The 56,256-nt window shown below is 63.4% G+C and carries 53 protein-coding genes and 1 pseudogene (2 of these 54 cut by a window edge); 34 read left to right on the top strand and 20 right to left on the bottom strand.

Annotation, left to right across the window (positions count from 1 at the left end):
- A protein-coding gene (locus tag JN279_RS33480) for a hypothetical protein (protein ID WP_202351330.1) crosses the window boundary here: on the bottom strand, positions 1-18 show its start. 192 nt of this gene lie to the left of the window's left edge; only the first 18 of its 210 coding nucleotides appear in the window; it begins with the start codon at positions 16-18; its stop codon lies beyond the left edge, outside the window.
- A gap of 39 nt (positions 19-57) precedes the next feature.
- Here JN279_RS33480 and JN279_RS33475 point away from each other — a divergent pair, with 39 nt between their 5' ends.
- Positions 58-747, top strand: a complete 690-nt coding sequence (locus JN279_RS33475) for an SDR family NAD(P)-dependent oxidoreductase (RefSeq protein ID WP_096454465.1) — start codon at positions 58-60, stop codon at positions 745-747.
- Positions 748-1,143: 396 nt separating this feature from the next.
- Positions 1,144-1,395, top strand: a complete 252-nt coding sequence (locus JN279_RS33470; protein ID WP_032929020.1) for a DUF768 domain-containing protein — start codon at positions 1,144-1,146, stop codon at positions 1,393-1,395.
- 54 nt (positions 1,396-1,449) lie between these two features.
- Here JN279_RS33470 and JN279_RS33465 read toward each other — a convergent pair whose 3' ends face one another.
- From JN279_RS33465 to JN279_RS33455, 3 genes are all read right to left on the bottom strand, one after another.
- Positions 1,450-2,586, bottom strand: a complete 1,137-nt coding sequence (locus tag JN279_RS33465; protein WP_096454467.1) for a DmpA family aminopeptidase — start codon at positions 2,584-2,586, stop codon at positions 1,450-1,452.
- A 2-nt stretch (positions 2,587-2,588) separates the two neighbouring features.
- On the bottom strand, positions 2,589-4,154 hold the full coding sequence (xseA, locus tag JN279_RS33460) for an exodeoxyribonuclease VII large subunit (protein WP_202351329.1): 1,566 nt from the start codon (positions 4,152-4,154) through the stop codon (positions 2,589-2,591).
- Positions 4,155-4,230: 76 nt separating this feature from the next.
- Entirely contained in the window at positions 4,231-5,187 is a 957-nt protein-coding gene (locus JN279_RS33455) for a LysR substrate-binding domain-containing protein (RefSeq protein ID WP_202351328.1), read from the bottom strand.
- Positions 5,188-5,364: 177 nt separating this feature from the next.
- On the opposite strand from JN279_RS33455, the gene JN279_RS33450 reads away from it, so the two are divergent.
- Entirely contained in the window at positions 5,365-5,655 is a 291-nt protein-coding gene (locus JN279_RS33450; RefSeq protein ID WP_202351327.1) for a DUF1127 domain-containing protein, read from the top strand.
- Between the two features lie 176 nt (positions 5,656-5,831).
- Here the strand turns inward: JN279_RS33450 and JN279_RS33445 are convergent, their stop codons facing one another.
- The 4 genes from JN279_RS33445 to JN279_RS33430 form a co-directional block, all read right to left on the bottom strand.
- On the bottom strand, positions 5,832-6,848 hold the full coding sequence (locus JN279_RS33445) for a DUF937 domain-containing protein (RefSeq protein WP_202351326.1): 1,017 nt from the start codon (positions 6,846-6,848) through the stop codon (positions 5,832-5,834).
- Positions 6,849-6,937: 89 nt separating this feature from the next.
- Complete coding sequence (locus JN279_RS33440; protein WP_202351325.1) at positions 6,938-8,311, bottom strand: glutamate--cysteine ligase; 1,374 nt, start codon at positions 8,309-8,311, stop codon at positions 6,938-6,940.
- A gap of 143 nt (positions 8,312-8,454) precedes the next feature.
- Entirely contained in the window at positions 8,455-9,189 is a 735-nt protein-coding gene (locus JN279_RS33435; RefSeq protein WP_202353860.1) for a 16S rRNA (uracil(1498)-N(3))-methyltransferase, read from the bottom strand.
- Between the two features lie 31 nt (positions 9,190-9,220).
- Positions 9,221-9,868 (bottom strand): hypothetical protein, encoded by a 648-nt coding sequence (locus JN279_RS33430; protein WP_202351324.1) that lies wholly within the window; start codon positions 9,866-9,868, stop codon positions 9,221-9,223.
- 89 nt (positions 9,869-9,957) lie between these two features.
- Between JN279_RS33430 and JN279_RS33425 the strand changes: the two genes are divergently transcribed.
- Positions 9,958-10,656 carry a type 1 glutamine amidotransferase gene (locus JN279_RS33425; RefSeq protein ID WP_202351323.1) on the top strand — a complete coding sequence of 233 codons (699 nt, stop codon included), beginning with the start codon at positions 9,958-9,960 and terminating at the stop codon, positions 10,654-10,656.
- A 280-nt stretch (positions 10,657-10,936) separates the two neighbouring features.
- Positions 10,937-11,077: a hypothetical protein gene (locus JN279_RS33420; protein ID WP_162034344.1), complete on the top strand. Its 141-nt coding sequence runs from the start codon at positions 10,937-10,939 to the stop codon at positions 11,075-11,077.
- Positions 11,078-11,118: 41 nt separating this feature from the next.
- On the opposite strand, the gene JN279_RS33415 is transcribed toward JN279_RS33420, so the two are convergent.
- The 3 genes from JN279_RS33415 to JN279_RS33405 are packed head-to-tail and all read right to left on the bottom strand — an operon-like array spanning position 11,119 to position 13,889.
- Entirely contained in the window at positions 11,119-11,886 is a 768-nt protein-coding gene (locus JN279_RS33415; protein WP_202351322.1) for a metallophosphoesterase family protein, read from the bottom strand.
- A gap of 37 nt (positions 11,887-11,923) precedes the next feature.
- Positions 11,924-13,060 (bottom strand): alpha-hydroxy acid oxidase, encoded by a 1,137-nt coding sequence (locus JN279_RS33410; RefSeq protein ID WP_096454485.1) that lies wholly within the window; start codon positions 13,058-13,060, stop codon positions 11,924-11,926.
- 25 nt (positions 13,061-13,085) lie between these two features.
- Positions 13,086-13,889: a FadR/GntR family transcriptional regulator gene (locus JN279_RS33405; RefSeq protein WP_202351321.1), complete on the bottom strand. Its 804-nt coding sequence runs from the start codon at positions 13,887-13,889 to the stop codon at positions 13,086-13,088.
- 210 nt (positions 13,890-14,099) lie between these two features.
- On the opposite strand from JN279_RS33405, the gene JN279_RS33400 reads away from it, so the two are divergent.
- From JN279_RS33400 to JN279_RS33375, 6 genes are all read left to right on the top strand, one after another.
- A complete protein-coding gene (locus JN279_RS33400) occupies positions 14,100-15,422 on the top strand; it encodes a DUF3422 family protein (RefSeq protein ID WP_096454489.1) in 1,323 nt (440 codons plus the stop codon).
- A gap of 125 nt (positions 15,423-15,547) precedes the next feature.
- Positions 15,548-17,044, top strand: coding sequence for an FAD-linked oxidase C-terminal domain-containing protein (locus tag JN279_RS33395; RefSeq protein WP_202351320.1), 1,497 nt, complete (start codon positions 15,548-15,550; stop codon positions 17,042-17,044).
- A gap of 4 nt (positions 17,045-17,048) precedes the next feature.
- The gene (locus JN279_RS33390) at positions 17,049-17,630 is read left to right on the top strand and encodes an ASCH domain-containing protein (RefSeq protein WP_202351319.1); all 582 of its coding nucleotides are present in this window, start codon (positions 17,049-17,051) and stop codon (positions 17,628-17,630) included.
- Positions 17,627-18,832 carry an FAD-binding protein gene (locus JN279_RS33385; RefSeq protein ID WP_096454495.1) on the top strand — a complete coding sequence of 402 codons (1,206 nt, stop codon included), beginning with the start codon at positions 17,627-17,629 and terminating at the stop codon, positions 18,830-18,832. Before JN279_RS33390 ends, JN279_RS33385 begins: the two co-directional genes overlap by 4 nt.
- A gap of 11 nt (positions 18,833-18,843) precedes the next feature.
- Positions 18,844-20,142, top strand: a complete 1,299-nt coding sequence (glcF, locus tag JN279_RS33380) for a glycolate oxidase subunit GlcF (protein WP_096454497.1) — start codon at positions 18,844-18,846, stop codon at positions 20,140-20,142.
- Complete coding sequence (locus JN279_RS33375) at positions 20,114-21,178, top strand: hypothetical protein (protein ID WP_202351318.1); 1,065 nt, start codon at positions 20,114-20,116, stop codon at positions 21,176-21,178. The genes glcF and JN279_RS33375 overlap by 29 nt, the downstream gene beginning before the upstream one ends.
- 9 nt (positions 21,179-21,187) lie before the next feature.
- Here the strand turns inward: JN279_RS33375 and JN279_RS33370 are convergent, their stop codons facing one another.
- Together JN279_RS33370 and JN279_RS33365 are read right to left on the bottom strand one after the other, a co-directional pair.
- On the bottom strand, positions 21,188-22,108 hold the full coding sequence (locus JN279_RS33370) for a bifunctional 5,10-methylenetetrahydrofolate dehydrogenase/5,10-methenyltetrahydrofolate cyclohydrolase (RefSeq protein ID WP_096458693.1): 921 nt from the start codon (positions 22,106-22,108) through the stop codon (positions 21,188-21,190).
- Positions 22,109-22,364: 256 nt separating this feature from the next.
- On the bottom strand, positions 22,365-23,096 hold the full coding sequence (locus JN279_RS33365; RefSeq protein WP_096454501.1) for a L,D-transpeptidase: 732 nt from the start codon (positions 23,094-23,096) through the stop codon (positions 22,365-22,367).
- Positions 23,097-23,311: 215 nt separating this feature from the next.
- Here JN279_RS33365 and JN279_RS33360 point away from each other — a divergent pair, with 215 nt between their 5' ends.
- The gene (locus JN279_RS33360) at positions 23,312-23,950 is read left to right on the top strand and encodes a DNA-3-methyladenine glycosylase I (RefSeq protein ID WP_096454503.1); all 639 of its coding nucleotides are present in this window, start codon (positions 23,312-23,314) and stop codon (positions 23,948-23,950) included.
- A 3-nt stretch (positions 23,951-23,953) separates the two neighbouring features.
- Here the strand turns inward: JN279_RS33360 and JN279_RS33355 are convergent, their stop codons facing one another.
- Positions 23,954-24,205: a hypothetical protein gene (locus JN279_RS33355; RefSeq protein ID WP_096454505.1), complete on the bottom strand. Its 252-nt coding sequence runs from the start codon at positions 24,203-24,205 to the stop codon at positions 23,954-23,956.
- Between the two features lie 250 nt (positions 24,206-24,455).
- On the opposite strand from JN279_RS33355, the gene hisS reads away from it, so the two are divergent.
- The 5 genes from hisS to JN279_RS33330 all read left to right on the top strand — a co-directional run bounded on the left by hisS (position 24,456) and on the right by JN279_RS33330 (position 30,999).
- Positions 24,456-25,961 carry a histidine--tRNA ligase gene (hisS, locus tag JN279_RS33350; RefSeq protein WP_096454507.1) on the top strand — a complete coding sequence of 502 codons (1,506 nt, stop codon included), beginning with the start codon at positions 24,456-24,458 and terminating at the stop codon, positions 25,959-25,961.
- Between the two features lie 178 nt (positions 25,962-26,139).
- Positions 26,140-27,261 carry an ATP phosphoribosyltransferase regulatory subunit gene (locus JN279_RS33345; RefSeq protein WP_096454509.1) on the top strand — a complete coding sequence of 374 codons (1,122 nt, stop codon included), beginning with the start codon at positions 26,140-26,142 and terminating at the stop codon, positions 27,259-27,261.
- A complete protein-coding gene (hisG, locus tag JN279_RS33340) occupies positions 27,258-27,956 on the top strand; it encodes an ATP phosphoribosyltransferase (protein ID WP_096454511.1) in 699 nt (232 codons plus the stop codon). Before JN279_RS33345 ends, hisG begins: the two co-directional genes overlap by 4 nt.
- A gap of 102 nt (positions 27,957-28,058) precedes the next feature.
- On the top strand, positions 28,059-29,831 hold the full coding sequence (locus JN279_RS33335) for an AMP-binding protein (RefSeq protein ID WP_096454513.1): 1,773 nt from the start codon (positions 28,059-28,061) through the stop codon (positions 29,829-29,831).
- A 64-nt stretch (positions 29,832-29,895) separates the two neighbouring features.
- Positions 29,896-30,999 carry a calcium:proton antiporter gene (locus JN279_RS33330; RefSeq protein WP_096454515.1) on the top strand — a complete coding sequence of 368 codons (1,104 nt, stop codon included), beginning with the start codon at positions 29,896-29,898 and terminating at the stop codon, positions 30,997-30,999.
- Positions 31,000-31,047: 48 nt separating this feature from the next.
- On the opposite strand, the gene JN279_RS33325 is transcribed toward JN279_RS33330, so the two are convergent.
- Entirely contained in the window at positions 31,048-31,956 is a 909-nt protein-coding gene (locus tag JN279_RS33325; RefSeq protein ID WP_096454516.1) for a LysR family transcriptional regulator, read from the bottom strand.
- Positions 31,957-32,031: 75 nt separating this feature from the next.
- On the opposite strand from JN279_RS33325, the gene JN279_RS33320 reads away from it, so the two are divergent.
- Together JN279_RS33320 and JN279_RS33315 are read left to right on the top strand one after the other, a co-directional pair.
- Positions 32,032-32,862 (top strand): class I SAM-dependent methyltransferase, encoded by an 831-nt coding sequence (locus tag JN279_RS33320; protein ID WP_096454518.1) that lies wholly within the window; start codon positions 32,032-32,034, stop codon positions 32,860-32,862.
- A gap of 13 nt (positions 32,863-32,875) precedes the next feature.
- Complete coding sequence (locus JN279_RS33315; RefSeq protein ID WP_202351317.1) at positions 32,876-33,400, top strand: hypothetical protein; 525 nt, start codon at positions 32,876-32,878, stop codon at positions 33,398-33,400.
- Between the two features lie 41 nt (positions 33,401-33,441).
- Here JN279_RS33315 and JN279_RS33310 read toward each other — a convergent pair whose 3' ends face one another.
- Entirely contained in the window at positions 33,442-34,128 is a 687-nt protein-coding gene (locus JN279_RS33310; protein WP_202351316.1) for a TetR/AcrR family transcriptional regulator, read from the bottom strand.
- 103 nt (positions 34,129-34,231) lie between these two features.
- The gene (locus tag JN279_RS33305; RefSeq protein ID WP_096454524.1) at positions 34,232-35,176 is read right to left on the bottom strand and encodes a nucleoside hydrolase; all 945 of its coding nucleotides are present in this window, start codon (positions 35,174-35,176) and stop codon (positions 34,232-34,234) included.
- Between the two features lie 103 nt (positions 35,177-35,279).
- Between JN279_RS33305 and JN279_RS33300 the strand changes: the two genes are divergently transcribed.
- From JN279_RS33300 to JN279_RS33285, 4 genes are read left to right on the top strand one after another with little or no spacing between them, the layout of a single operon-like run.
- Positions 35,280-36,293, top strand: a complete 1,014-nt coding sequence (locus JN279_RS33300) for an isopenicillin N synthase family dioxygenase (protein WP_202351315.1) — start codon at positions 35,280-35,282, stop codon at positions 36,291-36,293.
- 30 nt (positions 36,294-36,323) lie between these two features.
- The gene (locus JN279_RS33295; RefSeq protein ID WP_202351314.1) at positions 36,324-37,181 is read left to right on the top strand and encodes an ABC transporter substrate-binding protein; all 858 of its coding nucleotides are present in this window, start codon (positions 36,324-36,326) and stop codon (positions 37,179-37,181) included.
- Positions 37,182-37,238: 57 nt separating this feature from the next.
- Positions 37,239-38,180: an amino acid ABC transporter permease gene (locus JN279_RS33290; RefSeq protein ID WP_202351313.1), complete on the top strand. Its 942-nt coding sequence runs from the start codon at positions 37,239-37,241 to the stop codon at positions 38,178-38,180.
- Positions 38,181-38,230: 50 nt separating this feature from the next.
- On the top strand, positions 38,231-38,983 hold the full coding sequence (locus tag JN279_RS33285) for an amino acid ABC transporter ATP-binding protein (protein ID WP_202353859.1): 753 nt from the start codon (positions 38,231-38,233) through the stop codon (positions 38,981-38,983).
- Between the two features lie 18 nt (positions 38,984-39,001).
- Here JN279_RS33285 and JN279_RS33280 read toward each other — a convergent pair whose 3' ends face one another.
- Positions 39,002-39,910, bottom strand: coding sequence for a hydrogen peroxide-inducible genes activator (locus JN279_RS33280; protein WP_096454534.1), 909 nt, complete (start codon positions 39,908-39,910; stop codon positions 39,002-39,004).
- A gap of 149 nt (positions 39,911-40,059) precedes the next feature.
- Here JN279_RS33280 and katG point away from each other — a divergent pair, with 149 nt between their 5' ends.
- Positions 40,060-42,258 (top strand): catalase/peroxidase HPI, encoded by a 2,199-nt coding sequence (gene katG, locus JN279_RS33275; RefSeq protein WP_202351312.1) that lies wholly within the window; start codon positions 40,060-40,062, stop codon positions 42,256-42,258.
- A gap of 70 nt (positions 42,259-42,328) precedes the next feature.
- On the opposite strand, the gene JN279_RS33270 is transcribed toward katG, so the two are convergent.
- Positions 42,329-43,006 (bottom strand): MIP family channel protein, encoded by a 678-nt coding sequence (locus JN279_RS33270; RefSeq protein ID WP_202351311.1) that lies wholly within the window; start codon positions 43,004-43,006, stop codon positions 42,329-42,331.
- A gap of 302 nt (positions 43,007-43,308) precedes the next feature.
- Here JN279_RS33270 and JN279_RS33265 point away from each other — a divergent pair, with 302 nt between their 5' ends.
- The 6 genes from JN279_RS33265 (at position 43,309) to JN279_RS33240 (ending at position 49,522) form a co-directional block, all read left to right on the top strand.
- Positions 43,309-44,598 (top strand): RsmB/NOP family class I SAM-dependent RNA methyltransferase, encoded by a 1,290-nt coding sequence (locus JN279_RS33265; protein WP_202351310.1) that lies wholly within the window; start codon positions 43,309-43,311, stop codon positions 44,596-44,598.
- Between the two features lie 74 nt (positions 44,599-44,672).
- Positions 44,673-45,125: a TspO/MBR family protein gene (locus JN279_RS33260; protein ID WP_096454540.1), complete on the top strand. Its 453-nt coding sequence runs from the start codon at positions 44,673-44,675 to the stop codon at positions 45,123-45,125.
- Positions 45,126-45,224: 99 nt separating this feature from the next.
- The gene (locus JN279_RS33255) at positions 45,225-45,683 is read left to right on the top strand and encodes a PaaI family thioesterase (protein ID WP_015316525.1); all 459 of its coding nucleotides are present in this window, start codon (positions 45,225-45,227) and stop codon (positions 45,681-45,683) included.
- A 4-nt stretch (positions 45,684-45,687) separates the two neighbouring features.
- Positions 45,688-46,353, top strand: coding sequence for a 5'-methylthioadenosine/S-adenosylhomocysteine nucleosidase (locus JN279_RS33250; RefSeq protein ID WP_202351309.1), 666 nt, complete (start codon positions 45,688-45,690; stop codon positions 46,351-46,353).
- Between the two features lie 55 nt (positions 46,354-46,408).
- The gene (gene guaA, locus JN279_RS33245) at positions 46,409-47,971 is read left to right on the top strand and encodes a glutamine-hydrolyzing GMP synthase (protein ID WP_202351308.1); all 1,563 of its coding nucleotides are present in this window, start codon (positions 46,409-46,411) and stop codon (positions 47,969-47,971) included.
- A gap of 294 nt (positions 47,972-48,265) precedes the next feature.
- Complete coding sequence (locus JN279_RS33240; RefSeq protein ID WP_202351307.1) at positions 48,266-49,522, top strand: tyrosine-type recombinase/integrase; 1,257 nt, start codon at positions 48,266-48,268, stop codon at positions 49,520-49,522.
- A gap of 123 nt (positions 49,523-49,645) precedes the next feature.
- Here the strand turns inward: JN279_RS33240 and JN279_RS33235 are convergent, their stop codons facing one another.
- A complete protein-coding gene (locus tag JN279_RS33235; protein ID WP_202351306.1) occupies positions 49,646-49,927 on the bottom strand; it encodes a helix-turn-helix transcriptional regulator in 282 nt (93 codons plus the stop codon).
- A gap of 602 nt (positions 49,928-50,529) precedes the next feature.
- Here JN279_RS33235 and ltrA point away from each other — a divergent pair.
- From ltrA to JN279_RS33215, 4 genes and pseudogenes are all read left to right on the top strand, one after another.
- Complete coding sequence (gene ltrA / locus JN279_RS33230) at positions 50,530-52,005, top strand: group II intron reverse transcriptase/maturase (RefSeq protein ID WP_244734261.1); 1,476 nt, start codon at positions 50,530-50,532, stop codon at positions 52,003-52,005.
- A 328-nt stretch (positions 52,006-52,333) separates the two neighbouring features.
- Entirely contained in the window at positions 52,334-53,296 is a 963-nt protein-coding gene (locus JN279_RS33225) for an ArdC family protein (RefSeq protein ID WP_202351304.1), read from the top strand.
- A gap of 262 nt (positions 53,297-53,558) precedes the next feature.
- Complete coding sequence (locus JN279_RS33220) at positions 53,559-55,682, top strand: ParB/RepB/Spo0J family partition protein (RefSeq protein ID WP_202351303.1); 2,124 nt, start codon at positions 53,559-53,561, stop codon at positions 55,680-55,682.
- Between the two features lie 160 nt (positions 55,683-55,842).
- Positions 55,843-56,256: pseudogene (locus tag JN279_RS33215) on the top strand (strawberry notch-like NTP hydrolase domain-containing protein); its annotated part runs 2,130 nt beyond the window's last position; the annotation flags it as partial.

Raw genomic sequence — 56,256 nt, 5'->3', positions numbered from 1 at the left:
TCCGGCAAGCTCCGCCACAACTCGTTCGCCTGCCATCGGAAAGAAGGAGGGAATCTCATGACATCCAATGTCGCCGTCATCGCCGGTGCGGGCTCCGGCTTGAGCGCCTCGCTGGCGCGCCTCCTCGCGAAGGAAGGGTTCAGCGTCGTTCTGGCTGCCCGCAACATTGAGAAACTCGGTGCCTTGCAGGCTGAGACCGGTGCGCAGGCCGTGGCAACGGATGTCTCCGATCCCGCGTCGGTGGAGCACCTGTTCGATGTCGCCGACAAGGCCGGCCGGCTCTCGCTGGTGGTTTTCAACGCCAGCGGACGCGCCCGCGGACCGATAGCCGAGCTCGACCCCGAGGCGGTCCGGCAGGCTTTGCTGGTCGGCGCCTACGGCGGCTTCCTGGTCGGCCAGCAGGCGGCCCGCCGGCTGGTGGCTCTAGGCTCGGGTTCGATTCTCATCACCGGTGCAACGGCCAGCGTGAAGGGCTTCGCCGGCTCCGCAGGTTTCGCGATGCCGAAATTCGGCTTGCGGGGGCTGGCCCAGTCCATGGCTCGTGAACTGGCGCCGAAGAACATCCACGTCGCGCATTTCATCATCGATGGGGCCATTGCCTCGGCCGGGTCCGGGCAGGAGACCGAGCCACAGGATCGACGGCTGTCGCCGGACGCGATCGCCGAAGCCTATCTCTCGATCCATCGCCAGCACCGCAGCGCCTGGACATGGGAAATGGAGCTCAGGCCCTGGGTCGAGACCTTCTGAAGGGGTGCGCGGGTGCGACTTTGGTGCAAGCTGTGGGCACGGTTGGGAGGAGTCGACATTGCATGAGGATATCACTATATAGCGGCGGCTTCGCTGGCTCACGCCTTGAGGCGCAACGTCAAAAGGCGGCTGCAGCGACGGCCCTTGAGATTAAGAAACGGACTGAAAGCCGTAACAGGTAGAAGCAATTGCTCGGAGCGGGCCAGATCCCGCCAACGGTACAGTCCCTCAGAATCAGAAAATGTTCTTCACCCCTCGATTTCCTTCGGCTCTGTGGACCTTGGACGGCATTGACTTGCCGGCTGGCCGCGACTCGGCTGGAATGGCAGGATGCATCCTTTGCGGGATGCCGACGTTTATGATTACCAACCGGCTTTGCCGCCAGGGAACAGCAGTATGAGTGAACACGCGATCGAGTTCTTGCGGGGATGGATCGGCGAAAAGGTCCATTGCCAGTCCCAGGCCAGGATCGACAAGCAGGCCGAGACATTGGCCAGGGAATGTGCCGCCAAGGCTGCGGAAGTCGGTATTCCCCTGGAGGACATCCAGGAAGAAGTCGGCGACATCCAGGAACTCATTGCCTCCCGGCTGGAGGAAGCCGCCGAGGCCGATGAACACCAGCAGGCGGCCAGCAAGGCCGCGGAATAGATTTTAACGGCCATTCTGTCTGAATGCGCGGGCCCATCGGCCCGCGTTTTCGTCTCAGCCGAACTTTTCTTTCAGCCCAAACTTTTCTTTCAGCCAAGTCTTCGGCAGCGCCGGCACGAAATTGCCGTCGCGTCCGGTCATGTCGTCATTGGCGACCAGGGCGTTGAGAATCGATTCCTCCACGGCCTGGATCACGGCATCGAAAAACGGATCGATGTCTGTATCGGGAATGAAATCAGCCTTGGCGATCCGGCCCGACGGCGCCAGCGCGGCGGCAGGATTGGCTGTCGAGAAGGCGAGAAAGATGTCGCCCGAGCTGTGGTAGCCGAAGCCGCCGGTCATGGCGACGCCGAGCGGCACGCGCCGGGCCAGCCGCTTCATCTGGTGCGGCAGGAATGGCGCGTCGGTGGCGACAATGGCGATGATCGAGCCCTTTTCGGCGCGCGCCGTGCCTTCGCGAACGGCCGGCTCCACGAGTTCCGGCCCGACGCGCAGGCCGCGAAGGGTAAAATTGCGTCGCTTGCCGAAATTCGACTGCACGAAGGCGCCGACCGTGTAGGAATTTCCCTGCCATGCGACGATGCGCGATGCCGTGCCCGAGCCGGCCTTGAAGCCGAAGGTGATCATGCCGGTGCCGCCGCCGACACTGCCTTCCTCGATCGGACCGCCGGCGGCACCATCGAGGGCTTCTGCGACGTGCTCTGATGTCAAATGGTGACCGTTGATGTCGTTGAGGAACCCGTCATAGGTCTCCGCCGCCACCGGCAGGCCCCAGGCACTGTCGACCGCGGCCGGCAACACGCGTTGCATCCAGCGCAGCGTGCCATCGCGTGAAACGCCGCAGGAATGCGTGTTGGTGATGGTGATCGGGAAGTTGAAAGCGCCGGTTTCCTCTATGATATGCGAGCCGGTCAGTTCGCCATTGCCGTTCTGGCTGAAAATCCCGGCGAAGACCGGCGTAGCCAGGTCGGGACGCGGCCTGGGCAGGATCGCGGTGACACCGGTGCGGACCGGACCCTTGCCGACCACCAGCGCGCCATCGCCTGAAATCAGCGTCGCATAACCGACCGCGACGCCGGGAACGTCGGTGATTGCGTTGAACGGCCCGGGCGTTCCGTCGAAGCCGATGCCGAAGCTGCGCGCGCGCGGCTTGCCGCTGGGCGTTGCCAGATGGTGCGGATTGTCGGTCATGGTCAGAACAGCGATCCCTGATTGCCGGGTTCTTTCGCCTTGGCCGTCGGCCTGGCAGCCGGCTTCGGCCGCGCCGCACCACTGGTTGCCACGGCATCCGCCGTGCCGTCGGCGAACTCCAGCGAAAGCGCCATCCCCGATGCCACGTCGGCCGCCTGCTTGATGACCGCGCCGTCGGCGTCCTTCACCAGCGCGAAGCCGCGCGCGAGCACGGCCTTGTGCGAAAGCGTGGTCAGCAGGCGCTCAGCCTGGCTCAACTGGCCGCGCAGGCGCTCGAGCCGCAGCGAGATGACCCGGTCCTGCCGCCTTGCGAGCGCCGCCAGGGCGTCCCCTTGCAGTTTTTGGCGGCGTGCGATTGGTGCCGGCGACAGCCGCGTCGCGGTGCGCGCAAAGCGCGCGCGCCGTTCGCGCACGATGGCAAAGAACGCCGCCTGCGCCCGGGCGAGGTCCCGGCCGGTCAGCGTGCGCGCCTCGTTCATGCGCCGCGACAGCGTGGCCGGCGTCAGCCTTTGGCCCTGGAGCCGCGCCCGCTTGCGATCGACGCTGACGGACAGGCCGCGACCGAGCCTCGATGTCGCCTCGTCGAGGCGCCGGCGCGGCAGCGCCAGCAATTGATCGGGCGAGGGCAGTGCGCGCGCCGCCGCACGAGCGGCCTGCCGCTTGCGTTCGAAATTGCGTGCGATGGCCGCCTTGAGCCGCGCGCCAAGGCTGGCAAGCGTCGCTTCGAGGTCGGCCTTCACCGGCACGGCGATTTCGGCCGCCCCCGTCGGTGTCGGCGCCCGCACATCCGCGACGAGATCGATCAGCGTCCAGTCGGTCTCGTGGCCGACCGCGGAAATCACCGGAATGCCGGAGGCGGCGACGGCGCGGGCGAGCGCCTCGTCGTTGAAGCCCCAGAGGTCCTCAAGGCTGCCGCCGCCGCGCGCGACGATCAGAAGATCGGGGCGCTGGATGGAACCATCCCAGGCCAAGGCATTGAAGCCGGTGACGGCGTTGGTGACTTCCGCACTCGCGGTCTCGCCCTGCACGCGCACCGGCCAGACCAGCACATGCAGCGGAAAGCGGTCCTTGATGCGGTGGATGATGTCGCGGATGACGGAGCCGGTCGGCGAAGTGACGACGCCGATGACGCGCGGCATGAACGGCAGCCGGCGTTTGCGGCCGGCATCGAAAAGTCCTTCCGCCTGCAGCCGGCGCTTGCGCTCTTCCAGCAGCGCCATCAGTGCGCCTGCGCCGGCGGGCTCGAGATTGTCGATGACGATCTGGTAGTTGGACTTGCCGGGATAGGTGGTGAGCTTGCCGGTGGCAATCACCTCCATCCCTTCCTCGGGGCGGAATTTCAGCCGGCTCATCGTGCCTTTCCACACCACGGCGTCGAGCCGGGCGCGGTCGTCCTTCAGCGCGAAATAGGCATGGCCGGAGGAGTGTGGCCCGCGATAGCCGGAGATTTCGCCGCGCACCCGCACATTGCCGAACACATCCTCGACCGTGCGCTTCAGCGCGCCGGAAATCTCGCTCACCGTGTATTCGGTGGCGTTGGTGCGTGATTCGGATGCTGCTTCGCTCATCGGCCGATTGGGGGCTGGTTGGCGCCCCACGTCAAGGCGCCTTGTCAGCCCAGATATTCATGACCTCAGATGCTTCCTACCAGCCCGGCAGGATCTGGTTCGGTCTGGTCCGCTTCATCTTGGCGAAGGCGAGTGCCGCGAAGTCGAATGATCCCGTCTCCTCGCCGAGCGGCACCGAGATGTTGTCCAGGCTTTCCGAGATGTGGCGGGCCAGCGCATCGACGATCTCCGGCCGCGAGGTCTGGCCGCGCATGATGCCGATGCGGCAGTCGGGCAGGGCGCCGAAGCCGTCGGCCTCGCCCAGCACCCGCATGCCGGGCCTGAGCGCGCATTCCGGCAGCACCGAGATCGCCAGGCCCGAAAGCACGGCAGCGGTGATGACGGTCGCCGAAAAGCTGGTGAACAGGATGCGGTAGTCGCGGTTCTGCTGGTCCAGAACATCGACGGCGGCGCGCCGCCAGATGCAGTTCGGCCGGCCAAAGGCCATCGGCAATGTCACCTGTTCATGCGTGGCATGGTTAGCCGAGGTGACCCACAGCAGCGGTTCGCGCCGCACCACTTCCGACTGGCCGCGTACGTCATTGTGCGTCACCAGCGCCAGGTCGAGATTGCCGCGCTTGATGTGCTCGACCAGTCCAGGCGTCGGCTCGCAGATGACGGTCAGTTCGACGCGCGGATTGGAGCGTGTGAAGCGTGCCATGATCTCCGGCAGGAAGCGGTCGGCATAGTCGTCCGGCGTGCCGATGCGGATGGTGCCTTCGAGCCGCTGGTCGTCGAAGGCGGCGAGCGTTTCGCGGTTGAGGTAGAGCAGCCGTCTCGCATAGGAGAGCAGCTTGTCGCCTTCCTCCGTCAGCTTGTTGTTGCGCCCCTCCTTCTCGAACAACGGCTTGCCGATCCGTTCCTCAAGCCGGCGCATCTGCATCGACACCGCCGACTGGGTGCGGAGTACCTCTTCGGCTGCGCGGGTGAAGCTGCCGGTATCGGCAATCGAGATGAAGGTCTGCAACTGATCGAGATCGAGCGGCGCTTTCATCGGCATGATCCATCACTGGTGTTGATGCTAAAGATTAGAAACATTCGTTGGATTAATCAATCGGCTGATGGCAAATTGGCATTGTCCACATGAAGGCATGTGAATCGAAGCCGGAACGGCCGCTGTCGCCAGCGCCGACTGCTTGGCTTTGTCCGTTCGAGACTGAAGGAGACCGACATGACCACGTTTGATTTCGCCACCGAGACCTCGCGCATCACCTCGCGTCCGGCCGTTGCGATGCGCGCGGCCAATACCGTCTTCAATTTCTACCGCGCCTGGAAAAACCGTCGCGCCTTCTACCGCCTTGGCGAGATGTCGGATTCCGAGCTCGCCGATATCGGCCTGACGCGCGCCGACCTGCATGTCGCCATCGACGTGCCTTTCGGCCGAGACCCGACGGCGATCCTGCGCGAAATCGCCAGCGATCGCGTGGAAACGGTCGAGGACATCGCCCGCAAGGTGGCCTGATCGGTTGAGTTTCGGTCCTGCTGAACCTTTTTTGGGTTCAGCGCGACCAAGGGTTATGCAGGCTCCCCACTCCCTGCCGGTTCCCCGCCGGCCTGCCTGCACGCTGCCCGGTCCTCCCAAGGACCGGGCTTTTCTTTTCTGGCTTGTCGAGAAATGGCGGTAGGCCCGGCGCGCGCCTACCGCCGGTCCATGTCCCGCTTGAACTGGTCGAAGATCGTTTCCACGCCCTTCTGGTAGTCGTCACGCTGCTGGGCGCCGGTCTCGAACATCTTGCCGAAAATATCGTCGAACGGGTTCCTTGGCCGGCCGCTCGGATTGGCCTGTGGCTGCGGGGCCTGGCGCTGCTGCGGGGCCTGAGGTTGTGGCGCTGGCTGGCCGCCAGGCATGCCGAAACCACCTCCACCACCTCCGCGCAGCATCTCCTCGAAGATTTTCCCGAGCGGGTTGTCGCCGTAGGGGCTCTGCGTCTGCTGGGGTTGCGGCTGCGCCCGGCCTTGCGGCTGTGGGGTGCCACCACCGAACATGTCCTGCAGCACCTTCCCCAACGGATTGTCGCCATAGGGATTGGGCGCCGGCTGCGGCTGGGGCGTGCCACCGCCGAACATGTCCTGCAAGACCTTGCCGAGCGGGTTGTCCATCGGGTTCGGAGATGGCGGGGCCTGGCGCTGTTGCGGCGCCGGAGCCTGCATGCCGCCGCCTTGCCGCATCATCTGCTCGATGATCTCGCCGAGCGGATTGTTGCCGCCGCCAAAACCGCCAGCAGCCTGCATTTGGTTCGTCGTCTGCTTGAACAGTCCGCCCATCACCATCGAGGCAATGGCAGGCAGCATCTGCTGCAGGATCTGCTGGCTGACGCCGCTCGCTTGCGCCGCCTGGCTGGCCACGGCGCGCGACAGGTCCTTCGAACCGAACAGATGTCCGAGAATGCCATTGCCTTCATCGACGCCTTGCGGCGAGAAGGCGCGGGTCGCGTCCTCGAAATATTTCGCGTGCTGGCCGCTTGCCATCGCCGTCATGAAGGCGCCGAGCCCATAAGGATCGGCGGTGTTGCGTTGCAGCCCCTGCGAAAAGGCCGGCAGCAGAGCGGCGACCGCCGCCTGTGTCTGCTGCATCGAAAGCCCGTATTGCTGGGCAAGCGCCTGCATGCCGTTGCCGTTCTGCGCCTGCGCCAGCATGTCGAACAAGGTAGGCATCGGCTTCTCCTCCTGAATTCCTCAGAGGAGAGCCTAATTCGTTTCAACGCCCGATTGAAGCGGCTTTTGCCGCCCGCGACAGCTCGCGGTTAATACGCGTATTCCATGAACACCGGCTCGATCGAGCCGCCCCAGCGCGTGTGGTAGGCCGAAAGCATCTCCTCGGCGCTGGTGGTGCCGCGTGCGATGACCTCGTCCAAAGTGTTGAGGAACGAGGTTTCGTCATAGCCGTCGCGGTTCTTCTTGCCGCGGTTCTTCAGCCCCGTGCGCGAAATGGCCAGCACATCGCGGGCGATCTCGCGCAGCGTGGTGTTGCGGAAGGGCGCGGCAATGCCAAGTTCCGGCACGGCGTTGCGCATGGCCAGCACTTCCTTGTAGGTCCAGCTCGCGGTCAACGCCTCGGCCGCATCGAGGGCCGCCTCGTCATAAAGCAGCCCGACCCAGAAGGCCGGCAGCGCGCAGATGCGCCGCCACGGTCCGCCGTCGGCGCCGCGCATTTCCAGGAAACGCTTCAGCCGCACGTCGGGGAACAGCGTCGACAGATGGTTCGCCCAGTCGCCCATCGTCGGCAGCCCGTCCGGCACTTCGTTGCGCGCGGCACCGGCCATGAACTGGCGGAAGGTGATGTGCGTCATGTCGTGATAGTGGCCGTCGCGGATGACGAAATACATCGGCACGTCGAGCGCCCATTCGACATAGTCGGCGAAACCGAAATCGGGCGAGAAGCAAAATTCGAGCAAGCCCGAGCGCTGGTTGTCGGTGTCGCGCCAGATGTCGCCGCGCCAGCTTTGCAAGCCGTTCGGCCGGCTTTCGGTGAAGGGCGAATTGGCGAACAACGCCGTCGACAGCGGCTGCAGCTTCAGCGACACCTGCATCTTGCGGCGCATGTCGGCCTCGCTCTCGAAGTCGAGGTTCACCTGGATCGTGCAGGTGCGGTACATCATATCGAGGCCCTTGGTGCCGACCTTGGGCATGTAGCGGGTCATGATCTCGTAGCGCGACTTTGGCATTTTCGGCGTCTCGGCCAGCGACCATTTCGGGCTGCCGCCAAGGCCGAGGAAGCGGATGCCCATCGGCTCGGCGATCTCGCGCACCTGCGCCAGATGCGCATTGCCTTCGCGGCAAGTCTGATGGATCGTCTCCAGCGGCGCGCCGGAAAGCTCGAACTGGCCACCGGGCTCCAGCGAGATCGCGCCCTGGCCCGTCGGCTCGACCAGGCCGATAATGCGGCCGTCGTCGATGATCGGGTCCCAACCCAGCTTCGACTGCATGCCCTCGAGGATGGCGCGAATGCCGCGCTCGCCGCCATAGGGCACGGGCGCGTTGCCGTCGACGTAGAAGGGGAACTTTTCGTGCTCGGTGCCGATGCGCCATTTGTCGCGCGGTTTGTTGCCTTCGGCCAGGTGCTCGACGAGTTCGTCGATGTCTTCGATCGGCCGGAAATCGGTAGTGTCGCGCGCCATGGTTCAGCCCTCAGAGGCGGTCGGGCGACCGCCGGGGGTAAATGGACGAAATGTCAGCAGCCGATCAAGCGAAAAATCCTGAGCCACAGGTCAAGAGGAATTGAAGGTCACGATCGGGGCGGCCTCTTGCAAGACATGACGTCCTACCAGTCTCCGACAGTCGCCTGCATCACCGCAAGTGCCGCCACGGCCGCCGTGTCGGCACGCAGGATGCGCGGACCGAGCGGAATGGCGGTGACGAAGGGCAGGGCGCGCAGCATCTTGCGCTCGTCGTCGGAAAAGCCGCCCTCCGGCCCGACCAGCAGCGCCAGCTTCTTCTCCTTTACCGCCTGCAAGGCAGGCAGCGGATTGTTGGTCGAGGCGTCCTCGTCGCAGAAGACCAGCCGCCGTTCCTTGTCCCACCCGGTCAACAGGCGCTCGAATCTTTCCGCCTCGCGTACGTCCGGCACCGCCAGTATGCCGCATTGCTCGGCGGCCTCGACGACATTGGCACGCAGGCGGTCGATGGATGGCTTGGCCACTTGTGTGTGCTGGGTGATTACCGGCTGCAGGATGCCCGCGCCCATCTCGACCGCCTTCTGCACGAGATAGTCGAGCCGGCCCTGCTTCAGCGGCGCGAAACAATAGATGAGGTCGGGCAGGGGCGGCTGCGGCCGTTGCAGGGCCAAAACCTTGAGTTTGATCGCTTTCTTCGACTTCACGGCGATGGTCGCCGACCACTCGCCGTCGCGGCCATTGAAGACCAGGATCTCGGCGCCTTCGCCAAGCCGCAGCACATGCATGAGATAATGGCTCTGCTGCTGGCCGGCGTCGAACTCGGCATCCGCCCCGAGATCGTCAGGCACGAACAGACGTTGCATCTTGTAATTGGCGCGCATCGCCGAGGAATGGGCGAGCCGGCCGCCGGCGTCAAGTCTCGGCGGACGGATGCCACACCGGTCGAAAGCCATGATGCAAGACGTTGAGCGTCGTCGCTGGAGTGACCAGCGAAAGCTTCCTTTCGCCGAGTGAGCCGAAATCAGCGGGTGGGCCATAGCCGGCGAACGACCAGCGCAGCGCCTTGCCGCCGCGCAGCGCATAGGCTGTGCCGCCGTCCACAACCATGGCGCCGTCCGGCAGGCCGCCAAGGTCTTCAACGACAACCACGGCTGGCTTGCCGCCGGACGCCAGCCGCTCCTTGTGCAGCTTTTTGTCGACCTGCGGGGCACGCGGCTCGGCGATGCCGAAGGCTTCGCCGAAGCGGCCGACAAAATCCTTGGCCCGTTCGCGCTGGCAAAAGAAACAGGGGCGGTGTCCTGCCGCCAGCGCCGTCACCTCGTCGAGGAAAAACAGCTCGGTCCAGCCCGCTTTGCCACCAGGACGGTTTCTGCCCATCGGCTCGCGCCGCACATTGCGGAATTGGCACACACAGATGATCCATGCCTGAAGCGCCCAGCGTTTCCTGAGCAGCGTCTTGGTAGCGGGATCGTGGATGATGCCGCGATTGCCGGTGAACAGGCCGCGCTCGGGCACGGCGTGGATGGCGCCGAACGGATCGACCCGGTTCTGCAGTGGCATAGTTTTCTCTCCGGACGCGCATCTTGGCTGCTATACAGACGGCATGATATCGCTCGTGACATCATTTTCATGTCAGCAGGGTTTTGCGAATGCGGGTGCTGGTGGTTCAGAACTACGACAATACCGGCCTCGGTCAGGTTGGCGCCGCACTTGCCGAGGCCGGTGCCGATCTCGATGTGCGTCTCCCTTACAAGGGCGATCCGCTGCCGGACGACGCTGCCGGTCACGATGCCATGGTCGTGCTCGGCGGTGGCCAGAATGCGCTGGCCGATGATGAGTATCCCTATTTCCCCGCGCTGCTCGAACTGACCCGTGATTTTGCCGGCAAGGACCGCGCCGTGCTCGGCATCTGCCTTGGCAGCCAGCTCGTCGCCCGCGCCTTCGGCGGTGAGAACCGCATCGGCGGCGCCAATGAATTTGGCTGGCGCGGTGTGTCGCTGACACCGGACGCCAAGGCCGATCCGGTGCTGGGCACGCTGCCGGAAAAATTTCCGATCTTCCAGTGGCATGACGACACGTTCGAACTGCCGCAAAACGCAGTGCGGCTCGCCGGCAACGAAGTCGCCGAGAACCAGGCGTTTCGCCTCGGCCGCGCCGTCTATGGCTTCCAGTTCCATTTCGAGGCTGATCGGCCGATGGTGAAGGACTGGAGCTCTTCCTTCGCCCCGACCATTGCTTCGCGGCATCCCGATTGGGCCGACAAGCTCGATGGCGAAATGGCCCTAAACGGACCCGACGCCGATGCCGCCGGCATTGCGATTGCCCGTGCCTGGGTGGCCACGATCTAAGAGCCTGCCCGCGCGCTCCGCGTGACATAATTGGCACGCAGCCGTGAAACCGGCTGGGGAAAACCCCTTTCATCCTTGGCTTGTGTCCGACCGCCATCCTAGAAGGCGCGCGCTCTGCATTGGCTGTGCAACCGGGATGAACCTTTTGTGTGACCCGTGCGACACACCGTCGATACAGAACGCGCTTAGAAGCGCGAAATCGTCGAAACTTTGAAGCGAATTCTCCGTTTCAACGCATTGGTAACCGCCTGGTGCACAGATGCAGGAAGCTCAACAAGAGATGACGTCCGTGAAAGCAGCGCTTCTGTCCTTTGCCATGTTGTCCGCCATCGTGCTGTGCGGTCTCGGCATATATTCCGCCGATGCCGCCAACAACCACAACGCCGTCGACGGCTACGGCGTCACCGCCTCGCTTCGCTAAAACCGGCTCGCTCGCGACGCATTCTGCGACGCGACGGGGGCTCAAGCTCCCTTAATCGCCATTTCCAGGATGCGTTTGTCCGCTCCGTCGACGACGAGCGCGGTCAGCATGCCTGATTGCCAGGCAAGCGTGTCGACATTGACGCGGTTGGCCATCACCTCCGCCTCGGGGACGGGTGTGTGGCCGTGCACCACGATCTTCGGGAACAGGCCGGTGTGATCGTGGAAAACGTCGCGGATCCAGATCAGGTCCTGCGGGTCCTGCTTGTCCAGGGGAATGCCTGGCCTGATGCCGGCATGGCAGAAGAAGAAGTCGCTAAACGTTAACGAGAACGGCAGTGACCGCAGGAAATCGACATGGCTTGGCGGCATTGCCTCGAGCAGGGCCTGATGTCCCCGTCTCATCGTCTCCGCCTTGCCGAACCAGCTGGCGTCGGCGGTCAGCGACACGCCATAGGACAGCGCCGTCTGGACGCCGCCATAGCGCATGAAAAGCCCTTCCGGATCGGGGGTTCTCAGAAAATCGAGAAAGCCGATATCGTGGTTGCCGGCGAGCATCAGATGGCGCGGATCGCGTTCTCGGGCCGCGATCAGAAAATCGATGACGCCCTTGGAGTCCGGCCCGCGGTCGACATAGTCGCCGAGATGGATCACCCGCCAGTCGCGAGCCGGTTTCCATTCCAGCTCGCTCTCGATCCGCTGGTGCATGGCGGCCAGCAGGTCGAGCCGGCCATGCACGTCGCCGATTGCATAGAGACGCACACCCTCCGGCCCATGCGCGTCGAGAAAATGGATGCCGGGTTCCGCCAACGCCTCATGGTCTCCATGGTCAGGCCGTCACCGGACACTAGCGGCGGAGCTGATCCTTGCCCATGTCGGTGACCAGACGCTTTCCGCACAGCGCCAGCGTGATGTCCATCTCCTTGCGGATGATTTCCAACGCTTTGGTAACCCCTTCCTTTCCGAGCGCGCCCAGGCCGTAGAGAAATGGCCGGCCGATATAAGTGCCCTTGGCGCCGAGGCAGAGCGCCTTCAGCACGTCCTGGCCGGAGCGGATGCCGCCATCCATGTGCACTTCTATTCTGTCGCCGACCGCGTCCGCGATCTCTTCCAGCGCCATGATCGAGGACGACGCGCCATCGAGCTGGCGCCCGCCATGGTTGGAAACCACGATCGCGTCGGCGCCGGTTTTGGCCGCCATCAGCGCGTCTTCCTTGTCGAGTATGCCTTTCAGGATCAGCTTGCCGCCCCAGCGCTCCTTGATCCAGGCGACGTCCTTCCACGACAGCTGCGGATCGAACTGCTCCGTCGTCCAGGATGACAGCGAAGAGACGTCGCCGACACCCTTGGCGTGGCCGACGATGTTGCGGAAGGTGCGGCGCTTGGTGCCGGCTATGCCCAGGCACCAGCGCGGCTTGCTGGCCAGGTCGATGATGTTGGCCAGCGTCATCTTGGGCGGCGCCGAAAGCCCGTTGCGGACATCCTTGTGGCGCTGGCCGAGGATCTGCAGGTCGAGCGTCAGCACCAGCGCCGAGCATTTCGCCGCCTTGGCGCGGTCGATCAAATCGAGCACGAAATCCTTGTCGCGCAGCACATAGAGCTGGAACCAGAACGGCTTCTTCGTCACCGAGGCGACATCCTCGATCGAGCAGATGCTCATCGTCGACAGGGTGAAAGGCACGCCGAATTCCTCGGCCGCCTGCGCCGCCAGCATCTCGCCGTCGGCGTGCTGCATGCCGGTCAGGCCGGTCGGGGCCAACGCCACCGGCATAGACACTTTCTGGCCGATCATGGTCGATTCCAGCGAGCGGTTGCTCATGTCGACCAGCACGCGCTGGCGGAACTTGATCTTCTGGAAGTCTTCCTCGTTGGCGCGATAGGTGCTCTCGGTCCAGGCACCGGAATCGGCATAGTCGAAGAACATCTTGGGCACGCGCCGGCGGGCGAGATCCTTGAGGTCTGCGATGGTGAGAATGTCGCTCATGATGGTTCCCGCTTGATCGAAGTGATTAGGAGCGTCTGCGTGCCGGTTCGGTATCGGCGGCTTCCGAACGTTGCCGCAGCCTCAGCCGCGACACACGTTGCCAGTCGCCGCTGCGCTCGGCTTCGGCCATCGACCGCTCGACATAAATCATATGGTCCATCGCCGCTTGCCGGGCGCCGGCCGGATCGCCGGCTTTGACCGCGGCGTGGATTGCCTTGTGCTGCGCCAGCAGCGCCTCGCGCGCGCCGGGCACGGTGAACACCAGGAGCCGGTTCTGGAAGACGCCTTCCGACAAAAGCCGGTAGCAGGAGCGCAGCGTGTGCAAGAGCAGGATGTTGTGCGCGCATTCGCAGATCGCTTGATGGAACTCGACGTCAATCTCGGCTTCATCGTCGAAATCGCCGGTGCGGTGCGCCTCGTCCATGCGGGCCATGATGCGGTCGAGCAGCGCCAGATCCTCCGGGGTGGCGCGCCGCGCCGCATATTCGGCGGCTATGCCTTCGATCTCGCGGCGGTATTCCAGATAGTCGGTCACCGCCTTGCGATGCATCGAAATCAGGTCCGCCACCGGCTTGGTGAACAGCTGGCCGATAATGTCGGCGACATGGGTGCCGCCGCCGGCCTTGGTCGTCAGCAGCCCGCGTCCTTCCAGCGCCTTCAGCGCGTTGCGCAAGATCGGCCGCGACACGTCGAACTGGCGTGCCAGTTCGCGCTCCCCCGGCAAGCGGTCGCCGGTGCGCAACACGCCTTCGAGGATGAGGCTCTCGATCTGCTGCACCACCTCGTCAGCGGTCCGCGAATGCTCGATCCTGGAAAAAATGTCGCTCAACAGCTGTGCCTGGGAATTGAACCGGTGTCGCGCAGGATAAAGCCTGCGTCGCCAACTGGTCAAATTATTTATCCAATTGGTCGAAGCACGTCGGTTTCGCCACGCGATGCCATATCACCTTCGGCTAAACTTTGCTGTTTGCGTCACCAAGCGATTGGCCCTAGAGGGACGCGAACGCAAGAGGGTTCACAGAAACCCGGGGGACAAGCCGTGTCAGACGACCCGTCCAATCTCGAGTTCCAGCCGCGCGCCAAGGGCAGCGTCATGGGTTTCCCCGCGCATGAAGGCCGGCCCGGCGCGCTGGGCGAGGTCCATGCCCGGCCGCATCCGCTGATCGAAAAGCCGCGCGTCCTGGTGCAACTCGCCTTCATGACCGAGGGTGGTTCCGGCGTCGATCATGCCGTGCTTTCCGAACTGTCGCGGCGCCTCGGCATCGCCGCGCCCGACCGCCAGGCCCGCCATCATGCCATGAAATGGGGCAAGGGCTCGCTGCGCTGGGAGCGGCACACGGAATTCTCGACCTATCTGTGGGAAGGCCCGCTTTCCGAAGGTGGCAGGGCGCAGGAGGATACACCCTTCGGCAACGGCTTTTCGCCGCCGGGCACCGTCATTTCCGGCATCCGGCTCGAAATCCGCAAATGGACGCAGGCGAGCGAGCGGCTGATCGCCGCTTTCGACCCGACCAGCCTGTGCTACTCGCTGGTCGAGCGCGGCAATGCGGCCATCGTCACCGATTTTCGCCAGGATGGCGACGGTATGACCCGCATCCTGGTGCTCGATCGCGGCCTGACGCCGGCGCGCACCGGGGCACTGTCGCAGCGGCTGATCGACATCGAAACCTACCGGACGCTCGCCATGCTCGGCCTGCCTTTGGCGCTGACCTTGTCGGGCCGCGCCCGCCGCATCGAGGACAGGCTGGCCCAGACCACGTTGGAAATGAAGGTCGCCGAGACCCGCGACAGCCAGACGCTGCTAGCCGACCTGACCGAGCTTGCCGCCGAACTGGAAGCCGACGCTGCCTCCAGCCTGTACCGCTTCGGCGCCAGCCGCGCCTATGACGGCATCGTCGTCGAGCGGCTGGAAGCGCTGGAGGAAGAGGCCGTGCCCGGCTACGACACCTGGGGCGGGTTTTTGCAGCGCCGCGTCGCACCCGCCATGCGCACCTGCCGCTCGGTCGAAGAGCGCCAGGCCAACCTGTCGCGCAAACTGACCCGCGCCACGACGCTGCTGCGCACCTGGGTCGATGTCGAGGTCGAGAAGCAGAACCGCGACCTGCTCGCCTCGATGAACAACCGCGCCCGCCTGCAACTGCGCCTGCAGCAGACCGTCGAAGGCCTCTCGGTCGCCGCCGTCTCCTACTATGTCGTCGGCCTCATCGGCTATGTCGCCAAGGGCGCCTCGATCTTCGGCCATGCTTTCGCACCCGAGGTGGTCACCGCCGCCTCGGTGCCGGTCGCCATCCTGCTGGTCTGGTGGGGCGTGCGCCGCGTGCGCCAGATGCATTCCGAGCCGGCCAAGCATCCCGGCGAATAGCGGCAGATTGCCGCTGCGGAAGCTTGTTCCGGCCCGACGCGGCAGCCTCCCGCCGCCACAACATTTGCAACCGGCACGCTTCACTGGTAAAAGATTTTGACCAGTCAAGCAAAGTGAGACTGCTGATGTCCGGCCTGGCCATGCCGAAACCAGATGACGCCACGATGCGCCGGCGCGACGAGATCGTCGCCGACATGCGCATCATCGTGCCGGGCGAGGGCGTGGTCGACGCGGCCAATGCCATGCGCGCCTTCGAGAGCGATGGCCTGACCGCCTATCGGCAATTGCCTCTGGTCGTCGTTCTGCCCGAGACGGTGGCGCAGGTCTCCCGCGTGCTGAAATACTGCAACGACCGTAACATCCGCGTCGTGCCGCGCGGCTCCGGCACCTCGCTGTCCGGCGGTGCGCTGCCGCTGGAAGATGCGGTGCTGCTGGTCATGAGCCGTTTCAACCGTATTCTTACGATCGATTTCCCCAATCGTATCGTCGTCGCTCAGCCGGGCGTCACCAATCTCGGCATCACCATCGCCGTCGAGCAGGAGGGCTTCTACTACGCCCCCGATCCATCCTCCCAGATCGCCTGCTCGATCGGCGGCAACGTCGCGGAGAATTCCGGCGGCGTGCACTGCCTGAAATACGGCCTCACCGCCAACAATGTGCTCGGCATCGAGATGGTGCTGATGAACGGCGAGGTGGTGCGGCTAGGCGGCAGCCATCTCGACGCCGAAGGCTACGACCTGCTTGGCGTCATGACCGGTTCGGAAGGCCTGCTCGGCGTCGTCACCGAAGTCACGGTCCGCATATTGAAGAAACCGGAGACGGCGCGCGCGCTGCTGATCGGCTTTCCGACCAGCGAACAGGGCGGCCAGTGCGTCGCCGACATCATCGGCGCCGGCATCATTCCGGGCGGCATGGAGATGATGGACCGGCCGGCGATCCACGCGGCGGAGGATTTCGTCCATGCCGGCTATCCGCTCGATGTCGAGGCGCTGCTGATCGTCGAGCTCGACGGACCGGGTGTCGAGGTCGATCATCTCATCACCGCGGTCGAGGCGATCGCCATCCGCAACGGTTCGACCACCTGCCGCATCTCGCAGTCCGAGCAGGAGCGGCTGAGCTTCTGGGCCGGGCGCAAGGCGGCATTTCCCGCGGTCGGCCGCATCTCGCCCGACTATTACTGCATGGACGGCACCATTCCGCGCAAGGAACTGCCGCGTGTGCTCGCCGGCATGCGCGAACTGTCGCAGAAATACGGTCTCGGCGTCGCCAATGTGTTTCACGCCGGCGATGGCAATCTACATCCGCTGATCCTCTACGATGCCAATGTTCCCGGCGAACTCGACAAGGCCGAAAGTTTTGGCGCCGACATATTGCGGCTCTGCGTCAAGGTCGGCGGCGTGCTCACCGGCGAACACGGCGTGGGCGTCGAGAAGCGCGACCTGATGCCGGAAATGTTCAACCAGGTCGATCTCGACCAGCAGATGCGCGTCAAATGCGCCTTCGATCCCAACCATCTGCTCAACCCGGGAAAAGTCTTCCCGCAACTGCGCCGCTGCGCGGAGCTTGGGCGCATGCATGTGCACCGGGGACAGGTTGCGTTCCCGGAGATTCCGAGGTTTTGAAGGGATGCTGTTCCGGCACCAGACCCTTGCGGCCATTGCGTCGGGCGAAGTGACGCTCGCCTTTCACCGCTGGAAGCGGCCGACGGTCAAGGCCGGCGGGCGGGTGCGGACGGGGTCGGGCGTCGTGCTGATCGGCGACATCGCGATCGTGGACATGTTCGCGTTAACCGAAAAGGATGCGACCGCGGCCGGCCTTCCGACACTTGGAGCCCTTCAGGCGATGCTTGGGCCCGATAACGGCACTCCAGTCTATCGCATCGAACTCAACGGCATCGAACCCGACGAACGCGTTTCCCCACGCAACGAGGGCCTTTCCGATGAGGATTGGCACGCCCTGACTCTGCGCTTTGCCCGTTGGGACAAGACATCACCCGGCTACTTCCCGTCGATCCTGCGGGCTATCGGCGCCAATCCAGAAGTGCCGGCCGCCGTCCTCGCGGCGCACGCCGGCGTCGACAAGCTGAAGTTCAAGCAGGATGTCCGCAAGCTTGGGGAATTCGGTCTCACCGAGAGCCTCGAGGTCGGTTACCGGCTGTCGCCAAGGGGCGAAGCCGTGCTCGAAAAACTCAGGGAGCACAGGCTTTGACGACTTTCACCCCGACCACGTCAGACGAAGTGCTGTCCTCCGTGACCTGGGCGGTGGTGGAAGAGTCGCCGATCGAAATCCTTGGTCACGGCTCCAAGCGCGGCATTGGCCGGCCGCTGCAGACGGAGCATACGCTCGATTTGTCGAAACTCACCGGCGTCACCCTCTATGAGCCCGCCGAACTGGTGCTGTCGGCAAAGGCCGGCACGCCCTTGGCCGAGATCGAGAAGCTGCTGGCGGAAAACGGCCAGCAACTGGCCTTCGAGCCGATGGATTACGGCCCGTTGCTCGGCGGCGAGCCCGGCAAGGGCACGATCGGCGGCGTGCTTGGCGCGAACCTGTCGGGTCCGCGCCGGCTGAAGGCGGGGGCGGCGCGCGATCATATCCTCGGCATTAACGTCGTGTCGGGCCGTGGCGAAGCCTTCAGGTCGGGCGGCCGCGTGGTCAAGAACGTCACCGGCTATGACATGTCGAAGCTGATGGCCAACAGCTGGGGCACGCTGGCCGTGTTCACCGACGTCACCTTCAAGGTGCTGCCGGCTGCCGAGACTGAAGTCACGCTCGCCATCCGTGGTCTGCTCGACGATGCCGCGGCAAACGTCATGGCCCTGGCGCTCGGCTCCAGTGCGGAAGTGTCGAGTGCCGCCCATCTGCCCGAGCGCATTGCCGCGCGTGTCGCCGGCGGCGCGCTAGGCAGTGAGGCCGCAACGCTGCTGCGCGTCGAAGGTTTTGGCCCGTCCGTCGCCTACCGCATCGCCCGGCTGAAGACACTGCTCGGCAAGGCCGGGCCGCTGGAGGAGATTGCCGGCGAGGCTTCGCAGCTGATCTGGCGCGATGTGCGCGATATCAGGCCTTTCGCCGACGGCACCGAGAAACCGGTCTGGCGCGTGTCGATGGCACCCTTTCACGCGCATCAGATGGTTCTGACCTTGCGCATGCAAGCGGCCGTCAGTGCCTTCTACGACTGGCAGGGCGGGCTGGTGTGGCTGCGCATGGAAGAGGGCGACCCTGAAGCTTCTTTGCTGCGCGGCCTGTTGCGCAAACATGGCGGCGGGCATGCGACGCTGGTGCGCGCCGCCCCCGCCCATCGCGCCGCTTTGCCTGTCTTCGAGCCGCAGCCGCCGGCGTTGGCCGCGCTCAGCCAGCGGCTGAAGCAGGAATTCGACCCGAGGAACCTCCTCAATCCCGGCCGCATGGCCTAGGAAATCAGCAAATGCAAACCAGTTTTTCCCTTGCCCAGCTCGCCGATCCGCATGTCGCGGAATCGGAGAAGATCCTGCGCAAATGCGTGCATTGCGGCTTCTGCACCGCCACTTGCCCGACCTATGTGACGCTCGGCAACGAACTCGATTCGCCGCGCGGGCGCATCTATCTGATCAAGGACATGCTGGAAAACGGCCGTCCGGCCGACAAGGAAATCGTCACCCATATCGACCGCTGCCTGTCGTGCCTGGCCTGCATGACCACGTGCCCCTCGGGCGTCAACTACATGCATCTGGTCGATCATGCCCGCGCCCATATCCAGGAGACCTACAAGCGTCCGCTGGTTGACCGGCTGACCCGTGCCATGCTGGCCTTCGTGCTGCCCTATCCCCAGCGCTTTCGCGCCGCGCTCAAACTGGCGAAGCTGGGAAAGCCGTTCATCGGCTTGCTCGAAAAGGTCCCGGCATTGAAGCCTCTCGGTGCGATGCTCAAGCTCGCGCCGGGGTCGATCCCCACAGCTTCACCGATGGCCTCCCCGGGCGTCCATCCCGGGCAGGGGACGAAAAAGGGCCGCGTCGCCATTCTCACCGGTTGCGCGCAATCCGTGCTTGATCCCGCCATCAATGACACGACGATTTCGCTGCTGACGCGGCTCGGCGTCGAGGTCGTGGTGCCGCCGGGCGAGGGCTGCTGCGGCGCGCTGGTTCACCATATGGGGCGCGAGGAGGCCGCGCTTGCCTCGGCCAGGCAGAATGTCGATGCCTGGACGCGCGCCATCGAGGAAGGCGGGCTCGATGCCATCATCATCACCGCCTCGGGCTGTGGCACGACAATCAAGGATTATGGCTTCATGCTGCGGCTTGATCCGGCCTATGCCGACAAGGCCGCGCGCGTCTCGGCGCTGGCCAAGGACATCACCGAATATCTGGCGAGCCTCGACCTGCCGGAGCCGGTGCGCAAACCGGGCACGGTCGTCGCCTATCACTCGGCCTGCTCGATGCAGCACGGCCAGAAGATCATCCGCCAACCAAAGGAACTGTTGGCCAAGGCGGGTTTCATCGTGCGCGAGCCGCGCGAGGGTCATTTGTGCTGCGGCTCGGCCGGCACCTACAACATCCTGCAATCCGAGATTTCGGCAAAACTGCGCGATCGCAAGGTGAAAAACATCGAGGCGACAGGTGCGGAAATCGTCGCCACCGGCAACATCGGCTGCATCACGCAGATCGCGTCGGCCGCGAAGCTGCCCGTGGTGCACACGATCAAGCTGCTGGACTGGGCCTATGGCGGAGAGCCGCCAAAATTGCTTTGATTGCGGCACACCCATTGATGGGACTGCCGGCATGCCCAACTCAGAGTCCGAGGAAATTGAAACGATCGTTCGGCTGCTGTCGGATCGATCGCCCGCGACTTTTCAAGCCCATTATGCCGAATGCGAAGCAATCATCGCTCGACATTTTAGGGACGGGTCCGAATTCCTGTTTGCACTGATCAAAGCGGCGGTAGAGGCTGATGTTCAGCAAATCACTCTGATTAACGACGCCGTTTCATTTCTCGACGACGCCCATCTGGCCCGCCTGGCATTTTTTCTGCAAGGGGAAGCGAAACGCGGCACAGATGTTGAAGACCTATTGTCCCATGCCATGCTGCAGGCCCCAGACCTGTTTCCAGACAGTGTGCTGGCCACCAGTTACGATTTTGCAGATTGGCAGGAGCACGCCGATCCGCGTTCACCGCCAATCTGTCAACACTTTGTCTTCGAAGGCGGCTCTCCGGGCGACTCGCCCTTTCCCGCGCACCACAATCACCCTACCTGGCATCTGCCAACTATCGGACGGCCATATGCTGTCGGCGGCATGGGTTCGGCAACGTGCCCGATCTGCCGGCAGAAATTGACACACCTAGTTACCCTGGACGATTTTGGAGACCCGACGGTATCCGTTCCTAGGCTCTGTATCGAAACCTGTACGAATTCTCTCGAGCCGACCTACTATTCCCACGACGCTGCCGGCGTGCCGACACCGATAGCGCCGTTCCATTCCGCCTATGATTTCACGTCGGATCCAGCCACAGCGGAAAGCACTGTCCGTCTTGCACCCACGCCGCCGCGCTGGCTTAGGCAGTCGTATGGGATCAGCAATTCGCGGCAAAACCTGTTTCGGCTTGGCGGCTTGCCATCATGGGTTCAGGGGCCGCAATTTCCGCGGGTTCCCGGAACGGATCGGGAAATGAAATTTCTTCTCCAGTTCGATTCGCTGGCCGGCTTCTTCTGGGGCAGCGGCGGCATGCTTTACGTTTTCTGGGACGAAGAATCCCGGATCACATGCCATGTGCCGCAATACACCTGACGGAAGCAGTTACTCCGCCGCAAGCCTGTCCGCCGTGCCGTAGGTCGCCTCATAGAGCGCGCGCTGGCGGCTGAGCGCCACCATCGTGTTGCGCAGCAGGATCGCCACCGTGATCGGGCCGACGCCGCCCGGCACCGGCGTGATCCAGGAGGCGACCTCGCGCACGCTTTCGGTGTCGACGTCGCCGACGATGCGGCTCGTCCCGTCCGGCCCGATCTCCGAATTGATGCCGATGTCGATGACGGCAGCCCCCGGCTTCACCATGTCGGCCTTGATCAGCCGCGGCTTGCCGACGGCGACGAACAGCGCATCGGCGCGCCGGGCATGGGCTGCGACCGATCGCGTCATGTGGTGGCAGACCGTCACCGTCGCGCCTTCGCTCATCAGCAGGAAGGCGATCGGCTTGCCGACGATTTCCGAATGGCCGACGATGACCACTTCCAGCCCCTTGAGGTCAAGTCCGGTTTCCCTAAGCAGTTCGACAGAGGCAGCTGCTGTGCAGGGCGCCAGATCGAGCTGGTTGTAGACGATGTTGCCGATCGAGGCTGGGTGCATGCCTTCGACATCCTTGAGCGGATGCACCGCCGCCTGCAGCGTCTTGACCGAAATATGCGCCGGCACCGGCCGCTGGATGATGATGCCGGTGACGCGCGGATCGGCGTTCAGTCCGTGGATGGCCGCTTCCAGTTCACCTGACGTGATGGTGGCGGGAAAACGCCGCTCCTCGAAATCGATGCCGGCGAGCTGGGCCTTGGCGCGCTGGTTGCGCACATAGACGTCAACCGCATCGGTATCGCCGACGGTGATCGAGATCAGCTTGGGTGGAAAACCCTCGGCCTTGGCAATCGCCGCATCCTCGCGCACGGCGGCGATGATGCGCTGGGCAACCGGGCCGCCCTTGAGATAGCGGCTGTCGTCGGACAGGGACATGGATGGGGCTCTTTTCTTGCGTTGGCGCCGACATAGCAAAAGACCATCGAAAATGGCAGCACGAAAGCGAACCGCCATGTCTTTGCGCGACGCAACGACGCGGGCCGTGTCGCAGACGTCGATCAAAAAAGAAGGGCAGCGCGGTTTCCCGTGCTGCCCTTCCTGACCGACCGCATCCCCATACGGCCCGTCCCCCGTTATTCCTTCCGACTTCAGGAAACGATGTGTTTCCTGATCTGGTGATTCGCTGGAGCTACTATATCACCTCGACCGTGGTTCCGACATTGACCCGCTCATAGAGGTCGACCACGTCCTCGTTGCGCATGCGGATACAGCCCGACGACACCGCGCCACCGATCGTCCAGGGCTGGTTGGTGCCGTGGATGCGGTACTCGGTCGTGCCGAGATAGAGCGCGCGCGCGCCGAGCGGGTTCTCGATACCGCCGGCCAGATAGGTCGGCAGATAACGGCCCTTGGCGGCTTCGCGCTTGATCATCTGCGCCGGCGGACGCCAGTCCGGCCACTCGCGCTTGTTGGTGATCTTGTGCGTGCCCGACCATTCGAAGCCGGGCTTGCCGGTGCCGACGCCGTAGCGCCGTGCCTTGCCGTTCTTCTCGACCAGGAAGAGGAAATTCTGCGTCGTATCGATGACGATCGTCCCCGGCTTCTGCGGGCCGTCATAGGCGACTTCCTGCGGCAGGTAGATCGGGTTGATCTGCGGGCGCATCACCATGCGTTTGGCCGGTGCCTGCACAGCGGCCGTCTGCACGCGATCGGGTTGCGCCGGTTGCGCGTAGCGCAGGCGCGGCTGCTGGCGGTTCTGCCGCACGATGCCGGGTGCATTGCCAAGTTGCAGCACCCAGGGGGCGGAAAGGTCGGGGCTCACCATCACCGGCGGCCTGTCGGCATAACGGTCGCCAGCAACTGCGGGTGTGACGCCGGCAAACACGGCCGCGGCGCCGAGCACGGAAAACAAAACTCTCTTCATCGGGAACGCACCTTGATCGTCTTGATAAAACCGGGTGGAAACGCTCCCCGGTTCAGCGATCATTGGCGCGCAAGCAGCAACCGAAACATGAATCGGAATGCGTAAAATGCGGCTTTGTCAGTAAACCTTTTGGTGTGGTTACCGCCGGGTTCAGGAATCTGGTAAAGCCACAGTAAATGCAGCGCAAAGGCGCGTTAACGGATGGATTTTTCGCAATGAGCCATGAAAACACCGGCCTGCTTGCCGGCCCCGACGGTGTCGCGCGCTGCTTCTGGCACGGCAACCTGCCCGACTATCTCCACTACCATGATCATGAATGGGGTCGGCCGGTGGCCGACGACCGCAGGCTGTTCGAAAAGATCTGCCTTGAAGGCTTCCAGTCGGGCCTGTCATGGCTGACCATCCTGCGCAAGCGCGAGAATTTTCGCGAGGCCTTCGCCGGCTTCGACTTCGACAAGGTCGCCGCCTTCACCGACAAGGATGTCGAGCGCCTGCTCGGCAATGCCGGCATCATCCGCCATCGCGGCAAGATCGTCTCGACCATCAACAACGCCAAACGCGCCCGCGAGATGGTCGACGAGTTCGGCTCGCTCGCAGCCTGGTTCTGGAAGTTCGAACCCGGCAAGGAGGAACGGCCCAAAATTGTCGACCTCGCCCATCTGCGCGCCAACCCGACGACGGCGGTCTCGGTTCGGATTTCGAAGGAATTGAAGAAGCGCGGCTGGAGTTTTGTCGGTCCGACCACGGTCTATGCCTTCATGCAAGCCATGGGCCTGGTCAACGACCATCTCGAAGGCTGTGTCTGCCGCAAGCAGGTCGAGAAGGAACGCAAGGCGTTCAAGCGGCCGGCGTAGCGTTCAGGTGCCGTTGGCGCTGGCCAGGAAAAGGCCGGCGATGATCGCCACTACTGTAGCCACCGTCGGATAGATCACCAGCAGGCCGGTCACCAATGCGTCGCGCAGGGAAGGTCCCTTGCCGGTGTCGGCCGGTACGTCGAACGGCCCGGCGGCCTGGCCAACCGGTTTCGGCGCATGGGTGCCGGCCGGGCGCAGGCGCGCAGGCAATTCGCCGGCATCGCTGTTGGCATGGAATTTCACTGCGCTGGTCATGTCCCGAACCCCTTCATGTCCTGCGCTGTATCGGCCGAGATTGTGTCGGCACGATGCCGCGCCCATGGCGGGATTGTTTCATTTTCGGTGCATTTTCGTTTCAAGGAGGTTCGACTCTGTCCATTTCGGGTCCGGACAGACCTAGGGTGCCACCCTTGCCGCTATCGGCTGCATCGGTTAGGAAACGCGCGCTGTGGGACGCGGTAAATTTACCGAGCCACGAAGCCACGAAACATCAGGTGCCCAATTCATGGCCGACAAATCGGAAAAGACGAAAGCGCGGCTGCCGCGCGGTTTTGCCGACCGCAGCGCCGAGGACATCCGCGCCGTCGAGAAGATGATGGCGACGATCCGCTCGGTCTATGAGCTCTACGGTTTCGAACCCGCCGACCAGCCGCTGATCGAATACACCGATGCGCTCGGCAAATTCCTGCCCGACCAGGACCGGCCGAATGAAGGCGTGTTCTCCTTCCAGGACGATGACGACCAGTGGCTGTCGCTGCGCTATGACCTGACCGCGCCGACGGCGCGTTTCGTCGCCGAGAATTACGAGCGCCTGCCAAAGCCCTACCGCAGCTACCGCTCTGGCTGGGTGTTCCGCAACGAGAAGCCCGGCCCCGGCCGCTTCCGCCAGTTCATGCAGTTCGACGCCGACACGATCGGCACGCCGGGCGTCGCCGCCGACGCCGAAATGGCGATGATGATGGCCGACGTCATGGAAGCCCTCGGCATCAAACGCGGCGACTACGTCATCCGCGTCAACAACCGCAAGGTGCTGGATGGCGTGCTGGAGGCGATCGCCCTTGGCGGCGAAGAGAATGCCGGCCGCCGGCTGACCGTGCTGCGCGCCATCGACAAGCTGGACAAGCTCGGGCCGGAAGGGGTGAAGCTGCTGCTCGGCCCTGGCCGCTGGGATGGCGGCAAGGAAGGCGAAGGCGACTTCGCCAAGGGCGCCGGGCTAAACAACGGGCAAGCCGAGGCGGTTCTGCAGGCAACGGCGAGAAATGCACAAGCCGGCCAGGATTCAATGGTCAATTCGAACGCAACCTACCAGGAAGGTGTCAGCGAACTCGCGACGATCGAAGCCCTGGTCAGGGCGGCGGGATATGGCGAAGACCGTATCGCCATGGACCGCTCCGTGGTGCGCGGCCTCGAATACTACACCGGCCCGGTCCTCGAGGCCGAGCTGCTGGCCGAAATCCCCAATGAGGACGGGCAGATCGTGCGCTTCGGCTCGGTCGGTGGCGGTGGCCGCTACGACGGTCTGGTCTCGCGCTTCCGCGGCGAGCCGGTGCCGGCGACCGGTTTTTCCATTGGCGTCTCCAGGCTGATGACGGCGCTTAAGAATCTCGGCAAGCTCGACAGCGCCGATGTGATCGCGCCGGTCGTCGTCCTGGTCATGGACAAGGACACCGACAGCCTCGGCCGCTACCAGAAGATGGTGAGCGAGCTGCGCGCCGCCGGCATCCGTTCCGAAATGTATCTTGGCGGCGCCGGCATGAAGGCGCAGCTGAAATATGCCGACCGGCGTGGTTGCCCGGTCGCCATCATCCAGGGCGGCGACGAGCGCGCCAAGGGCGAGCTGCAGATCAAGGACCTGATCGAAGGTGCGCGCATGTCGGCGGAAATCACCGACAATGCCGAATGGCGCGCCGCCCGCCCGGCGCAGGTGACGGTGGCGGAAGGTGAATTGGTCGCCGAGGTGAAGAAGATTTTGGTGGCGCAGGCTGCCGATCGCGCAAAGGGTGGCGCTTGAACACCCCCCTCTGGCCTGCCGGCCATCTCCCCCTCAAGGGGGGAGATTGGATGTCGTTTGGGCTTTCGCCAATCTCCCGCGTTGAAGAAGAGGCGCCGAGCCTCAAGCTGCCGATCTCCCCCCTTGAGGGGGAGATGTCCGGCAGGACAGAGGGGGGTGCCTCGCGCCCATCCTATCCATGACCTCCCGCTACCCCGCCATCGCAGCCGACATCACAAACCTCTTCGCCGCGCGCGACACACACGCGGTCGAGGTCGCCGTCCTGCAGCCGGCGGACCCGTTCCTCGACATGGCCGGCGAGGATCTGCGCCGTCGCATTTTCCTCACCGAAAGCGAGACCGGGCAGACATTGTGCCTGCGGCCGGAATTCACCATTCCGGTCTGTCTCGACCATATAAGCTCGCAGGCCGGCACGCCGCGGCGCTATTCCTACCTGGGCGAAGTGTTTCGCCAGCGCCGCGAAGGCGGCAACGAGTTCTTCCAGGCCGGCATCGAGGATCTTGGCGATCGCGACACGGCGGAAGCCGATGCCCGCTCCGTGGCCGACGCGCATGCGCTGCTGTCGCTGGTACTGCCGGGCCAGGCGCTGACGATCACGCTTGGCGACCAGGGTATCTTCGAGGCGGTGCTGGCCGCGCTTGGCCTGCCGCGCGGCTGGCGCATGCGGCTGGCCCGTGCCTTCGGCTCGGCGCCGATGCTGCAGGCTGCACTTGCCGATCTCGCCAATCCGCCGCGCAACGGCCAGCTCTCTGGCGAGGTCGCCGCCCTTGTCCTAGACGGGGATATCGAAGGCCTTTCGGCACACATCGCCGGTGGCATGGAACAGGCCGGCCTGTCGGCATCGGCCGGGCGCTCGCCCACGGACATTGCACGGCGGCTGATCGAGAAAGCCGAATTGCGCAGCGTGCGGCTGTCGAACGAGGCCTTCGCGGCCCTGAAGAACTTTCTGGCGATCGACGTGCCGCTCGATGGCGCGGCTGAGGCGCTGGAAAGCTTTGCCGCCGGTGCCGGGCTGTTGCTGGGTGCCGCGCTGGAGAAATTCGCCGCCCGTGCCAAGGCGATCGAGGCGCATGGCTTGCCGGCCGGGAAAATCCGCTACGACGCCGCCTTCGGCCGTCCGCTCGACTATTACACCGGTGTGGTCTTCGAAATCGCGGCGCAAGGCGGCGAGCGTCCCCTGGCCGGCGGCGGCCGCTACGACCGGCTGCTGACGCTGCTTGGCGCCAAGACAGCCATCCCTGGCGTCGGCTTTTCCGTCTGGCTCGACCGCATCGAGGCGTTGCGGGAGACGGCATCATGATCACGTTGGCGATCCCATCGAAAGGCCGGCTCAAGGAGCAGGCGCTGGAGGTGCTGGCCAAGGCCGGCCTCGCCATCAGCCTGCCCGGCGACGAGCGCAAATATCACGCCCGCGTCGAGGGCCTGGACAATGTCGAGGTCGCCTTCCTGTCGGCTTCCGAAATATCGGGCGAGATCGGCCAGGGCGCGGTTGATCTCGGCATCACCGGCGAGGATTTGGTGCGCGAAAACCTCGCCGACTGGGAAGCCCGCGCCGAGATCGTTGCCCGTCTCGGCTTCGGCCATGCCGATGTCGTGGTGGCGGTGCCCGAGATCTGGCTCGATGTCGACACCATGGCCGATCTCGACGACGTCGCGGCCGATTTCCGCCAGCGCCATGGACGGCGGCTGCGCATCGCCACCAAATACTGGCGGCTGACGCAGCAATTCTTTTCGCAGAAGCACGGTATCCAGGTCTATCGCATCGTCGAGAGCCTGGGTGCCACGGAAGGCGCGCCGGCGGCTGGACTTGCCGATGTCATCGTCGACATCACCACCACCGGCTCGACCCTGCGCGCCAACCACCTCAAGGTGCTGGGCGACGGTGTGGTGCTGAAGTCGCAGGCCTGTCTGGTGGCGTCGAAGAAGGCGCGTGCGGCAGCAGATGAGGCGCTGCTGCGCGACATCGCTGCGAAGATGGCAGCGGCGGTCGGATAGCGATCCCGCCCTCCAGCGGCACAGAACTCTCAGTACCATCGATAGGATTTCCACTGCCCCGCCGGGCTGATAGACTCGATGCGGCCTGGGGAGGAGACAGCGATGCCGGTTAATCTCGACGAGCTGAAGAACGCCACCAATCTGCGCGGCCGCGGCGCGCGCGCCGGCAGCGTCTTTATCGCGCCCGTCGATGGCAGGGCGCATGTCTCGGGCGAGCGCAAGGTGCCGTTGCTCGACAAGACCATTCCGGCGCTTTTCTCCGACACCGCCAGCAAATACGCCACGCAGGATGCCGCCGTTTTCGTCGGCCAGGACAAGCGCTTCACCTGGAGCGAGCTGTCGGACACGGTGGATGCGCTGGCCGCGGGCTTCCTGGCGCTCGGTCTCGAAAAGGGCGACCGTGTCGGCATCTGGTCGCCCAACCGCTGGGAATGGCTGGTGACGCAGTTCGCCACCGCCCGCATCGGCCTGATCCTGGTCAACATCAACCCGGCCTACCGGCTGACCGAACTCGAATATGCGCTGAACAAGGTCGGCTGCAAGGCATTGGTCACGGCCGCCAGTTTCAAGACTTCCAACTATCTCGGCATGATCGAGACACTCGCGCCGGAGATCGCCAAGGCCACGCCGGGCAAGCTGAAGGCGCAAAAATTGCCGGCGCTGAAAATCGTCATCCGCATGGGCGAGGACAATTCGCCAGGCATGTTCAATTTCGCCGACGTGCTGGCCATGGCCGGCCGCGACGAGCATGACAGCCTCGACCGAATTTCCGAGGGGCTGAAGCCGAACGACGCCATCAACATCCAGTTCACCTCGGGCACGACGGGCGCACCCAAGGGCGCGACGCTGACGCACCACAACATCGTCAACAACGGCAATTTCGTCACCTCGGCGATCAAGCTCACCGTTGACGACCGGCTCTGCATCCCGGTGCCGCTCTATCATTGCTTCGGCATGTCGATGGGCACGATGGGTTGCGTCACCAAGGGCGCGACCATGGTGTTTCCGGGCGAGGGCTTCGACCCCGGCGCGACGCTGACGGCCGTGGCGCAGGAGCGCTGCACCGGCCTCTATGGCGTGCCGACCATGTTCGTCGGCATGCTCGACCATGCGGATTTCGCAAGCTTCGATCTCTCCAGCCTGCGCACCGGCATTATGGCCGGCTCGCCATGCCCAATCGAGGTGATGAAGAAGGTGGTGTCGCTGATGCATATGTCCGAGGTGACCATCGCCTATGGCATGACCGAGACCAGCCCGGTGTCCTTCCAGAGCGGCGTCGACGACCCGCTGGAAAAACGCGTCTCGACGGTCGGCCGCATCCATCCTCATGTCGAGGTCAAGGCCATCGATGCCGATGGCGCCACCGTTGCGGTCGGCGCGCCGGGCGAACTCTGCACGCGCGGCTATTCGGTGATGAAAGGCTATTGGGACGACGCCGAAAAGACCCGCGAGGCGATCGACGCCGACGGCTGGATGCACACCGGCGACCTCGCGACAATCGACGCCGAGGGCTATTGCAACATCGTCGGCCGGGTCAAGGACATGGTCATCCGCGGCGGCGAGAACGTCTATCCCAGGGAGGTCGAGGAATTCCTCTACCGCCATCCCAAGGTCAGGGAAGTGCAGGTGTTCGGCATTCCCGACCAAAAGTATGGCGAGGAACTGTGCGCCTGGATCGTGCTCAAGCCCGGACAGATCGCCACCGAACAGGAAATCAGAAACTTCTGCGCGGGCCAGATCGCCCACTACAAGATCCCCCGCCACATCCGCTTCCGCACCGAATTGCCGATGACGGTGACCGGCAAGCCGCAGAAGTTCCTGATGCGCCAGGCGATGGTCGAGGAACTGGGGCTGGTGACGCAGAAGACCGCGTGAAAAACGCTTCGATCTGTCGGTGCGTGAATGCAGCCAAGGTTCGCAGAAGCGCACAGGGGCTTGAATGACTGGTTTCGGACGATCGGCGATTTCCTACGCGATGCCCCTCGCTGCGCTGGCGATGGCTGTCGCGGTCAGAGCCAGCGGGTTGTCGGTGGACCAGGGGTCGCTGAACGCCAGGATCCTTGTCGGCGCGCTGTCGTGTGCGATCATGTTCGTCACCATTTTCGTGGTGCTCGACCACGCCGAGGCGGTAGCGCGGCGGGTCGGGGAGCCGTACGGCACGCTGGTGCTGACGTTTGCCGTCACGGCAATCGAAGTGTCGATCATTGTTTCCATGATGCTGCATGGAGAGAACAACCCGACGCTGGCACGGGAGTCCGTCTTCTCGACGGTGATGATCACATCAACCGGCGTTGTCGGCATGTGTCTCGCGCTTGGCGGCTGGCGTCATCGCAAGCAGGCCATCGTGCGGCAAGGGACCAGTGCCTATCTGGCGGTTCTGATCGCGCTGACCGTCATGACGCTTATTCTGCCGACCTACACCCAGACCACGGATCCCGGCACGTTTTCGGCAGCCCAACTTGGTTTCGTCAGCGTCCTTTCAGTGCTGCTCTATGCAAGCTTCGTGTTCGCGCAGACCGTCCGGCACCGGGAAGACTTCATCCAGAGACAACCACACGACGTTTCGGTGCGCGCTGCCCCTCACGAGAACATCTCTGCCAGCGCTCTGCTGCTGATGGCCGGCCTGATCGGAATTGTCATGCTCGCCGAACAGGTCGCGGCAAGTGTCGAAGATACGCTCGTTGCCTACCAGGTGACCCAGGCTGACAGCATTGTGGGGGCAATGATCGCGGGGCTGGTGTTGATGCCGGAGGCCATTTCGGCGGTGCGCGCTTCACTCAACAACGAGCTGCAGCGCGGCTTGAATGTCGCGATGGGTTCGGCTTGCGCCACGATCGGGCTGACCATACCGGGAGTCGCAGCCGCCAGCCTGCTCACGGGGAGAGGACTGACCCTGGGGCTGCCGGCTACTGATGCGGTCCTTTTGGTCCTGGCGCTTTTCATATGCAATGTAAGCTTCAGCACTGAAAGAACGACGTTCTTGACCGGAATGGTCCATCTTGTCGTATTTTTTACTTATCTATTTCTGATATTTATACCATGAAAGCTGCGGTAGAAGCGAAGCGCCAAGGCTCCAACATCCTTCGCTATCTCAGACCCCGGATTTGAGGTGGTCGATGAAGGCGCGCAGCTTCGGCAGGATCTGGCGCTTGCCGGGATGATAGAGGAAGACGCCCGGCGTCGTCGCGGCGATGGTGTCCAGCACGGGCTCGAGTTTTCCCTGGGCAATCGGACCTTCGGCGACAGGTCGAGGGATCTGCGCCAGCCCAATCCCACGCATCGCGGCTCCGAGCAATGTCGGATAGTCATGCGCGATCAGCGGGCCTGAAACGATGGCCTCGATCGCCTCGTTTCCGTCGACGAATGTCCAGGGTGCGATGGCGCCGTTCGAACGGCGCAAGCGCAGGCAGGCGTGGTGGCGCAAGTCGTCGACACGTTCTGGGCGCCCATGGCGCTCGAAATAGTCGGGGCTGCCGACGACCACGAACGAGAATGACGGTGTCAGCCGGACCGCGACCATGTCGGTCGCAATGAACTGGCCGAGGCGAATGCCGGCATCGAACCCGCCGGTCGCCAGATCGACCATCTCGTCGCTCGCCGCGATCTCCAGTTCGACTTCGGGATAGGCCTGGCAGAAAGACGCGATCACCGGCTCCAGGATCAACGGCACGACGGCGCGCGGCACCGACAGGCGCAGCAAGCCGGTCGGCCGCCGGCCGACATCCCGCGCGGCCTCGCCGGCGGCGACGATCTCCTCGAAGGCAGGGCCGGCACGGTCGAGGAAGCGCTGACCGGCCTCGGTCAGGCCGACGCTGCGTGTCGTGCGGACAAACAACGCCGCACCGATGCGGGCTTCCAGCGCGCGCACCGCCTGGCTTACGGCCGAAGGCGTCACGCCGAGATCGGCAGCGGCGCGGCGGAAGTTGCGGCGCCTGGCGACCGCCAGGAACACCTCGACGCCCTCAAGCGCCCCATGCCGGATTGTGTAGTTCTGCTTCATGGCCTGTTTCTATTATAGCGGATAGTTGAACTAAGGAAGCGGGTTTAAGTAAGGGGTGAACCTTGGAGACCTGCTATGACCGATGGACTTGATGGGGTGCGCGACCATTACCGCGCGACCGGCCTGACTGAACGGCTGAAGACCGCACTGGCTGCCTTCGGCCCGGAGGATCGGCTTCTCACCCCGCAGCAATTGGGTACCCTCGACCAGTTTCACACCCGTGGGCTTGCGGCGACCGCTGAGCTTGCCCAATTGGCTGACATCACCGCCGGCATGTCGGTTCTGGATGTCGGCTCGGGCATCGGCGGGCCGGCGCGCTTTCTGGCTGCGACCTATGGCTGCAGGGTTGCCGGCGTGGACCTCAGCGAGCCTTTCGTGGATGCCGCGCGCTATCTGACCGAGCGCACGAGGCAGGGCGGACAATTGTCGTTCCAGACCGCCAGCGCCCTGGAGCTTCCGTTCGATGACGGCCGTTTCGACATCGCGCTGCTGCAGCATGTGGCGATGAACATCTTCGACCGGGGGCAGCTCTATCGCGAGATTCGGCGCATGCTGAAATCAGGCGGCAAGTTTGCCACCTTCGACGTCGTGTTGGGCAGCGGCCAGCCGCTCTATCCGCTTCCCTGGGCGCGAACGCCGGCAACAAGCTTCCTCCTGACAGCCGACGCGACGCGTGAGGCGATCGAACCGGCCGGCTTCCGCATGCTGGCATGGCAAGACGACACCGAGATCGCCAAGGCCTGGTTCGCGCAGTTGCGGGCGTTGGGTCCGCCGCCTTCGCCAAATCTCGGCGTGGTGATGGGGCCGGACTTCGCCGAGCTTGCAGCCAATCTGGGGCGAAATCTCATGGAAGGCCGGCTCGGCATCCTGACCGCGGTGTTCGAGGCCGCGTCGACCCACAGCTGACAGGAGACCAGAAATGTCGACGGAACCCCTTTTCCAGACCCATCTCGTTCTGGGTTATGTCGCGTGGCTGCTTTGCTTGCGCGCATACATCTGGCCCTGGCTGAACTCGATGGACCGGGTCGCGGCGCAACGCGCCATTGCCACGCTGCACAGTTTCCGCTTCTTCGGGCTGGTCTTCATCCTTCCGGGTGTCGTCAGCCCCGACCTGCCCGCCAGCTTTGCCACCTTCGCCGCCTATGGTGACTTCGCAACCGGGCTGCTGGCCATGCTGGCGCTGCTCACGGTGCGGATACGCCCGCTCTTCTGGCCGTTCGTCGTCGCCTTCAACGTTGCAGGCACGGTCGACCTCATCGTCGACTATTACCTCGCCATCCAGGCCGACCTTCCTGCTCATGCAGGATTGTTTGGCGCCACCTACGCGATTCCCGTCATCTACGTGCCGCTGCTGATGATCACACACATCGCCGCATTCTATTTTCTGGTGCGCCCGCACCAGAACGCGACACGCGCCATCGCCGGCGAGGCGGCTGCTTCGTAGATGGTTTGGAAATCGGCTGGGCGTCCGCAACCTGCCTGCCGCTACGCCCCTTGCTGGCGGCGGCCGGCTCGCATTTCGCTCGGTCGCGGCGCCGAGCCCGGCTCCTGCACGAGCGGCCCGAGCAGCACCTCTCCGAACAGCGGCTGGTAGCTCCTGCGTACCGCCGGGTCCTCCTTGAAGGACAGCGCATATTGGCCGATCTGGTGGAAATAGGTGATGCGCGCCCTGACCAGGCTTTCATCCTCGGGATAGCCCATGGCGCGGAAGGAGCGGATCAACAGCGCGATGCGCAGATCGTCCATGTCCTTCACCTCCTGCGCCAGCTTCTTCGACGTTCGCGACCAGTCGCGCACGGCAAGATCCAGCAGCGGGCTGAACGGCGCCTCATCGACCCAGACATGCACGATGTCGGTGAAGAACTGCAGGCCGTCTATGTCGTGGATGTCGCGCATGGCCCAGAACGGCGCGCAATTGGTGTTTCGCCATTCCTGCAGCAGGCCGTCGCGAAGGTCGGCCAGGCTGGCGAAGTGGAAATAGAAGCTGCCGCGCGTCACCTTGAACTGATGCGCCAGGCGATCGATCTTGACCTCGGCGATGCCGCGCTTTTCCAGCACCTTGCGCGCGGCCGTGATCCAGGCCTCGCGGCTCAGCGTCTGCCGTGCCGCCTTCGCGGGCGGAGCGGCTTTGGACGGTCTCTTGCCTCTGGCCGGGGCGCTTTCGGCTTTCATCTGGTCAAGACCTTCATCGCCATATGCGACGCCTGCAAACCGTTCGCCGGCTTCGATGCGCTTCGCGACTCATCAAGTGTCCATCTATCGCGGAAGGCGCAGCTCAGGGCAATGCGCTGATCCGCTCCAGCATGAGTTCGAAGAACGGCGCCGGATCGATGCGCCGCAGGACATTGCAGTTCTTGCGCCGGCCGGTGACGTGCCACCAGTCGACGACGGTCATGCCGATCGTCTCCGGCGAGACGATGTCGACCGTGACCGCGCATTGGCGCTGCTCATAGATCTGCGGCGCCAACAGATAGCCGGTGACGCAGGCATCATGGATGGGGCGCGCCGGCGTTTCGAATTTGTGCGTGCCGTACTGGCGGAAGAAGTCGGCCAGATTGGCGGCCTCAATCGCCGCGCGGCTGCCGGTGGCGCGCAGGCGGTCGAGCCATTCCGGCGTCATCAGCGCGGTGTAGGTGCAGTCTATGCCCGCCATGGTCACCGGCACGCCGCTGTCGAACACTTTGTGCGCCGCATGCGGGTCGACGAAGATGTTGAACTCCGCCGCCGGCGTGGCGTTGCCGCCCTGGAAAAAACCGCCGCCCATCAGCACGACTTCGCGCAGGCGGGGCACGATCCTCGGCTCCATGGTCATGGCCATGGCGAGATTGGTCATCGGCCCGAGCGTGCAGACGGTCAGCTCGCCCTCCGGCGCGTCCATGATCGTGCGCACCATGTAGTTGACGGCGTGCTCGCTCTGCAGCGGTGTCACCGGTTCGGGAAGATCGGCGCCGTCGAGGCCGGTTTCGCCGTGCACATATTCGGCGGTGATCAGCTTGCGCACCATCGGCGCCGGGCATCCGGCATGCACCGGCACATCAGGCCGCCCGGCAAGCTCCACCACCTTGAGCGCATTCTTCGACGTCAGGGTAAGCGGCACATTGCCGCCGACCGTGGTGATGCCGACCACGTCGAGTTCGGCCGGAGAGCCCAGCGCGAAGAGGATCGCGAAGGCGTCGTCCTGGCCCGGATCGGTGTCGATGATGATCTTGCGTGGTGCCATGTTCGAGCGACTTTCCATTTGCGATCGAAAGCCTATTGATGAGGCCGTTCGGATGTGTAGAAATACAGTACTGTATCTTATGTTCAAGACAGGGTGTTCGAAAATGGATGCACAAGAGCGCGGCGATTTTTCCGAAATTCCGATCCTCGACGTTTCGGCGCTCTATGGCGACGATGAGGGCGCCATCTGGGCAACGGCGGCGACGCTGCGCCGCTATCTCGAGACGATCGGCTTCCTCTATGTCACCGGGCATCCCATTCCGCGCGCCGATGTCGAAGCCGTGCGCGAGGCCTCGAAGCGCTTCTTCGCCTTGCCAGACGAAGAAAAGCTGAAGCTGAAGATCGACAAGAATTTCCGTGGCTTCCTGCCCTTTGCCGGTTCGACCATCGTGACCTCGTCGGTGGCCACCGTCAGCAAGCCGAACCAGAGCGAATCGATCTTCTTCATGCACGAGGTCGGCGCCGACGATCCAAGGGCCCTGGCCGACAAGCCCTTGCAAGGCCCCAACCAGTGGCCGGACGAAACAGCGCTTGCGGGTTTCAGGCAGACGATCGAGCGCTATGTCGAGGAGATGGGCACGCTGGCCCGCAAGATGGTCCGCGCCATCGCGCTCTCGCTCGGGCTGCCCTCCGATAGCCTCGACGGCTATTTCGAGCAGCCGACGACCTTCCTGCGGCTGCTGCACTATCCGACCCAGCCCCAGGAAGAGGGGCTCTTCGGTTCGGCACCGCACACCGACTACGGCTTCATCACCTTGCTGGCGCAGGACAATGTCGGCGGTCTCGAGGTCAAGAACAAGGCGGGCGACTGGGTTCCGGCACCTCCGGTTCCGGATTCCTTCGTCATGAATGTCGGCGACATACTGGCGCGCTGGTCGAACGACCAGTTCGTTTCGACGCCGCACCGCGTCATCAACCGCTCGGGACGCGAGCGCTATTCGCAGCCCTTCTTCTTCGATCCGTCCATGGACGAGACGATCGAGGCGCTGTCGGTCTGCGTGCCGGCCGGTACGCAGCCGAAATACGGGCCGGTGCTCTACGGCGACTATCTGATGGAGCGCATCGACAAGAACTACCACTACCGCAAGAAGAAGGCGGCGGAAGCCGCCGGCGCATAACGGCAAACAAGCAAAGAAAGGGGAACAGCAATGAATGCATATCTGCGAATGACCGGCCTTGCGCTGGCGATATCCACCATGGCCTGGGGCGGGGTTTCCCGGGCCGCCGAGATTGCGAAATCCACCGACGTCAAGCAGAGCGGGACGCTCGCCGTCGCCAACACGCTGGACTATGCGCCGTTTGAATATCTCGACGCCGACGGCAAGCAGACCGGCATCATCATCGAACTGGCCGGCGAGGTGGCCAAGCTCGTCGACGCCAAGCTCGACGTGCAGCGCACGCCGTTCCCCTCGATGATCCCCGGCCTGGCCGCCGGCCGCTTCAAGATCGCCTGGGAGACGTTCTCGGCCACGCCCGAGCGGCTGAAGCAGGTCGATTTCGTCATGTTCCTGAAGGCCGGCCTGGCTGTTTCGACGTCGCCGGACAAGAAGGCGAGCTTCAGCGGCGACACCCCGCTCTGCGGCAAGCGCGTCGGCGTTTCGGCCGGCAGCGCCTCGGATTTCCTGGTCGACAAGCTGAGCAAGGAATGCACCGACAAGGGCCAGGCGGCCATTGCGAAGTCTGTCTTCAACTCCTCGACGGATATCGTCCAGGCCGTGCTGTCCGATCGTGTCGACGCCCGCATGGACGATGCAACCGCTTCGAGCTATTTCGAGGTGACGAGCAAGGGCCAACTGGTGGTGCTGCCGACGCTTTACGATGTCGCGCCACTCGGCATGGCGATCGCCAAGGACGACAAGGAGACCGCCGACATGATGGTGGCAGCGCTCGCCGAACTGTTCAAGAACGGCACCTACAAGGCTACCTTGGAAAAGTACGGCATGGGCGCCTACGCGATCAAGGAACCTTACTTCGTCGGCACCATGAACGCGCTGCGCGCCGAATAGGAATTACCCGGCGCCTGATCCTGGGTCAGGCGCCGGCCAGCAACCAGGAGACCATTGATGGGCATGGCCCACCAGACCGAGATCGGCGTCGAGCCAGGCGTTGCCGTCGCTGTGTCACGACTGACGGTCGTGCCGCAGCGCCGCTATGGCATCTGGGTCGGCACGGCGTTCGCCTTGCTGCTGGCCTTCCTGATCATCCGCGCTTTCGCCAGCAACCCGGCCTTCGCCTGGGGCACGGCCGCCGGCTACCTGTTCCATCCCTCGATCATGCGCGGCCTCGGCAACACGCTGGTGCTCACTGTCATCATCATGCTGCTGGCGATCGTGGTCGGCACCGTCATCGCCATCATGCGGGTGTCGCCAAGCCCGGTGCTGCGCGCCTTCGCGGGCGTCTATGTCTGGTTCTTCCGCGGTGTCCCGGCGCTGATCCAGCTGATCTTCTGGTTCAACCTGTCGCTGCTGGTGCGCGAAATCTCGCTCACTCTGCCTTTCCTGGGCACGCTGTTTTCCGTGCGCACCAATGACTTCATGACCCCGTTCTTCTCCGCAGTCGTGGCGCTTTCGCTGTGCGAGGCCGGCTATATGGCCGAGATCATCCGCGCCGGTATCAAGTCGGTGCCGCCTGGCCAGTCGGAAGCGGCGAGCGCGCTCGGCATGCCCTACCGCATGATCCTGAAGCGCATCACCCTGCCGCAGGCCATGCGCTTCGTGCTGCCGCCGACCGGCAACGAGGCGATCAACCTCTTGAAGATGACCTCGCTGGTGACCTTCATCGCGGTCGACGACCTGTTCTATACCGCGCAAAGCATCTATGCCCGCACCTTCGAGACCATCCCGCTCTTGATCGTGGTCGCCTTCTGGTATCTCGCCGTGGTCAGCATCATGTCGGTGGGACAGCATTTCCTGGAGCGCCATTTCGGCCGCAGCGACATGCGCCGAGAACCACTGACGATGCGCGCCTTGCGCAATCTGATCAGCCTGCGCGGCGTTGCCCGATGAGCGACGTGAAGTCCGAAAACCGCGCCCGCTTCGGCGTGCCGGCCGACTCCATGGTGTTCGCGCGTGGCGTGCGCAAAACCTATGGCTCGCTTGAGGTCCTCAAGGGTGTCGACTTTGATGTGGCCGAGGGAACGGTGGCCTGTATCATCGGTCCGTCGGGATCCGGCAAGAGCACGTTCCTGCGCTGCATCAACCATCTGGAAAAACTCAGCGGCGGCATCCTGTTGGTGGACAGCCAGTTCGTCGGCTACGACCTCCAGGGCGACAGGCTCTACGAGGTCAAGGACGATCTCCTGTGCCAGCGCCGGGCCGAGATCGGCATGCTGTTCCAGTCGTTCAACCTGTTCTCGCACATGACGGTGATGGAGAACCTGATCGAGGCACCGACGCAGGTGCGGCGCGTCCCGCTCGACCAGGCCAAGGCCGAGGCGGAAGTGCTGCTGCGGCGCGTCGGCCTCGCCGACAAGGTCGACCGCTATCCGCGCGAACTGTCCGGCGGCCAGCAGCAGCGCGTGGCGATCGCGCGTGCCATGGCGATGAAGCCGAAGGTGCTTTTGTTCGACGAGCCGACATCGGCGCTCGACCCGGAATTGGTCGGCGAAGTGCTGCAGGTGATGCGCGATCTGGCCGAGAGCGGGATGACGATGGTCGTCGTCACCCACGAAATCGGCTTTGCCCGCGAGATCGGCGATCATCTGGTCTTCATGGATGGCGGCGCGATCGTCGAACGCGGCGCGCCGCGCGAGATGATCGCCAACCCGCAATCGCCGCGCACCCGCGAGTTTTTGTCCCGGGTTCTCTGACGTCCGGCTGGTCGCTTCTCACGCCGCCAGCATCGCCGCGCCGAGGCTGCGGATGATTTTGGCCAGTTCGACGCATTCGCCATGCCTTGCATTGTTGCGCCGCCAGGCAAGGCAGATCATGCGTTGCGGCATCGGCTCCTGGAACGGCACGATCTTGAGGTCGGGGATGGTGCCGGCAGGCCCGGCCGCCATTTCCGGGATGAGCGTCACGCCGAGTCCGTGCGCCACCATCTGCAACAGCGTGGTCAGGCTGGTGGCGCCGTAGCTGGCCATCGCCACCGGCCGCACATTGCCGCAGACGGCGAGCGCTTGTTCGCGCAGGCAATGGCCTTCCTCCAGCAGCATCAGCCGCTCCAGTGCCGGGCTTTCGGGCGGCACCGGCGGCGAGGCGAAGGCCGGATCGCCTGCCGGCACGGCGAGGAAGAAACGGTCGGGGAAAAGGGCCTCGGTGATCAGACCGGGATGGTCGAGCGGAAGCGCGGCGATAAAAGCGTCGAGCTTGCGCGATGCGACGTCCTCGACCAGGGCAGTGGTGACCGCCTCGCGCAGTTCGAGCTGCAGGGCCGGGAAATGCTTTTTCAGTTCGGGCAAGGCGCGCGGCAAAAGATAGGGCGCGACGGTCGGGATGATGCCCAGCCGGAAACGCCCCTCCATGGCCGTGCGGCCGCGCCGGGCCGTGGTTTCGACGTCGCGTATGTCGGCCAGGATGCGTTCGATGCGCGGCAAGAGCGCGATCGCTTCGTCGGTCATGCGCACCGACTTGCCGCCGCGTTCGAACAGCCGGCAGTTCAGCCGCTCTTCCATTTCGGCGATCTGCGAGGACAGTGCCGGCTGGCTGACACCGGCGAGCTTTGCCGCCCGCCCGAAATGCAGCGTCTGCGCCAGCGCGTCGAAATAATGCATCTGGCGAACTGTCAATCCGATCATAAGAAAATCCTATCGAAATGAACAGGAAAGGCAATTTGTTTTTATCGCGAATGCGGCCTAGTCTGGAATCATTCCAAGATGGTGCGGCCGACGAGCCGCCCCCCAAAATCTTGGCAAAGATCAAAACTCGGCAAAATCGGAGACTGAAGATGGACGCGAACACCGATGACAAAAGCGCGGGCAAATGCCCGGTCGCGCACGGAGCCGTTGGCAGGACCAATCGTGACTGGTGGCCGAACCAGCTGAATGTGCAGATCCTGCACCAGCAGTCATCCCTGTCCGACCCGATGGGCGAGGCGTTCGATTATGCCGAGGAATTCAAAAGCCTCGACCTCGACGCCGTCATCAAGGACCTGCATGCGCTGATGACGGATTCGCAGGAATGGTGGCCGGCCGATTTCGGCCATTACGGGCCGCTGTTCATCCGCATGGCCTGGCACAGCGCCGGCACCTACCGCATCGCCGACGGCCGCGGCGGCGCCGGGGCCGGCCAGCAGCGTTTCGCGCCGCTCAACAGCTGGCCGGACAACGTCAACCTCGACAAGGCTCGGCGTCTGCTGTGGCCGATCAAGCAGAAATATGGCCGCAAGATCTCCTGGGCCGACCTTTTGATCCTGACCGGCAACGTCGCGCTGGAATCGATGGGCTTCAAGACCTTCGGTTTTGCCGGCGGCCGCGCCGATGTCTGGGAGCCCGAGCAGGACGTCTATTGGGGTCCCGAAGGCAAGTGGCTGGCCGACGAGCGCTATAGCGGCGACCGTGACCTGCAGAATCCCCTCGGGGCCGTGCAGATGGGCCTGATCTATGTCAACCCGGAAGGGCCGAACGGCAATCCGGATCCGCTGGCCGCGGCGCGCGACATCAGGGACACCTTCGCCCGCATGGCGATGAACGACGAGGAGACGGTCGCGCTCATCGCCGGGGGCCATACGTTCGGCAAGACCCATGGCGCTGGCGATGCGAGCCTGGTGGGCGTCGAGCCGGAAGGCGCCGATATCGAGCAGCAGGGTCTTGGCTGGGCGAGCAAATTCGGCACCGGCAAGGGCGGTGACGCCATCGGCAGCGGTCTGGAAGTCATTTGGACGACGACGCCGACCAAATGGAGCAACAACTTCTTCGACAATCTGTTCGGCTTCGACTGGGAGCTGACCAAGAGCCCGGCCGGCGCGCATCAGTGGACGCCGAAGGGTGGCGCGGGCGCCGGCACGGTGCCGGACGCACACAACTCGGCCAAGCGCCACGCACCCTCCATGCTGACCACCGACCTCGCGCTGCGTTTCGATCCTTCCTACGCAACGATCTCGAAGCGCTTCCATGAGAACCCGGATCAGTTCGCCGACGCTTTCGCCCGCGCTTGGTATAAGCTGACCCACCGCGATATGGGCCCGGTCGCCCGCTATCTCGGCCCGTTGGTTCCGAAGGAAGAGCTGCCCTGGCAGGACATCATCCCGGCGGTCGATCATGTGCTGATCGACGAGCAGGATGCCGAAGCGCTCAAGGCCAAGATCCTGGCTTCGGGCCTGTCGGTGTCGCAGCTGGTTTCGACGGCCTGGGCGTCGGCCTCGACCTTCCGTGGTTCCGACAAGCGCGGCGGCGCCAATGGCGCACGCATCCGCCTCAGCCCGCAAAAGGACTGGGCCGTCAACCAGCCGGCGGAGCTGGCCAAGGTTCTCGGCAAGCTCGAGGCGATCGCCAAGGACTTCAACGCTTCGCAGACCGGCAGCAAGAAGGTCTCGCTTGCCGACCTGATCGTTCTCGGCGGCAACGCGGCAATCGAGAAGGCTGCAAAGGCCGCCGGCCACAGCGTCGACGTTCCGTTCTGGCCAGGCCGCATGGATGCCTCGCAGGAGCAGACGGACATCCACTCCTTCGCGCCGCTGGAGCCGACGATTGACGGCTTCCGCAACTATGTCAGCGGCAAACAGCGGCTGACTGTCGAGGAGGCGCTGGTCGACCGGGCGCAGTTGCTGACGCTGACCGCGCCGGAGCTGACCGTCCTCGTCGGCGGCCTGCGCGTTCTCGGCGCCAATGCCGGGCAGTCCAAGCATGGCGTCTTCACCAAGCAGCCGGAAACGTTGAGCAACGACTTCTTCGTCAACCTGCTCGACATGGGCACGGAGTGGAAGGCGACATCGGATGCCAAGGATGTGTTTGAGGGCCGCGACCGCAAGACCGGCGAAGTCAAATGGACCGGCACCCGTGCCGACCTGATCTTCGGCTCGCACTCCCAGCTGCGCGCGCTCGCCGAAGTCTATGCGACGGCGGACGCCAAGGCGAAGTTTGCCAGGGATTTCGTCGTGGCCTGGACCAAGGTGATGAACGCCGACCGCTTCGACATCGCCGGCTGATCCGGACAAGCTCTATCCATAAAAAAGGCGCGGGCCGTAGCCCGCGCCTTTTTCGTTCAGGCTTTCGAGATCAGTCCTTCTCGAAGATGCGTGCCTTGGCGACGACGCCGGCGATGGCGCCGCCGAGTAGCGGGGCGACGATGAACAGCCAGAGCTGGCTGAGCGCGGCGCCGCCGGTGAACAGCGCCGGGCCGATGGAGCGGGCCGGATTGACCGAGGTACCGGTGACCGGGATCATGGCGAAGTGAATGCCCGCCAGCGTCAGGCCGATGACCAGGCCGGCAAATGCCGTCGAGTGCTTTTCAGCGGTCACGCCCAGGATCACCGTGACGAAGGTGAAGGTGCCGATCAGCTCCCACAGGAAGGCCGAGCTCATGCCCCATTTCGTCTCGTCCCAGCCATTGGCGCCGAAGCCGCCGGTGTGGCCGCCGGCCTGGCCGGAAACGATGATCCACAGTGCCAGCGAAGCCAGGATGGCGCCGATGATCTGCGCGATCCAATAGGGGATGACGTCCTTGGCCGGCAGCCGGCCGGCGAGGAAGACGCCGAGCGTCACCGCCGGATTGAGATGCGCGCCCGAAATCGGGCCGATTGCATAGGCGGCGGCGATGAGGCCGATGCCGAATGCCAGACCAATACCTTCCTGGCCGAGCGGCAGCGCGCCGCCGAAGCCGCCCGTCACCACCGACGCCGTGCCGATGAACACCAACAGAAATGTGCCTAGAACTTCCGCCAGATAAGTTTTCATTGCCCTCTCCTCGTAGCGATCCGCCGGTCCACGTTTTCCGCGCCGCGAATCATGCTGTGAAGAGTATTCCCAAGCGAAAAACTTGGAAAGCTGAGCGGTTGCGCCACAAGCCGTGCTTGCGGTCGCCAGTTGCAAACATTAGAGACCTTGCATTTATTGATCGATCTGCTGTTGCCGGCCCGCGATATTTATGGATCGGACAGATTTCAGAAGGCCGCTTTGTCGCGAGATGGGGCGGGGTTCAATCCGGACGCGAAAGGCTCTAAGAGCAGGCGATAGATCTCGATTTGATGGAATGATCAATGCGACTAGGCGGACGGCTGGCTGCGGCCATCGAAGTGCTGGAGGACATTGGCCGGCGTCACCGGCCGGTGGCCGATGCGCTGAAGGATTGGGGCCTGTCGCACCGCTTCGCCGGCGGCGGTGATCGCGCGGCGATCGGCAACATCGTCTACGACGCGCTGCGTCACAAGCGCTCGGCCGGCTGGCTGCTCGGCGGAGACACGCCACGCGCCATCGGCTTCGGCGCATTGCTGCTCGAATGGGGCCAGACGGCGCAGTCGCTCAACGACGCGCTCGACGGCGACAAGTTCGCGCCGCCGCTGCTCAGCGCCACCGAACTGCAGACGATCTCCGGTCGCCAGCTTGCCGACGCGCCGCCCGCGGTGCGCGCCGACATACCCGATTGGTGCGAACTGCTTTTCGAACGGGCTTTTGGCGAGGCATGGGTCGGGGAGGGCGCAGCACTTGCGACACGCCCGCCGCTCGACATCAGGGTCAACACGCTGCAGGCCGATCGCGCCAAGGTGCTCAAGGAGCTAGCCGATACAGGAGCGCAGCCCGCGCGGATCGCGCCGCTCGGCATCCGCATTCCGCCCATCGACGGCGACGGCAGGCACCCCAACGTGCAGTCGGAGCCGGCCTTCCAGAAAGGCTGGTTCGAGGTCCAGGACGAGGGCTCGCAAATAGCGGCAACGCTTGCCGGCGCCGAAGCCGGCATGCAGGTGCTCGACTTCTGCGCCGGCGCCGGCGGCAAGACACTGGCGCTGTCGGCCGCGATGGACAATCGCGGCCAGATCTTCGCCCACGATGCCGAAAAGGCGCGGCTGGCGCCGATCTTCGACCGCATCCGCCGTTCGGAAAACCGCAATGTGCAGGTCGTCACCAAGCCGGCTGAACTCAGCCCCCTCGCCAACCATATGGACATCGTGCTGGTCGATGCGCCCTGCACCGGCAGCGGCACCTGGCGGCGCCGTCCCGATGCCAAATGGCGGCTGACGCAAAGGCAGCTCGACGCCCGCAAGGGCGAACAGTCGGCAATCCTCGATGCCGCCAAACTGTATGTGAAACCCGGCGGCCTGCTGGTCTACATCACCTGTTCGGTGTTCGACGAGGAGAATGGCGAGCAGATCGCGGCATTTCGCGAGCGGCACAAAGGCTTTGCCCCGGTTGATCATCGCGCGTTGTGGAACGGCCATTTTCCGGGCCATGAGGCGGCCGCACGGATCGGCTCCGCCGGCGATGTTTCGCTGTCGCCGTTGCTGAGTGGAACGGACGGGTTTTATTTCTGCGCGCTGCGCAAGGCGAGTTGAACGCTGCCGTTGACAGGCAGCGATCATGCTCCAGTTGCAGATGCGCGGCGCCGAGCCGCCACGGGGTGGGACTCTTGAAGAAATATCCGTCGCTGCTGCTTTTCCTTGTCCTGGCGCTGGGCGGTGGCCTGCTGATCGGTTACGCGACCTTGCCGGGCGCCTGGTACGCATCGCTGGCCAAGCCGCCCTTCAATCCGCCCAACTGGGTCTTTGGGCCTGCCTGGACACTGCTCTATGTGCTGATCGCCGTGGCCGGCTGGCGAACATGGGTGCGAGAACCCAAGGGAACAGCGATGAAGGTCTGGGGCATCCAGCTCGCTCTGAATTTCGCGTGGTCGCCAACCTTCTTCGGCGCCAAGATGATGGGACCTGCCTTGGTCGTCATTGCGCTTCTTCTCGCGAGCATCTTGCTGTTCATCGCCAGCGCCTGGAACCGCGACCGGCTGTCCAGCTGGCTGTTTGTGCCTTACGCGGCCTGGGTGGCGTTCGCCACTCTGCTCAACGCCTCGCTTCTCTGGTTGAACTAGGACGCTCGCATTGTCGTTTTGTTGCAGTGCAGCAAAAGCATTTGCCTGCCGCTCGTGCCTCTGCGATAAGATTTTCCGGCAAAACTGAAGGCATCAGCGATGGCAGCAAAGATCGTACCGGCTCCGGACTATGAGGATCGCGTTAGGGCATCCTTCGCCCGCCAGCAGGCGATGGCGACGATCGGCGCCGAACTGACATTGGTGACCCCCGGCATCATCGAGATCGAGATGCCCTATTCAGCCGCCTTGACCCAGCAGCATGGTTTTCTCCACGCTGGCGTCATCTCGACCGCGCTCGACTCGGCCTGCGGTTACGCGGCATTCTCGCTGATGCCGGAGAATTCCGGCGTGTTGACCATCGAATTCAAGGTCAACCTACTGGCGCCGGGCAGGGGCGAACGTTTTCTGTTCCGTGGCTCGGTGACCAAGCCCGGACGCACCATCATCGTTGCTGACGGCCAGGCCTATGCCTTCGCCGCCGACGGCGAGGCCAAGCTGATCGCCACCATGACCGGCACGATGATGACGGTGCTGGGCCGGGATGGCATCGCGGGGTGATCCGATGGGAAACGTTACGCGAATTGGCGGCAAGGATGTCCTCTTCGTCATGGCGGCGCAGGCTGAATACGGTCCGCATCTGCAAAAACTATTCACGCCGCTGATGACGGGTGTCGGCCCGGTCGAAGCCGGTGTCCGGCTCGGCGCCGAACTCTCCTGGTTGAAATCCGAGAAGGCGTTGCCGGACCTTGTTGTCTCGCTCGGCTCCGCCGGCAGCCGGACCCTGGAACAGACCGAAATCTATCAGGCCGTCTCCGTCAGCTATCGCGACATCGATGCCTCGCCGCTGGGTTTCGAGAAAGGCGCGACACCGTTCCTCGATCTGCCGGTGACGGTGCCGCTGCCGTTTCGTATCCCCGAAATCAAGGAAGCCACGCTGTCGACCGGCGGCGCTGTCATCACCGGCGCTGCCTATGATGCAATCGCGGCCGACATGGTCGACATGGAGACCTTCGCCTGCCTGCGCGCCTGTCAGCTGTTCGACATCCCCCTCATCGGGCTGCGCGGCATTTCCGACGGCGCGGCGGATTTGCGGCATGTCGGCGACTGGACCGAATATCTGCATGTCATCGACGAGAAGCTGGCCGACGCCGTCATGCGCCTCGAACAGGCGATCGGCTCGGGTCTGCTCCGGGCGGATTCACCCCGAGCCGAGACGAGACTCGTCTGAAAGTCAGCCTACGCAACCCATTGCGCCGACTCATTTCTTTCTCTAAACGCTCGCCATGAAAACAGCCAATCATCCCGACACCGTCCTGATTGTCGATTTCGGCAGCCAGTTTACCCAGCTCATCGCCCGCCGCATTCGCGAGGCCGGCGTGTTTTCCGAGATCGTGCCGTTCCAGTCGGCCGAAGCCGCGTTCAAACGCATCAATCCCAAAGCCGTCATCCTGTCGGGCGGTCCCGCGTCGACATCGGATATCGGCAGCCCGCGCGCCCCGCAGATCGTCTTCGAGGCCGGCGTGCCGGTGCTCGGCATCTGCTACGGCCAGATGGCCATGTGCGTGCAGATGGGCGGTGTCGCCGAAAGCTCCAACCATCGCGAGTTCGGCCGCGCCTTCGTCGAGATCGAGAAGGACAGCCCGCTGTTCGACGGCCTTTGGGCCACCGGCCAGCGCCATCAGGTGTGGATGAGCCATGGCGACCGGGTCATCGCCTTGCCGCCGGGTTTTCAGGTCTTCGGCAAGTCGGAGAGTTCGCCCTTCGCCATTTTCGGCAATGTCGAGCGCAAGATGTACGGCATCATGTTCCATCCGGAAGTGGTGCACACGCCCGATGGCGCCAGGCTGCTTAGGAACTTCGTCCACAACATTGCCGGCATCGAGGGCGATTGGACGATGCGCGCCTACCGCGAACACGCGGTCGAGGCGATCCGCAAGCAGGTCGGCAAGGGCAAGGTCATCTGCGCGTTGTCGGGCGGTGTGGATTCTTCGGTCGCCGCGCTTTTGATCCACGAAGCGGTCGGCGATCAGCTGACCTGCATCCTCGTCGACCATGGCCTGATGCGCAAGGACGAGGCGGCCGGTGTGGTGGCGATGTTCCGCCAGCACTACAATCTGCCGCTGATCCTGGTCGATGCCTCGGAAAAATTCATCTCGGCGCTGGAAGGCGAGGTTGACCCGGAGAAGAAGCGCAAGACCATCGGCCGGCTGTTCATCGAAGTGTTCGAGGAAGAGGCCAAGAAACTCGGCGGTGCCGATTTTCTGGCGCAAGGCACGCTCTATCCCGACGTTATCGAAAGCGTCTCCTTCACCGGCGGCCCGTCGGTGACCATCAAGTCGCACCACAATGTCGGCGGCCTGCCTGCGCGCATGAACATGCAACTGGTCGAGCCGCTGCGCGAACTGTTCAAGGATGAGGTGAGGGCGCTGGGCAAGGAGCTTGGCCTGCCCGAAAGCTTCATCGGCCGCCACCCGTTCCCGGGACCGGGCCTTGCCATACGCTGCCCGGGCGGCATCACCCGCGAGAAGCTGGAGATCCTGCGCGAGGCCGATGCCATCTATCTCGACGAGATCCGCAAGGCCGGCCTCTACGACGCCATCTGGCAGGCCTTCGCCGTGCTGCTGCCGGTGCAGACCGTCGGCGTGATGGGCGACGGCCGCACCTACGAATTCGTCTGTGCGCTACGCGCCGTCACCTCGGTCGACGGCATGACGGCGGACTTCTACCACTACGACATGGCCTTCCTGGGCGCCGCCGCCACGCGCATCATCAACGAAGTCCGCGGCATCAACCGCGTCGTCTACGACGTGACGTCGAAGCCGCCTGGTACGATCGAGTGGGAATGATTCAGACCCACTCAAACGCCGCCGAAAATACGCCAATCTGCGACGTAACGTACTGAAAACAAAAGTAAATCCTTTCAGAGATAATCAGCGACAATCGGCACGCAGAGATTGGCTGTGACGGACCGACCGACGGGTCGCATACATATTGCCCACCCGAAATTTTCTGAGTACCGTCACAGTCAATGAGGCTAGTGACGGTACTTTTTTGCCCCATAAGGCATTGAAGAAAAAAGGAATTTTCTGCCGAGAAGCCTCAAAATTGTACTGACGGTACTTTTTCAGGAGGCAGTAGGCATGCTGACGGATGCCGCCCTTAAAGCGCTGAAACCAAAACAGAAAATCTACAAGATTGCTGACCGTGACGGCATGTACATCAGGGTCATGCCCAGTGGCGCGATCTCGTTTCGGCTGGATTACAGGCTCAACGGGCGTCGCGAGACGGTCTATCTCGGCAGGTATGGGCGGGACGGAATCTCGCTCGCCTTGGCTCGAGAGAAGTGCCTTGACGCGAAGCGCGCTGTTCGCGAGGGACGATCGCCGGCCATCGAGAAGCAGCGCGCGAAGCGCCGCCTGAAAGAGGCTAAGAGTTTTGGCGAGTTCGGGGGGAAGTGGCTCACAGCCGCGCCGATGGCCGACAGCACGCGCGCCATGCGGCGCTCCATCTTCGAGCGAGAGCTTCTTCCGGTCTGGCGCAATCGCCTCCTGACGGAGATCACTCCGGACGATCTACGAGCCCATTGTGGGAGCATCGTCGAACGTGGTGCTCCTGCGACCGCTATCCACGTAAGAGACATCTTGAAGCAGATTTACGGCTTTGCGATCCTGCACGGGGAGAAGGTGGCCAACCCGGCCGATGAAGTTGGGCCCGCATCGATTGCTACGTTCGTGCCAAAGGACCGTTCGCTTTCGCCTTCAGAAATCCGAGTGATGCTGAAGCAGCTTGAGCACATCGCCACCCTTCCCACGATCCGCTTGGGAATGTGGCTTTACCTCCTCACGATGGTGCGAAAGAGTGAGCTGCAGGACGCGGTGTGGGACGAGGTCGATTTCGAGAATGCGGTCTGGACAATTCCAAAGGAACGCATGAAGCGGTCGAAAGCGCACAACGTCTATCTGTCGCGCCAGGCGCTCGACATCATGATCGCCCTGAAGACCTGTGCGGGAAATTCCAGATACCTCCTTCCATCGCGGTACGATGCGGATGCTCCGATGTCGCGCGCCACGTTTAATCGGATCACCTACGCCGTCGTCGAACGGGCGAAGGCGAACGGCCTGCCTCTGGAGCCGTTTACGGTTCATGACCTGCGGCGTACGGGCTCGACCTTGTTGAATGAACTTGGCTTCAACAGCGATTGGATCGAGAAATGTCTGGCGCACGAGGACGGGCGCTCGTCGCGAGGTGTCTACAACAAGGCTGAGTATGAAGTTCAACGCCGGCACATGATGCAGGAATGGTCGGACATCATTGATGCCTGGGTGGATGCCAAGACGCACCTGCCGACTCTCATCCCGCCGTCGATGCCGATCCTGGCGCCCGATCCGGCGCTTTAACTGGACGAGACCGTGCCGAGCGGGAATGCTCAGAGATTGGCCAGCGGACTTAGCGGCGCCATGGGTCCGCCGCGGCGGCAAATGCGCCCGAACGAAATGCTTATCGACACCGCACCGAGGCGCTTACGGTATTTGTGCCCGCTCTTGCGCCCTGGCAGGAGAGGTTTTCCGTAAACTCACATCGGGAGGGCTTGCTCGGGGGATCGGAACTGCCCTGCGAGCCTGGAGCCAGGCTTCTACTTCGGCCAGATCCCAAACAACGCACCGAGGGGTGAGAGCGAAGCGTCGTGGAAATTGCCCGCGTTGCTCCATTTCATAGATTGTGCTGTCGGCCAAAGGTACGATTTCGCGCAGCTCCTTGCGGCGGATCGTTCGCCTTGTTGCACTTTTCGCGGGACCAGTCATGGCGTCATTTCTCCATCGCTGAGGACGCGATTGAAGCCGATAGTCTTCAAGGGTGAAACGGCTGGAAGCCGCCAAGCGCATTCAGGGCGGTGATTTCGTAGATATCGGATAGTGAGGGATAACTATGGCCCGGATCGACCATTCGTCATGCGCGGCGAATCGCTTCCTGCTCTGTTGTCAGCGTAGCAAGCGAGATTTCATATGGCGCCCTTCGCCGGGGGCGGTCGGTCCCGCATCCGAGCGCCGGAAAAACCGGCAAGGAATAGAATGGTGAAAGTCCATTTCAGTGAAGGAGTAGCAATCCACATTGGCTCCGAGCCGTGCGCCAACGCCCGCGAGGTCGTTGGTGAAGCGTCGGTAGGAGAAAGCACAGGCCAGCCATTGAGCCGCGTAAGGGACCTAATCTCGAGTGCCGACGGCGTGGATGCTCCGGAAGGCAACATGGTAGGGCGCGTTATTGCGAGTGCCCGACCAACTCGGCGTGGTCGTAGAACCTGGCATGTGCGGAAATTCCTTGTTCGGGAACCGGGAGATCTCACGATTGACCAAGGCGGTATCACCTTCCTTGGTCCGTATCGGGAAAGCGAAAGCATGAGCCGATGATGAACGATCGTGAGAAGTCAGACGTTGCCGTAGTAGCTATGAAGCTGACGAACAAGGCCGGGGAACCGGCTGCGGAGTCGGTGGAGCCAAGGGCAGCGACCAAGGGAAATGCGGACCAGCAAACCACGCGCCGGGCTCAGGACCGGGAAAGCGTGTCACATGCGCTGGAACGCATACGGCAAGTCGCAAGACTTAGGAAGCAGGAGAGGTTCACCAACCTCTTTCACCATCTCAATCTAGAAACGTTGAGGACGGCATTCTACGCTTTACGGCGTGATGCAGCCCCCGGCGTCGACGGGCTGACATGGCGAGCCTACGAAGCGGACCTTGATCACCTGATCGAGAATCTGCGCGATAAGCTTCAAAGAGGTGCATACCGGGCAAGCCCCGCACGGCGGCAATACATACCAAAGCCGGACGGACGCCAACGCCCGCTCGCAATCGCCGCCCTTGAGGACAAGATTGTCCAAAGAGCGACGGTCGCGGTGCTCAACGCGATCTACGAGGAAGACTTCCTCGGGTTCTCGTATGGGTTCCGGCCCGGACGCGGCCAACACGATGCGCTGGACGCACTCGCGGTCGGGATCGAAAAGCGAAAGGTGAACTTCATACTGGACGCTGATATCCAGCAGTTCTTCGACCGGGTCAGTCAGGAATGGCTGGTCAGGTTCTTGAACCATCGGATCGGCGACCAGCGCATCATCCGTCTCATCCAGAAGTGGCTGAAGGCGGGTGTTCTGGAAGAAGGGATTGTCACGACGTCTGAACAGGGAACGGGTCAGGGATCGGTGGCTTCGCCACTGCTCGCGAACCTCTACCTGCACTACGTCTTCGACCTTTGGGCTAACCGCTGGCGACAGCGGTCCGCCACGGGAAACATGATCATCGTGCGCTACGCGGACGATATCGTGGTGGGCTTCGAACGAGAAGCCGACGCACACCGTTTCCAGATCGAGATGCGAGAACGGTTGGAGGAGTTCTCTCTGTCACTGCACCCTGAGAAAACGCGCCTGCTAATGTTTGGCCGCTACGCGGCCAGTCGGCGACAGGAACGTGGTCTGGGAAAACCGGAGACCTTCGACTTTCTCGGCTTTACCCATATCTGCGGCAAATCACTGCGGGGAGACTTCATGCTTCTGCGGAAGTCCCGCCGCGACCGCATGAGGGCAAAGCTCCGGGAGATCAAGGACCGGCTGCGATGGTTGAGAAACCGGCCAATTCGCGAACAAGCGAAATGGCTCAGGCAGGTCGTGCGCGGATACTATGAGTATCACGCCGTGCCCGCCAACCTGCGATCACTTCAGGCATTTCGGGAGCATGTCATCTTCCTCTGGAAGTTGGCTCTGAGACACCGTGGCCAGATGGACACGACGTCGACGTCCCGAGTGGAAAAGCTAGCAGCGCAATGGCTTCCGAAACCAAGAATCCTGCATCCCTGGCCGGCAATCCGCTTCGCCGTCAAACACCCAAGGTAGGAGCCGTATGCGGGAATTCTGCACGTACGGATCTGTGCGGGGGGCGCTCAGCAATGAGCGTCCCTACCGCGATCGCCTCACGGCGGCGCTATGCTGATGCTCCTTCGGCCGCCCTGTTGAACCGGTCTCAGGGCCACGAACTTGCTCCAGCACCGAACTGACTTGGTCGCAATGACGGACATTTCGGTGCTTCCGCTTTGTACGCCGTTTTTCATTCGGTCGGGAGCGCAGGGGCTCTCCCGACGGAGAGTTAGAGGATGGGGCGGGTTTTTCCCGACGGGTTGAAAGCGGAAGGAAAGGCCTTCGGCGCCCGTCGCGGAGAACCGCGATGTCTGTCCCGACCAATCGAGCCCATGCCGCCGCCGACCGTTCGAATCTCTACGACGAGATCACCGGGAAGATAATTGTCGAGCTGGAAGCGGGTCGTTTTCCTTGGGTTCAGCCATGGGGGACGTCTGCGGCAAATGCGTCGCTCTGCCTGCCGCAAAATGCCAGCACGCATCGCCCGTACAGCGGGATTAACGTGCTTATCCTCTGGGGTGCGGTCGTCGAGCGCGGGTTCCCAACACAGAATTGGATAACCTATCGACAGGCATTCGCACTCGGCGGGAATGTCCGTAGAGGCGAGCGCGGGACAACGGTCGTTTATGCCGATCGTTTTGTCCCGGATTACGAGAAGAAGCGCGCTCGCGAGACGGGCGAGGAAGCTCAAGTCATCGCATTCCTCAAGCGCTTCACGGTTTTCAACATCCAGCAATGTGAGGGGCTCCCGGATGAAGTCGCAGCTTCGGCTGCACTGCCGGCGGGTACCCCGATCGAACCGCGTGTCGAGGCGCTGATCAAGGCTACCGGTATAGACTTTCGTATTGCCGGCGACAGGGCGTTCTATGTGCCTGCCCACGATTATATCCAGGTCCCTCCGCCCCAAGCTTACTTCGAGCCGATCAATTGGCATCGGACAGCCTTGCATGAGCTCGGACATGCAACTGGTCACAGTTCACGCCTGGATCGCAAATTCTCCGGCTCTACCGCCTCCAGAAGATATGCGTTCGAGGAACTCGTGGCAGAAATCAACGCGGCGTTCTGCTGCGCAGCCCTGGGCATCGTCCCCACGGTTCGGCATGCGGACTATATCGACTCATGGCTAGAGGTTCTGCGCGAGGACAATCGCGCCATCGTCCGTGCCGCCAGCCAGGCCAGCAAGGCGGCCGACTGGCTTCTCGGCCACCTGCCGGTGGAGGCCGAAGCATCCGTCGGGCTGGACGCAGGCAACGATAGATGCGCGGCATGACCTTCGCTGGCTCGAACAGCGCATGCGCCGTCCCGCCGATCGGCATAGCCATCAGGTGCCAGCCGCACTTCGTCGATCCGCTTCAACAATCGGTTCATGTGGAGACAAGGTTCAGGCCGACATGCCTTCAGCGTGTAGCCCCGGCTGTCGATCAACGGTGTGTCGGATCGTGCAGGAAAGGAGAGGGAGAGGGTTGGAGGGGTCTTGTGACGGGCTCAAGGCTGAGAGAGAGGCTCTCGGCGGCCCGTCGCGGAGAAGTTCAATGACCACTGCCGTCCAAAAGATCACGCTATCGTCCTCGCGCGATATCCCTTTCAACAAGCTGGTGCTCGGCCAGTCCAATGTGCGTCGCATCAAGGCAGGCGTCTCGATCGACGACCTCGCTGCTTCGATCGCTCGCCGTGGGTTGATCCAGAGCCTGCACGTTCGTGCTGTGTTTGATGCCGACGGCCAAGAGACGGGGATGTTCGAGGTGCCAGCTGGCGGCCGCCGATATCGCGCCCTCGAGATGTTAGTTAAGCAGAAGCAGCTTGCCAAAACAGCGCCGGTGCCATGTGTCGTCGGCAATTCTTCCAGCGCAATTCTGGCGGCGGAAGTGTCATTGGCTGAGAACATCGAACGCGCGCCACTTCACCCGCTGGATCAATATCGGGCCTTCAAGGATTTGCTCGACCAGGGCATGACAGAGGAGGAGATTGCGGCTGCTTTCTTCATCTCGGTCAACGTCGTCAAGCAGCGGCTCAAGCTGACAACCGTTTCGCCAGCACTTCTCGACGTTTATGCCGAGGACGGCATGACGATCGCTCAGCTTGAAGCATTTTCCGTCGGCAAGGACCATGTCCGACAGGAGCTGGTCTGGGAGGCGATCAAGAACAACTGGTCGAAAGAGCCATACCAGATCCGCCGCATGCTGACTGAGAATACGGTCCGCGTCTCCGACAAACGGGCTGTGTTCATCGGTCTCGAGCGCTATGCGGCAGCAGGCGGCGAAGTGTTGCGCGATCTGTTCCAGTCGGACGATGGTGGGTGGCTGCAGGACGTCGCGCTGCTTGAACGGCTAGTCACGGAAAAGCTGCAGATGATGGCCGCCGAAATCGCCAATGAGGGCTGGAAGTGGATCGAAGTCGCAGTGAGTTTTCCCTATGGCGCGACAAACGGTTTGCGCGAGCTCGAGAGTACGCCGATCGACCTCGCCAGTGACGAGCAGGCCACGCTGGATGCGCTGCGTGACGAGTTCGACAAGCTTCAGACGCAGTACGAGGAGGCCGACGAGTTGCCGGATGACGTCGACCAGCGGTTTGGGGAGATCGAAACGGCGATCAAATCGATCGAGGCGCGTCCCGTTCGCTTCGATCCCACGGAAATCGCGAGAGCGGGCGTCTTCGTCAGCGTCGATACGGACGGATCACTTCTCGTCGAGCGCGGCTATGTGAAGCCGGAGGATGAGGCGCCCGTGACACCCGAGGGCGATAATGATCCCGGCATCGAAGGATCCGGCGTTTCGGCCACAGGCTCTAATCAGCGGGCCGTCATCACCATCGGTGGCCGGCCGGTTGACCCGGACGATGATGAGGAGGATGGCATCAAGCCATTGCCGGATCGGCTGATCATGGAACTGACCGCGGATCGCACGCTGGCTCTGCGTGACAAGCTCGCAAACGATCCGGCAACTGCTTTTCTGGCCGTGCTTCACAAATTCGTCCGTGACGCTTTCTCTCGCTACAGCGCGCAAGGCGTGGCGATGGAAGTCTTTGTCCGTGGCACGGTCTTTCCGGTCCAGTCCGAAGGGCTTCGGGACACGATTTATGCGCACTCGATCCAGGCACGCCACGAGGCCTGGGAAAAGCGTCTTCCAACTGACGTAGCCGACCTATGGGACGCGCTCTCTGCACTGACGGGTAGCGAGCAAGCCGAGCTTTTCGCCCATTGCGCATCCCTCGGCGTCAACGCCCTTTACGAAAGGGCTGATCGCTGCAGTAACGGCGCCATCTCAACGCACGGCGTCCAGCAGCGCCTTGCGGATGCCGATCACCTTGCTCGGGCAGTTGGGCTCGACATGATCGCCGCCGGATGGCGCCCCACAGTCGGCAACTATCTCGGCCGCGTCACCAAGGCGCGTATCCTGGAAGCCGTTCGCGAGGGTGCTGGCGAGCGCGCCTCCCAGCTCATTGACCACCTCAAGAAGGGCGACATGGCCAAGGAAGCCGAACGCCTGCTGGCCGATAGTGGCTGGCTGCCCGAGCCTCTGCGGCTTGTCGACCTTGATGTCGAAGTAGCCGACACCAACGCTGGCGACGACGGTCAAGCTCTGCCTGAATTCCTGGCAGGTGACAACGATGTGGCTGCTGTGGATCAGGACGAAAAACAGCTAGACGCCGCCGAATAGGCCGTTTTCCTTCCGCGCCCATCGCCCGGCTCTCGCAAGAGTGCCGGGCGTTTTTGCGTACGGTGGTGAGAGTGAGTGTCCGGCCGGGACGGATTGAGCCCGTGCGGTCAGAGAGAGCGCCGATGGGCTTTTCCCGGTCTCGCTCTCCAGAGGATTTCCGATGAACTTCTTGTCTCCGACATTAACCGGCAATCCGGTCCCTCCCGCCGGTACGCATATCGATCCGGCCGGAGCATTCTACGCGGCGGCTCTGCGTCTACTCCCCCACCTCGAATGCGGCCGGCGCGTCGATGCCGTCGTCCTGCGAGCTGCAATGGAAGCCTCATTCGGGGCCTCCGACACAAGCGGCGCCTGGGACTGGAAGACGGCCTATGACGCCTGCGAGGCCGCCACCGTCCTGTTCCTGCGCAAATACGGCAGGTCGCTTCTGCGCAAGGCCGGCTCCGTGGCTTCCGCTATGCCGCTTTTCAGCCGGATTGCGGACCTTCTGCCCACGCATACCCGCCGCTCCGAGGAATCTCAGGCGCTGCAGCAATTCTCGACGCCTATCCCGCTTGGCCTCGCAGCCGTCTCC

This window comes from Mesorhizobium sp. 113-1-2 (assembly GCF_016756475.1).
Lineage (GTDB): Bacteria > Pseudomonadota > Alphaproteobacteria > Rhizobiales > Rhizobiaceae > Mesorhizobium > Mesorhizobium loti_C.
Note: the sequence above shows the minus strand (reverse complement) of the source record. Positions and strands in the feature narration are given on the sequence as shown.

What these genes read in the sequence shown, in the direction of transcription:
- JN279_RS33375 (WP_202351318.1), top strand. Translation starts at nt 20,114, where the DNA reads ATGGCGGAGAGCCGCCAAAATTGCTTTGATTGCGGCACACCCATTGAT.
- JN279_RS33420 (WP_162034344.1), top strand. Translation starts at nt 10,937, where the DNA reads ATGACGTCCGTGAAAGCAGCGCTTCTGTCCTTTGCCATGTTGTCCGCC.
- JN279_RS33425 (WP_202351323.1), top strand. Translation starts at nt 9,958, where the DNA reads ATGCGGGTGCTGGTGGTTCAGAACTACGACAATACCGGCCTCGGTCAG.
- JN279_RS33225 (WP_202351304.1), top strand. Translation starts at nt 52,334, where the DNA reads ATGTCTGTCCCGACCAATCGAGCCCATGCCGCCGCCGACCGTTCGAAT.
- JN279_RS33470 (WP_032929020.1), top strand. Translation starts at nt 1,144, where the DNA reads ATGAGTGAACACGCGATCGAGTTCTTGCGGGGATGGATCGGCGAAAAG.
- JN279_RS33250 (WP_202351309.1), top strand. Translation starts at nt 45,688, where the DNA reads ATGGGAAACGTTACGCGAATTGGCGGCAAGGATGTCCTCTTCGTCATG.
- JN279_RS33335 (WP_096454513.1), top strand. Translation starts at nt 28,059, where the DNA reads ATGCCGGTTAATCTCGACGAGCTGAAGAACGCCACCAATCTGCGCGGC.
- JN279_RS33290 (WP_202351313.1), top strand. Translation starts at nt 37,239, where the DNA reads ATGGGCATGGCCCACCAGACCGAGATCGGCGTCGAGCCAGGCGTTGCC.
- JN279_RS33285 (WP_202353859.1), top strand. Translation starts at nt 38,231, where the DNA reads ATGGTGTTCGCGCGTGGCGTGCGCAAAACCTATGGCTCGCTTGAGGTC.
- JN279_RS33310 (WP_202351316.1), bottom strand. Translation starts at nt 34,128, where the DNA reads ATGAAAGCCGAAAGCGCCCCGGCCAGAGGCAAGAGACCGTCCAAAGCC.
- glcF (WP_096454497.1), top strand. Translation starts at nt 18,844, where the DNA reads ATGCAAACCAGTTTTTCCCTTGCCCAGCTCGCCGATCCGCATGTCGCG.
- JN279_RS33270 (WP_202351311.1), bottom strand. Translation starts at nt 43,006, where the DNA reads ATGAAAACTTATCTGGCGGAAGTTCTAGGCACATTTCTGTTGGTGTTC.
- JN279_RS33320 (WP_096454518.1), top strand. Translation starts at nt 32,032, where the DNA reads ATGACCGATGGACTTGATGGGGTGCGCGACCATTACCGCGCGACCGGC.
- JN279_RS33295 (WP_202351314.1), top strand. Translation starts at nt 36,324, where the DNA reads ATGAATGCATATCTGCGAATGACCGGCCTTGCGCTGGCGATATCCACC.
- JN279_RS33305 (WP_096454524.1), bottom strand. Translation starts at nt 35,176, where the DNA reads ATGGCACCACGCAAGATCATCATCGACACCGATCCGGGCCAGGACGAC.
- JN279_RS33435 (WP_202353860.1), bottom strand. Translation starts at nt 9,189, where the DNA reads ATGCGCGCCAATTACAAGATGCAACGTCTGTTCGTGCCTGACGATCTC.
- JN279_RS33280 (WP_096454534.1), bottom strand. Translation starts at nt 39,910, where the DNA reads ATGATCGGATTGACAGTTCGCCAGATGCATTATTTCGACGCGCTGGCG.
- JN279_RS33360 (WP_096454503.1), top strand. Translation starts at nt 23,312, where the DNA reads ATGAGCCATGAAAACACCGGCCTGCTTGCCGGCCCCGACGGTGTCGCG.
- ltrA (WP_244734261.1), top strand. Translation starts at nt 50,530, where the DNA reads ATGAACGATCGTGAGAAGTCAGACGTTGCCGTAGTAGCTATGAAGCTG.
- JN279_RS33365 (WP_096454501.1), bottom strand. Translation starts at nt 23,096, where the DNA reads ATGAAGAGAGTTTTGTTTTCCGTGCTCGGCGCCGCGGCCGTGTTTGCC.
- JN279_RS33355 (WP_096454505.1), bottom strand. Translation starts at nt 24,205, where the DNA reads ATGACCAGCGCAGTGAAATTCCATGCCAACAGCGATGCCGGCGAATTG.
- JN279_RS33390 (WP_202351319.1), top strand. Translation starts at nt 17,049, where the DNA reads ATGCTGTTCCGGCACCAGACCCTTGCGGCCATTGCGTCGGGCGAAGTG.
- hisG (WP_096454511.1), top strand. Translation starts at nt 27,258, where the DNA reads ATGATCACGTTGGCGATCCCATCGAAAGGCCGGCTCAAGGAGCAGGCG.
- JN279_RS33475 (WP_096454465.1), top strand. Translation starts at nt 58, where the DNA reads ATGACATCCAATGTCGCCGTCATCGCCGGTGCGGGCTCCGGCTTGAGC.
- JN279_RS33240 (WP_202351307.1), top strand. Translation starts at nt 48,266, where the DNA reads ATGCTGACGGATGCCGCCCTTAAAGCGCTGAAACCAAAACAGAAAATC.
- JN279_RS33395 (WP_202351320.1), top strand. Translation starts at nt 15,548, where the DNA reads ATGTCCGGCCTGGCCATGCCGAAACCAGATGACGCCACGATGCGCCGG.
- JN279_RS33370 (WP_096458693.1), bottom strand. Translation starts at nt 22,108, where the DNA reads ATGTCCCTGTCCGACGACAGCCGCTATCTCAAGGGCGGCCCGGTTGCC.
- JN279_RS33410 (WP_096454485.1), bottom strand. Translation starts at nt 13,060, where the DNA reads ATGAGCGACATTCTCACCATCGCAGACCTCAAGGATCTCGCCCGCCGG.
- xseA (WP_202351329.1), bottom strand. Translation starts at nt 4,154, where the DNA reads ATGAGCGAAGCAGCATCCGAATCACGCACCAACGCCACCGAATACACG.
- JN279_RS33440 (WP_202351325.1), bottom strand. Translation starts at nt 8,311, where the DNA reads ATGGCGCGCGACACTACCGATTTCCGGCCGATCGAAGACATCGACGAA.
- JN279_RS33315 (WP_202351317.1), top strand. Translation starts at nt 32,876, where the DNA reads ATGTCGACGGAACCCCTTTTCCAGACCCATCTCGTTCTGGGTTATGTC.
- JN279_RS33220 (WP_202351303.1), top strand. Translation starts at nt 53,559, where the DNA reads ATGACCACTGCCGTCCAAAAGATCACGCTATCGTCCTCGCGCGATATC.
- JN279_RS33330 (WP_096454515.1), top strand. Translation starts at nt 29,896, where the DNA reads ATGACTGGTTTCGGACGATCGGCGATTTCCTACGCGATGCCCCTCGCT.
- JN279_RS33325 (WP_096454516.1), bottom strand. Translation starts at nt 31,956, where the DNA reads ATGAAGCAGAACTACACAATCCGGCATGGGGCGCTTGAGGGCGTCGAG.
- JN279_RS33345 (WP_096454509.1), top strand. Translation starts at nt 26,140, where the DNA reads ATGACCTCCCGCTACCCCGCCATCGCAGCCGACATCACAAACCTCTTC.
- guaA (WP_202351308.1), top strand. Translation starts at nt 46,409, where the DNA reads ATGAAAACAGCCAATCATCCCGACACCGTCCTGATTGTCGATTTCGGC.
- JN279_RS33430 (WP_202351324.1), bottom strand. Translation starts at nt 9,868, where the DNA reads ATGCCACTGCAGAACCGGGTCGATCCGTTCGGCGCCATCCACGCCGTG.
- katG (WP_202351312.1), top strand. Translation starts at nt 40,060, where the DNA reads ATGGACGCGAACACCGATGACAAAAGCGCGGGCAAATGCCCGGTCGCG.
- JN279_RS33465 (WP_096454467.1), bottom strand. Translation starts at nt 2,586, where the DNA reads ATGACCGACAATCCGCACCATCTGGCAACGCCCAGCGGCAAGCCGCGC.
- JN279_RS33300 (WP_202351315.1), top strand. Translation starts at nt 35,280, where the DNA reads ATGGATGCACAAGAGCGCGGCGATTTTTCCGAAATTCCGATCCTCGAC.
- JN279_RS33455 (WP_202351328.1), bottom strand. Translation starts at nt 5,187, where the DNA reads ATGAAAGCGCCGCTCGATCTCGATCAGTTGCAGACCTTCATCTCGATT.
- JN279_RS33265 (WP_202351310.1), top strand. Translation starts at nt 43,309, where the DNA reads ATGCGACTAGGCGGACGGCTGGCTGCGGCCATCGAAGTGCTGGAGGAC.
- JN279_RS33445 (WP_202351326.1), bottom strand. Translation starts at nt 6,848, where the DNA reads ATGCCTACCTTGTTCGACATGCTGGCGCAGGCGCAGAACGGCAACGGC.
- hisS (WP_096454507.1), top strand. Translation starts at nt 24,456, where the DNA reads ATGGCCGACAAATCGGAAAAGACGAAAGCGCGGCTGCCGCGCGGTTTT.
- JN279_RS33235 (WP_202351306.1), bottom strand. Translation starts at nt 49,927, where the DNA reads ATGACTGGTCCCGCGAAAAGTGCAACAAGGCGAACGATCCGCCGCAAG.
- JN279_RS33450 (WP_202351327.1), top strand. Translation starts at nt 5,365, where the DNA reads ATGACCACGTTTGATTTCGCCACCGAGACCTCGCGCATCACCTCGCGT.
- JN279_RS33255 (WP_015316525.1), top strand. Translation starts at nt 45,225, where the DNA reads ATGGCAGCAAAGATCGTACCGGCTCCGGACTATGAGGATCGCGTTAGG.